At 54.4% G+C, this 56,825-nt stretch carries 54 protein-coding genes, 1 tRNA gene and 3 pseudogenes (1 of these 58 running past the window's edge); 34 read left to right on the top strand and 24 right to left on the bottom strand.

The window, feature by feature from the left end:
- Nucleotides 1-750, bottom strand: partial view of an oxidoreductase gene (locus AAIG26_RS18160; protein ID WP_343181165.1) — the 5' portion only. Its footprint begins 84 nt before the window's first position; only the first 750 of its 834 coding nucleotides appear in the window; it begins with the start codon at nt 748-750; its stop codon lies beyond the left edge, outside the window.
- A gap of 104 nt (nt 751-854) precedes the next feature.
- On the opposite strand from AAIG26_RS18160, the gene AAIG26_RS18155 reads away from it, so the two are divergent.
- Complete coding sequence (locus tag AAIG26_RS18155) at nt 855-1,775, top strand: AraC family transcriptional regulator (protein ID WP_343181164.1); 921 nt, start codon at nt 855-857, stop codon at nt 1,773-1,775.
- Nucleotides 1,776-1,819: 44 nt separating this feature from the next.
- Here the strand turns inward: AAIG26_RS18155 and nrdG are convergent, their stop codons facing one another.
- The 5 genes from nrdG to treR form a co-directional block, all read right to left on the bottom strand.
- Nucleotides 1,820-2,284, bottom strand: a complete 465-nt coding sequence (nrdG, locus tag AAIG26_RS18150; protein WP_269232411.1) for an anaerobic ribonucleoside-triphosphate reductase-activating protein — start codon at nt 2,282-2,284, stop codon at nt 1,820-1,822.
- Between the two features lie 261 nt (nt 2,285-2,545).
- Nucleotides 2,546-4,681 (bottom strand): anaerobic ribonucleoside-triphosphate reductase, encoded by a 2,136-nt coding sequence (gene nrdD, locus AAIG26_RS18145; protein ID WP_020456299.1) that lies wholly within the window; start codon nt 4,679-4,681, stop codon nt 2,546-2,548.
- A gap of 384 nt (nt 4,682-5,065) precedes the next feature.
- Entirely contained in the window at nt 5,066-6,721 is a 1,656-nt protein-coding gene (treC, locus tag AAIG26_RS18140) for an alpha,alpha-phosphotrehalase (protein WP_343181267.1), read from the bottom strand.
- Nucleotides 6,722-6,766: 45 nt separating this feature from the next.
- Complete coding sequence (gene treB / locus AAIG26_RS18135; RefSeq protein WP_045514261.1) at nt 6,767-8,185, bottom strand: PTS trehalose transporter subunit IIBC; 1,419 nt, start codon at nt 8,183-8,185, stop codon at nt 6,767-6,769.
- Nucleotides 8,186-8,312: 127 nt separating this feature from the next.
- Nucleotides 8,313-9,260 carry a trehalose operon repressor TreR gene (gene treR / locus AAIG26_RS18130; protein WP_343181163.1) on the bottom strand — a complete coding sequence of 316 codons (948 nt, stop codon included), beginning with the start codon at nt 9,258-9,260 and terminating at the stop codon, nt 8,313-8,315.
- 385 nt (nt 9,261-9,645) lie between these two features.
- Between treR and mgtA the strand changes: the two genes are divergently transcribed.
- Together mgtA and AAIG26_RS18120 are read left to right on the top strand one after the other, a co-directional pair.
- A complete protein-coding gene (mgtA, locus tag AAIG26_RS18125) occupies nt 9,646-12,354 on the top strand; it encodes a magnesium-translocating P-type ATPase (protein ID WP_343181162.1) in 2,709 nt (902 codons plus the stop codon).
- A gap of 158 nt (nt 12,355-12,512) precedes the next feature.
- A complete protein-coding gene (locus tag AAIG26_RS18120; RefSeq protein ID WP_343181161.1) occupies nt 12,513-14,897 on the top strand; it encodes a family 20 glycosylhydrolase in 2,385 nt (794 codons plus the stop codon).
- A 193-nt stretch (nt 14,898-15,090) separates the two neighbouring features.
- Here the strand turns inward: AAIG26_RS18120 and ridA are convergent, their stop codons facing one another.
- The 4 genes and pseudogenes from ridA to pyrL form a co-directional block, all read right to left on the bottom strand.
- Nucleotides 15,091-15,477 (bottom strand): 2-iminobutanoate/2-iminopropanoate deaminase, encoded by a 387-nt coding sequence (gene ridA, locus AAIG26_RS18115; protein ID WP_017459089.1) that lies wholly within the window; start codon nt 15,475-15,477, stop codon nt 15,091-15,093.
- 74 nt (nt 15,478-15,551) lie between these two features.
- Entirely contained in the window at nt 15,552-16,013 is a 462-nt protein-coding gene (gene pyrI, locus AAIG26_RS18110) for an aspartate carbamoyltransferase regulatory subunit (protein WP_017459088.1), read from the bottom strand.
- 12 nt (nt 16,014-16,025) lie between these two features.
- Complete coding sequence (pyrB, locus tag AAIG26_RS18105; RefSeq protein ID WP_020456306.1) at nt 16,026-16,961, bottom strand: aspartate carbamoyltransferase; 936 nt, start codon at nt 16,959-16,961, stop codon at nt 16,026-16,028.
- A gap of 35 nt (nt 16,962-16,996) precedes the next feature.
- A pseudogene (pyrL, locus tag AAIG26_RS18100) lies at nt 16,997-17,100 on the bottom strand (pyr operon leader peptide).
- Between pyrL and AAIG26_RS18095 the strand changes: the two are divergent.
- Nucleotides 17,080-17,196, top strand: a complete 117-nt coding sequence (locus AAIG26_RS18095; RefSeq protein ID WP_086872930.1) for a hypothetical protein — start codon at nt 17,080-17,082, stop codon at nt 17,194-17,196. The pseudogene pyrL and the gene AAIG26_RS18095 overlap by 21 nt on opposite strands.
- Before the next feature lie 3 nt (nt 17,197-17,199).
- On the opposite strand, the gene AAIG26_RS18090 is transcribed toward AAIG26_RS18095, so the two are convergent.
- The 5 genes from AAIG26_RS18090 to arcA form a co-directional block, all read right to left on the bottom strand.
- Nucleotides 17,200-17,679, bottom strand: coding sequence for an arginine repressor (locus AAIG26_RS18090; protein WP_020456308.1), 480 nt, complete (start codon nt 17,677-17,679; stop codon nt 17,200-17,202).
- Between the two features lie 104 nt (nt 17,680-17,783).
- The gene (locus tag AAIG26_RS18085) at nt 17,784-19,187 is read right to left on the bottom strand and encodes a YfcC family protein (protein WP_343181159.1); all 1,404 of its coding nucleotides are present in this window, start codon (nt 19,185-19,187) and stop codon (nt 17,784-17,786) included.
- Between the two features lie 47 nt (nt 19,188-19,234).
- Nucleotides 19,235-20,239, bottom strand: a complete 1,005-nt coding sequence (argF, locus tag AAIG26_RS18080) for an ornithine carbamoyltransferase (RefSeq protein ID WP_313625714.1) — start codon at nt 20,237-20,239, stop codon at nt 19,235-19,237.
- Nucleotides 20,240-20,257: 18 nt separating this feature from the next.
- Nucleotides 20,258-21,169 carry a carbamate kinase gene (arcC, locus tag AAIG26_RS18075; protein ID WP_020456311.1) on the bottom strand — a complete coding sequence of 304 codons (912 nt, stop codon included), beginning with the start codon at nt 21,167-21,169 and terminating at the stop codon, nt 20,258-20,260.
- A 10-nt stretch (nt 21,170-21,179) separates the two neighbouring features.
- Nucleotides 21,180-22,400 (bottom strand): arginine deiminase, encoded by a 1,221-nt coding sequence (gene arcA, locus AAIG26_RS18070; protein WP_020456312.1) that lies wholly within the window; start codon nt 22,398-22,400, stop codon nt 21,180-21,182.
- A gap of 673 nt (nt 22,401-23,073) precedes the next feature.
- Between arcA and AAIG26_RS18065 the strand changes: the two genes are divergently transcribed.
- Complete coding sequence (locus AAIG26_RS18065; RefSeq protein ID WP_044489779.1) at nt 23,074-23,526, top strand: YhcH/YjgK/YiaL family protein; 453 nt, start codon at nt 23,074-23,076, stop codon at nt 23,524-23,526.
- Nucleotides 23,527-23,566: 40 nt separating this feature from the next.
- On the opposite strand, the gene argF (AAIG26_RS18060) is transcribed toward AAIG26_RS18065, so the two are convergent.
- On the bottom strand, nt 23,567-24,571 hold the full coding sequence (argF, locus tag AAIG26_RS18060) for an ornithine carbamoyltransferase (protein ID WP_020456314.1): 1,005 nt from the start codon (nt 24,569-24,571) through the stop codon (nt 23,567-23,569).
- A gap of 163 nt (nt 24,572-24,734) precedes the next feature.
- Between argF (AAIG26_RS18060) and rraB the strand changes: the two genes are divergently transcribed.
- Nucleotides 24,735-25,157: a ribonuclease E inhibitor RraB gene (rraB, locus tag AAIG26_RS18055; protein WP_017459078.1), complete on the top strand. Its 423-nt coding sequence runs from the start codon at nt 24,735-24,737 to the stop codon at nt 25,155-25,157.
- 45 nt (nt 25,158-25,202) lie between these two features.
- A complete protein-coding gene (gene miaE / locus AAIG26_RS18050) occupies nt 25,203-25,961 on the top strand; it encodes a tRNA isopentenyl-2-thiomethyl-A-37 hydroxylase MiaE (RefSeq protein ID WP_017459077.1) in 759 nt (252 codons plus the stop codon).
- A 20-nt stretch (nt 25,962-25,981) separates the two neighbouring features.
- Here the strand turns inward: miaE and AAIG26_RS18045 are convergent, their stop codons facing one another.
- Nucleotides 25,982-26,485 carry a GNAT family N-acetyltransferase gene (locus AAIG26_RS18045; protein ID WP_020456315.1) on the bottom strand — a complete coding sequence of 168 codons (504 nt, stop codon included), beginning with the start codon at nt 26,483-26,485 and terminating at the stop codon, nt 25,982-25,984.
- Nucleotides 26,486-26,681: 196 nt separating this feature from the next.
- Here AAIG26_RS18045 and AAIG26_RS18040 point away from each other — a divergent pair, with 196 nt between their 5' ends.
- Nucleotides 26,682-27,884, top strand: a complete 1,203-nt coding sequence (locus AAIG26_RS18040; protein WP_343181157.1) for a DUF898 family protein — start codon at nt 26,682-26,684, stop codon at nt 27,882-27,884.
- Nucleotides 27,885-27,979: 95 nt separating this feature from the next.
- Here AAIG26_RS18040 and AAIG26_RS18035 read toward each other — a convergent pair whose 3' ends face one another.
- The 3 genes from AAIG26_RS18035 to pepA all read right to left on the bottom strand — a co-directional run bounded on the left by AAIG26_RS18035 (nt 27,980) and on the right by pepA (nt 33,105).
- Nucleotides 27,980-30,835, bottom strand: coding sequence for a valine--tRNA ligase (locus AAIG26_RS18035; RefSeq protein WP_343181156.1), 2,856 nt, complete (start codon nt 30,833-30,835; stop codon nt 27,980-27,982).
- Nucleotides 30,835-31,278 (bottom strand): DNA polymerase III subunit chi, encoded by a 444-nt coding sequence (gene holC / locus AAIG26_RS18030; RefSeq protein WP_020456318.1) that lies wholly within the window; start codon nt 31,276-31,278, stop codon nt 30,835-30,837. The genes AAIG26_RS18035 and holC overlap by 1 nt, the downstream gene beginning before the upstream one ends.
- 315 nt (nt 31,279-31,593) lie before the next feature.
- Nucleotides 31,594-33,105, bottom strand: coding sequence for a leucyl aminopeptidase (gene pepA / locus AAIG26_RS18025; RefSeq protein WP_017459072.1), 1,512 nt, complete (start codon nt 33,103-33,105; stop codon nt 31,594-31,596).
- A gap of 153 nt (nt 33,106-33,258) precedes the next feature.
- On the opposite strand from pepA, the gene AAIG26_RS18020 reads away from it, so the two are divergent.
- From AAIG26_RS18020 to AAIG26_RS18000, 5 genes are all read left to right on the top strand, one after another.
- Nucleotides 33,259-33,309, top strand: coding sequence for a hypothetical protein (locus AAIG26_RS18020; protein ID WP_216848985.1), 51 nt, complete (start codon nt 33,259-33,261; stop codon nt 33,307-33,309).
- A gap of 63 nt (nt 33,310-33,372) precedes the next feature.
- A complete protein-coding gene (gene lptF / locus AAIG26_RS18015; RefSeq protein WP_020456319.1) occupies nt 33,373-34,473 on the top strand; it encodes an LPS export ABC transporter permease LptF in 1,101 nt (366 codons plus the stop codon).
- Nucleotides 34,473-35,555: an LPS export ABC transporter permease LptG gene (lptG, locus tag AAIG26_RS18010; protein WP_017459070.1), complete on the top strand. Its 1,083-nt coding sequence runs from the start codon at nt 34,473-34,475 to the stop codon at nt 35,553-35,555. The genes lptF and lptG overlap by 1 nt, the downstream gene beginning before the upstream one ends.
- 57 nt (nt 35,556-35,612) lie before the next feature.
- The gene (locus tag AAIG26_RS18005) at nt 35,613-36,095 is read left to right on the top strand and encodes a hypothetical protein (RefSeq protein ID WP_343181155.1); all 483 of its coding nucleotides are present in this window, start codon (nt 35,613-35,615) and stop codon (nt 36,093-36,095) included.
- A gap of 86 nt (nt 36,096-36,181) precedes the next feature.
- The gene (locus tag AAIG26_RS18000) at nt 36,182-37,819 is read left to right on the top strand and encodes a dihydroxyacetone kinase subunit DhaK (protein WP_343181154.1); all 1,638 of its coding nucleotides are present in this window, start codon (nt 36,182-36,184) and stop codon (nt 37,817-37,819) included.
- A gap of 34 nt (nt 37,820-37,853) precedes the next feature.
- Here the strand turns inward: AAIG26_RS18000 and AAIG26_RS17995 are convergent, their stop codons facing one another.
- A complete protein-coding gene (locus tag AAIG26_RS17995; protein ID WP_020456322.1) occupies nt 37,854-38,873 on the bottom strand; it encodes an NAD(P)-dependent alcohol dehydrogenase in 1,020 nt (339 codons plus the stop codon).
- A gap of 238 nt (nt 38,874-39,111) precedes the next feature.
- Here AAIG26_RS17995 and AAIG26_RS17990 point away from each other — a divergent pair, with 238 nt between their 5' ends.
- The 8 genes from AAIG26_RS17990 to AAIG26_RS17955 all read left to right on the top strand — a co-directional run bounded on the left by AAIG26_RS17990 (nt 39,112) and on the right by AAIG26_RS17955 (nt 43,584).
- Nucleotides 39,112-39,564, top strand: a complete 453-nt coding sequence (locus AAIG26_RS17990) for a lysozyme (protein WP_020456323.1) — start codon at nt 39,112-39,114, stop codon at nt 39,562-39,564.
- Between the two features lie 135 nt (nt 39,565-39,699).
- Nucleotides 39,700-40,335 (top strand): DUF2589 domain-containing protein, encoded by a 636-nt coding sequence (locus AAIG26_RS17985; RefSeq protein ID WP_045513580.1) that lies wholly within the window; start codon nt 39,700-39,702, stop codon nt 40,333-40,335.
- A gap of 57 nt (nt 40,336-40,392) precedes the next feature.
- On the top strand, nt 40,393-41,076 hold the full coding sequence (locus AAIG26_RS17980; RefSeq protein ID WP_343181153.1) for a DUF2589 domain-containing protein: 684 nt from the start codon (nt 40,393-40,395) through the stop codon (nt 41,074-41,076).
- A complete protein-coding gene (locus AAIG26_RS17975) occupies nt 41,069-41,524 on the top strand; it encodes a lysozyme (RefSeq protein WP_020456325.1) in 456 nt (151 codons plus the stop codon). The genes AAIG26_RS17980 and AAIG26_RS17975 overlap by 8 nt, the downstream gene beginning before the upstream one ends.
- Nucleotides 41,525-41,540: 16 nt before the next feature.
- Entirely contained in the window at nt 41,541-42,014 is a 474-nt protein-coding gene (locus tag AAIG26_RS17970) for a ribonuclease domain-containing protein (RefSeq protein WP_045513584.1), read from the top strand.
- Nucleotides 42,015-42,070: 56 nt separating this feature from the next.
- Nucleotides 42,071-42,481 carry a hypothetical protein gene (locus AAIG26_RS17965; RefSeq protein WP_045513587.1) on the top strand — a complete coding sequence of 137 codons (411 nt, stop codon included), beginning with the start codon at nt 42,071-42,073 and terminating at the stop codon, nt 42,479-42,481.
- Entirely contained in the window at nt 42,478-42,894 is a 417-nt protein-coding gene (locus AAIG26_RS17960; RefSeq protein WP_343181152.1) for a hypothetical protein, read from the top strand. Before AAIG26_RS17965 ends, AAIG26_RS17960 begins: the two co-directional genes overlap by 4 nt.
- Before the next feature lie 162 nt (nt 42,895-43,056).
- Complete coding sequence (locus AAIG26_RS17955) at nt 43,057-43,584, top strand: RNase A-like domain-containing protein (RefSeq protein WP_343181150.1); 528 nt, start codon at nt 43,057-43,059, stop codon at nt 43,582-43,584.
- Between the two features lie 96 nt (nt 43,585-43,680).
- Here AAIG26_RS17955 and AAIG26_RS17950 read toward each other — a convergent pair whose 3' ends face one another.
- Nucleotides 43,681-44,280, bottom strand: a complete 600-nt coding sequence (locus AAIG26_RS17950; protein WP_343181149.1) for a response regulator transcription factor — start codon at nt 44,278-44,280, stop codon at nt 43,681-43,683.
- Between the two features lie 572 nt (nt 44,281-44,852).
- On the opposite strand from AAIG26_RS17950, the gene AAIG26_RS17945 reads away from it, so the two are divergent.
- The 11 genes from AAIG26_RS17945 (at nt 44,853) to AAIG26_RS17895 (ending at nt 53,507) form a co-directional block, all read left to right on the top strand.
- A tRNA-Leu gene (locus tag AAIG26_RS17945) sits at nt 44,853-44,937 on the top strand.
- A 507-nt stretch (nt 44,938-45,444) separates the two neighbouring features.
- The gene (locus AAIG26_RS17940) at nt 45,445-46,047 is read left to right on the top strand and encodes a hypothetical protein (protein WP_225455024.1); all 603 of its coding nucleotides are present in this window, start codon (nt 45,445-45,447) and stop codon (nt 46,045-46,047) included.
- An 81-nt stretch (nt 46,048-46,128) separates the two neighbouring features.
- On the top strand, nt 46,129-46,899 hold the full coding sequence (locus AAIG26_RS17935) for a DUF3800 domain-containing protein (RefSeq protein WP_029039484.1): 771 nt from the start codon (nt 46,129-46,131) through the stop codon (nt 46,897-46,899).
- Between the two features lie 39 nt (nt 46,900-46,938).
- On the top strand, nt 46,939-47,349 hold the full coding sequence (locus AAIG26_RS17930; RefSeq protein ID WP_343181147.1) for a hypothetical protein: 411 nt from the start codon (nt 46,939-46,941) through the stop codon (nt 47,347-47,349).
- Nucleotides 47,350-47,907: 558 nt separating this feature from the next.
- Nucleotides 47,908-48,555, top strand: coding sequence for a recombinase family protein (locus AAIG26_RS17925; protein ID WP_343181146.1), 648 nt, complete (start codon nt 47,908-47,910; stop codon nt 48,553-48,555).
- 1,241 nt (nt 48,556-49,796) lie between these two features.
- On the top strand, nt 49,797-51,641 hold the full coding sequence (locus AAIG26_RS17920) for a DEAD/DEAH box helicase (RefSeq protein WP_343181145.1): 1,845 nt from the start codon (nt 49,797-49,799) through the stop codon (nt 51,639-51,641).
- A gap of 37 nt (nt 51,642-51,678) precedes the next feature.
- On the top strand, nt 51,679-52,113 hold the full coding sequence (locus tag AAIG26_RS17915; protein ID WP_343181144.1) for a hypothetical protein: 435 nt from the start codon (nt 51,679-51,681) through the stop codon (nt 52,111-52,113).
- Nucleotides 52,110-52,316 (top strand): hypothetical protein, encoded by a 207-nt coding sequence (locus tag AAIG26_RS17910; protein WP_015387042.1) that lies wholly within the window; start codon nt 52,110-52,112, stop codon nt 52,314-52,316. Before AAIG26_RS17915 ends, AAIG26_RS17910 begins: the two co-directional genes overlap by 4 nt.
- Entirely contained in the window at nt 52,313-52,489 is a 177-nt protein-coding gene (locus AAIG26_RS17905; protein WP_164472300.1) for a hypothetical protein, read from the top strand. The genes AAIG26_RS17910 and AAIG26_RS17905 overlap by 4 nt, the downstream gene beginning before the upstream one ends.
- Nucleotides 52,486-53,049, top strand: a complete 564-nt coding sequence (locus tag AAIG26_RS17900) for a hypothetical protein (protein ID WP_343181142.1) — start codon at nt 52,486-52,488, stop codon at nt 53,047-53,049. Before AAIG26_RS17905 ends, AAIG26_RS17900 begins: the two co-directional genes overlap by 4 nt.
- 95 nt (nt 53,050-53,144) lie before the next feature.
- Nucleotides 53,145-53,507 carry an endonuclease domain-containing protein gene (locus AAIG26_RS17895; protein WP_343181266.1) on the top strand — a complete coding sequence of 121 codons (363 nt, stop codon included), beginning with the start codon at nt 53,145-53,147 and terminating at the stop codon, nt 53,505-53,507.
- Nucleotides 53,508-53,549: 42 nt separating this feature from the next.
- On the opposite strand, the gene AAIG26_RS17890 is transcribed toward AAIG26_RS17895, so the two are convergent.
- The gene (locus tag AAIG26_RS17890) at nt 53,550-54,461 is read right to left on the bottom strand and encodes an abortive phage resistance protein (RefSeq protein WP_262187811.1); all 912 of its coding nucleotides are present in this window, start codon (nt 54,459-54,461) and stop codon (nt 53,550-53,552) included.
- 86 nt (nt 54,462-54,547) lie between these two features.
- Nucleotides 54,548-55,759, bottom strand: a complete 1,212-nt coding sequence (locus AAIG26_RS17885; RefSeq protein ID WP_343181141.1) for a site-specific integrase — start codon at nt 55,757-55,759, stop codon at nt 54,548-54,550.
- 351 nt (nt 55,760-56,110) lie between these two features.
- On the opposite strand from AAIG26_RS17885, the pseudogene AAIG26_RS17880 reads away from it, so the two are divergent.
- Together AAIG26_RS17880 and AAIG26_RS17875 are read left to right on the top strand one after the other, a co-directional pair.
- Nucleotides 56,111-56,254, top strand: a pseudogene (locus AAIG26_RS17880) (Arm DNA-binding domain-containing protein); the annotation flags it as partial.
- 34 nt (nt 56,255-56,288) lie between these two features.
- Nucleotides 56,289-56,825 (top strand): annotated as a pseudogene (locus AAIG26_RS17875) (IS3 family transposase); the annotation flags it as partial.

Raw genomic sequence — 56,825 nt, 5'->3', positions numbered from 1 at the left:
CGCATCGCTGCCCAGCAGCAGGTGCGCGGGCGGCGTGTCGCTGTCTATTATCGCCAGCATGGCGCGAGCCGCTTTGACGGCATCGCCGGGCTGCTTTCCGCTCTTTTCCTCGCGCGCCTGGCGAATCGGATCAAAAAGCGCATCGTAATCGGCAATGGCGCGCGGGGTGCGGATCATCGAGCGCCCGGCCCACTCGGTACGAAACGATCCCGGCGCTACGGCCGTGACGTGGATACCAAAAGGCTTCACCTCTTTGCCTAGCGTTTCGCTGATCCCTTCCAGCGCGAATTTGCTCCCGCAGTACCAGGCGATCCCCGGCATGGTGATATAACCGCCCATCGAGGTGATATTGATAATGTGCCCGCTGCGGCGCTGGCGCATGCCGGGCAGCACGGCTTTCATCATGGCCGCGGCACCAAATACATTGACCTCGAATTGGTGGCGCATCTCTGCAAGCGAGGACTCTTCCATAATCCCTTCATGGCCGTAACCGGCGTTGTTTACCAGCACGTCGATGGCCCCGATGTGTGATTCAACCTCTGCGACTACGTCATTGATTTGCGCAAACTCAGTGACATCAAGCAAGCGGGCAAACGCCCGATGCGGATGCAGAGCTTCAAATGCCTGCTGCGCGTCGTGGTTGCGCACCGTGCCAATGACCTTGTGACCCGCCGCCAGTGCTTCCTGAGCCAGCGCACGACCAAAGCCGCTGCTGACGCCGGTGATGAAAAGTGTTTTTACAGGTGACATAACGCCTACTCCCATGAAAAATGGAAGCTGCATAGTATTCTCAGATTTGCTGGCTTTTTAGGCCATATCTTCTCTTTTTATTGCCTGATCTTATGAGGTACGCGATGTTTGACATGATCGCGAGGTTAATGGAACTTGCCCCGCAGGAGGGGTACAACCTGACCGCGCTGGCGGATGTGCGCATTTTGCGTTCCGATCGCCCGCTGGCCCGCACGCCGGTGCTGTACGATCCGGGGATCGTGATTGTCTGCCAGGGCAGCAAGCGGGGGTATTTCGGTCAGCAGATCTATCTTTACGACGAACAGCACTACCTGGCGGTATCGGTTCCTGTGCCTTTTGTAATGGAAACGGATGCATCGGCAGACCACCCGCTGCTGGCGATTTACATGCATCTGGATTTTCAGGTTGCCGCAGATGTGATGCTGCAAATTGAACAGCACGGCTTTCCGCTGTTATCCGCTTCGCCGCAAAGCATGATCTCCAGCCCGATGGACGAGACGCTGAAAACAGCGGTGCTGCGTTTACTGGAGACGCTCGGTAACCCGCTTGAGGCGGCAATCCTTGGTCCGGCGCGGGTACGGGAACTCTATTTTCGTGTTTTGACCGGCGCACAAGGCAATGCGATGCGCGCCGCGTTAGCCTTGCAGGGGCAGTTCGGTAAAATTGGCAAAACGCTGCGTTACATTCATGCGGCTTATGCTCAACCCTTAACGCTGTCGCAACTGGCTCAGCAAGCCGGGATGAGCGTGCCAACATTCCACAGCCATTTCAAAGCGATAACCCGGATGCCGCCAATGCAGTATGTGAAATCGGTACGGCTGCACCAGGCGCGGATGTTAATGGTTCGCCAGCGACTCACTGCCGCAGCGGCCTGTTACGCCGTCGGTTACGAAAGCCCGTCACAGTTTAACCGCGAATTCAAACGGCTCTTCGGTTTACCGCCGGCGGAGGAGGTCAGACGTATGCAAAACAGTTTTGCCGTTCCTCCGGCGCATTCAGCGTCGGAATACATATCGTCGCACTGAAATGAGAATATGCAGGGCAGTATTGTGAAAATTGCGCGAGGAAATCAACGCAAGTGATGTACAACCTGGTTGCTGCTGCCGCGCCAGATAAGCATCGGGTCTTTCAGATCCTGAACAAATTTGCCGTCGATCAGCACGTTGATCAACCCGACCACCTCCCGCTGCGCGGCGTTCAGTTCGTCCATTTTGTAACCGGTCCACACCCAGATATCTTTACCCGGGCATTCCGAGCGAATGCGGGTCACCAGCTTTAAAATATCCGGTATGTTTTGCGGGTGCAGCGGATCGCCGCCGGAGAGCGAAATTCCCTGGCGTTTGATGCGCGTATCGTTGAGATCGGCAATGATCCGATCTTCCATTTCTTCGGTAAACGGCACGCCGGAGTTCAGCCGCCAGGTGCTTTTGTTGTAGCAGCCAGGGCATTCGTGTACGCAGCCGGAGACGAATAGTGTGCAGCGGGTGCCGGGGCCGTTGACGATGTCGACTGGGTAGTATTGGTGGTAATTCATGTTTCCTCGTCGCATTTGGCGCTGTAGCTGCGTTGGCTACTCTCGCGCACCCGGGTCACTTACTTATGTAAGCTCCCCGGGATTTACTCGTTTGCCGCCTTGCTACCACGTCAACTGCTTAGAGGAAACGTAGCAGAGAACAATCGTAGCGGCAGAAAACGTAGGCCCGATAAGCGTAGCGCCATCGGGCAATCAGGTACGGTGAAATCACTGACCGTGTGCCCGGCGCGGGTAAACGCCACCCACCGGGCGACGGAGGTGTTAACCGATTTGCCCGTTGCCGAGGTGTTTCACGCGGCGTTTCACTTCTTCCTGCTTGCCGGCGTTGAACGGACGCGCGTCCGGGCTGCCGAGGTAGCCGCAAACGCGGCGGGTAACGGAGACGCGGGACGCGTCGTGGTTACCGCATTTCGGGCAGGTAAAGCCTTTGCTGGTGCATTCGAACTCGCCGGTAAAACCGCACTCGTAACACTCATCAATTGGCGTGTTGGTGCCGTAATACGGCACGTGCTGATAGCTGTAATCCCAGACATCTTCCAGTGCGCGCAGGTTGTGCTGAATGTTCGGATACTCGCCGTAGCAGATAAAACCACCGCTGGCTAACGGCGGGTACGGCGCTTCGAAATCGATTTTGTCGTACGGGTTCACCTTTTTCTCGACATCAAGGTGGAAGCTGTTGGTGTAGTAACCTTTATCGGTTACCCCTTCCACCACGCCGAAATCGGCGGTATCGATACGGCAGAAACGGTCACACAGGTTTTCGCTCGGCGTGCTGTAAAGGCTAAAACCGTAACCGGTCTCTTCTTTCCACTGATCCACCGCCTGGCGCAGGCGTTCCACAATTGCCACGCCTTTGGCGCGCAGTGCTTCGCTGTCGTAGATATGCTTGTTGCCGGACAGCGCGTTGATCGTTTCGTGAATACCGATATAACCCAGCGAAATCGACGCGCGGCCGTTTTTAAAGATCGGCGCGATATCGTCGTCCGCTTTCAGGCGCACGCCGCAAGCCCCTTCCATATAGAGGATCGGCGCAACGCGGGCTTTCACCCCTTCGAGGCGCGCGATGCGGGTCATCAGCGCTTTTTTCGCCAGTTGCAGGCGGCTGTCCAGCAGTTTCCAGAACGCCGCTTCATCACCTTTCGCTTCCAGCGCGATGCGCGGCAGGTTAAGGCTGATGACGCCGAGGTTGTTACGCCCGTCATGAATTTGTTCGCCATTCTCTTCATACACGCCAAGGAAGCTGCGGCAGCCCATCGGCGTTTTAAACGAACCGGTCACTTTCACGACCTGATCGTAATTGAGAATATCCGGGTACATGCGCTTGCTCGCGCACTCCAGCGCCAGTTGTTTGATGTCGTAATTCGGATCGTCGAACTTGTGATTCAGACCATCGCGAATGGCGAACACCAGTTTCGGGAACACGGCGGTTTTACGGTTTTTACCCAGACCCGCAATGCGGTTACGCAGGATAGATTGCTGGATCAAGCGGGATTCCCAACTGGTGCCCAGCCCGAAACCGAAGGTGACAAACGGTGTCTGGCCGTTCGCGGTATGCAGGGTGTTAACTTCATATTCCAGCGACTGGAACGCGTCGTAACACTCTTTCTCGGTGCGGCTGCGCGCATAGCCGTCGGCATCCGGGATGTTCCACTCGCTGGCGACTTTGCGGTGTTTTTCGAAGCTGGCGCTGACGAAGGGTGCCAGCACTTCATCGATCCGGTTGATGGTGGTGCCGCCATAAATATGGCTGGCGACCTGGGCGATGATCTGCGCGGTAACCGCCGTGGCGGTTGAGATCGATTTTGGCGGTTCAATCTCCGCGTTGCCCATTTTGAAGCCGTGGGTCAGCATGCCTTTCAGATCGATCAGCATACAGTTGAACATCGGGAAGAACGGGGAGTAGTCGAGATCGTGATAGTGGATCTCACCGCGTTCGTGCGCCAGTACCACATCGCGCGGCAACAAGTGCTGGCGCGCGTAGTGTTTGGCGACAATTCCCGCCAGCAGATCGCGCTGAGTCGGGATCACTTTACTGTCTTTGTTGGCGTTCTCATTGAGCAGCGCCGAGTTGGTTTGCTCAACAAGACCGCGAATATCCTGGTTCAGACGGCCGCGTTTTTCACGGGCGATATCGCGATCGTGGCGATACTCAATGTAGGCACGTGCCAGTTGTTTGTACGGCCCGGACATCAACTGGTTTTCGACGGCAGTCTGGATTTCGCTAATATCGACCTGCGATCGGCCCTGCATCTGACGACTAATTACCTCTGCGACGGTGGCGCAATAGTCTGCGTCATCGACTCCCGCTGCTTTAGCTGCACGCAAAATGGCTTCTTGTATGCGCTCTGAGTTGAAAGGCACTTTACAGCCATCTCGTTTCATCACATGCGGTGTCATGATCACTCCATTTTAGAAAACAGGTTATCCACAATATGAGGACGCGCAGACTGGCTGGTTATTCATTACTAAAACCAATAAGTTCGTCCCATCCAGGCCCGTGTTATCCACAGCGTGTATCGCTTTCGCGGTGGTCAGCTTGTTCGAATAGTAGTCGATTAATACAACATATAGGGCCGGGGTGCATTCTAATTTCTATATATAGTGATTTGCATCAAACATGTTTGCGTTTTTATTGACTCAGGACAAAGTAAAAACCGGATAGCGCAGAGGACGGGCGCTCTGAGGAAATGTAAATTCAGGCATTCTTGTTTTGACTAAAAATTCAACAAAAACAGCAGGTTTATGCCTGCTGTTTTTTTGCGCCAGGGAAGTGAAAAACGCTTATTTTTGATGCCACCACACGGCTTCGAACGGCCGCAGAGTCATTTCACCGGGAACAGGGGAAACTTCCGCATAGTTGCTGATGACCACCTGCCAGTCGCCCGGCAGGGTTTCTGGCCGCCACGGCTGGAACTGATTGCTGAGGTTGGCGATAACCAACAACGTTTCTCCCTGCCACTGACGGCGGTAGCACCATAAATGTGGGTGAGAGGGGAGCAGATCCTGATAATCGCCCCAACTGAGTATCGGCAAGTTTTTACGCAGGCGAATCAACGACTGGTAGGTATAGAACACCGAATCGCGATCGTTGACCGCGTTTTCGACGTTGATTTCCCGATAGTTATCGCACAGACCGATCCACGGATCGGCAGTGGTGAAACCGGCGTTTTTACGCGCGGTCCACTGCATCGGCGTGCGGCTGTTATCGCGCGATTTACTGGCGAGGATCGCCAGCAGCGCTTCCGGCTCGCGCCCTGCGGCACGCAGTTCGGCAAACATATTCTGGCTTTCCACATCGCGGTAGTCGGTAATGCGCGCAAAATGCGGGTTGGTCATACCGATCTCTTCGCCCTGATAAATGTACGGCGTGCCCTGCATGCCGTGCAGCACCAGCGCCAGCATTTTGGCGGCGGGCACGCGCAGCGCGCCTTCTTCGCCAAAGCGCGACACAATGCGCGGTTGATCGTGGTTACACCAGAACAGCGCGTTCCACGCCACGTTGTGCATCCCTTGCTGCCAGTGGCGGAACAGCGATTTCAACGCCACAAAATCCGGTTTCGCCAGCGACCATTTTTCGCCGTCGGGATAGTCAACTTTCAGATGGTGGAAGTTAAACGTCATCGACAGCTCGCTGCCGTCGAGTGCGCCGTAGCGCTGGCAATGTTCCAGCGTGGTGGATGACATCTCACCGACCGTCATCAACTCGCGCGGGCGAAAAACCTCGCGGCTCATCTCCTGCAAAAACTCATGGGCGCGCGGGCCATCGGTATAAAAACGTCGCCCGTCGCCGCTGTGATCGTCGGGGAAATCCTGCTGTTTGGAGATTAAATTCACCACATCGAGACGCAAACCATCGACACCGCGATCGGCCCAGAAGGTGCAGACTTTTTTCAGCTCGTCGCGTACCGCCGGGTTTTCCCAGTTGAGATCTGCCTGCTCTGGCGCGAACAGATGCAAATAGTAATGGCCGCTCTGGCTGTGCCAGCGCCATGCGCTGCCGCCGAATTTCGAACGCCAGTTATTCGGCGGCGTTTCTGGTTCGCCGTCGCGCCAGATATAGAAAGAACGGTATGGGCTGTCCGGATCCTGCGATGCCTGGAACCAGGCATGCTGGGTCGAGGTGTGGTTGAACACCATATCCAGCACCAGGCGGATACCGCGCTGGTGCGCCTGGGCGACCAGTTCATCAAAGTCTGCCAGGGTGCCGTAAAGCGGATCGATGGCGGTGTAATTCGCCACGTCGTAGCCGTTATCCACCTGCGGGGAGATATAAAATGGCGTCAGCCAGATGGCGTCGACGCCGAGGGTTTGTAAGTAGTCGAGGCGCGTAATCACGCCGCGTAAATCACCGGTGCCAGTGCCGGTCGTGTCCTGAAAACTCTTTGGGTAAATCTGGTAGATAACGCCGTTTTGCCACCAGTGGGGAAGGGTATTCATCATGATTTCCTGCGAAAACGAAGGGGCGCAAACGCGCCCCAAAAATTACACAATCTGCAATGTGCCGTGACGGAACTTACGCTGATAAACAAAGGAGGTCAGCACCAGCGGGATGACAACCGCCACCGCTGTAGCCAGTGCGAAGACCTGCCAGAAAGCGGGTTGAATCGAGAGGAAACCCGGCAGACCCGCCACGCCAATTCCGTTCGCCAGCACGCCGTTAAGGCCGCACAACAACCCGGCAAGGCCGGAACCGATCATCGCGCACAGCATCGGGAAGCGATATTTCAGGTTGATGCCGTACATGGCCGGCTCGGTTACGCCGAGAAACGCGGAGATAGCCGCCGGAACCGAGATTTCACGTTCATTCTCTTTACGGCTGGAGATAATGATGCCCACCACCGCAGAGGCCTGTGCAACGTTTGACAGCGCAATCAACGGCCACACCGGCGTACCGCCCATGTTCTGAATCATCTGCATGTCGATAGCCAGCGTGGTCTGGTGCACACCGGTAATCACCAGCGGTGCGTAGAGGAAACCAAACAGCGTCGCGCCAATCGGGGCGAAGCTGCCTGTCATCAGATGGCGAACCGCCCATGCCACGCCGTCACCAATCATGCGACCGAACGGGCCGATTAGCGCATGTGCCAGGAAGACCGCCAGGATCAGCGAACAGACCGGAACAATCACCAGATAGAGGGAGTCCGGTATCAGCTTCTTAAGCCGCGTTTCAATGATGCCGAGCGCCAGGCCCGCCAGCAGTGCCGGGATCACCTGCGCCTGATAGCCCACTTTCGCGATGCTGAACAGACCAAAGTTCCACACTTCCGGCACTTGCGAACCCAGTAAATAAGCATTCATTAACTGTGGTGAAACCAGCGTTACGCCGAGGATGATGCCGAGGATTGGCGTTCCGCCCATTTTGCGCACCGCAGACCAGCAAACGCCGACCGGCAGATAGAAGAAGACCGCTTCACCAATCAGCCAGAGAAAGTCATACACGGTTTTCAATGGCGGAAATATCTGCACCAGCGTCTGGCCGTTGCTCATCGGCACATCGCCGACAATGTTGCGAAAACCGAGGATCAAACCGCCGCTAATCAGTGCGGGCAGCAGCGGGAAGAAGATTTCCGCGAAGTGGGAGATTAAGCGCTCGTGCCATTTCATATTTTGTCGCGCTGCCTGTTTGGCCTGCTCTTTATCCGCATGAGCCAGACCGGTGGCGGCGCGCAACGCCTGATAGTAGTCGCCGACGTTGGTGCCGATCACCACCTGGAACTGCCCGGCGTTGGTGAAACAGCCTTTGACCATCGGTAGCTGGTCAATCGCTTTTGGGTCGGCGGCGCCCGGGTTATTTAATACAAAACGCAAACGGGTAATACAGTGACTGACCGTCGCGATGTTTTCGCGTCCGCCAACCAGCGTAATAAGTTGTTCAATATCTGATGGATTGACTTTGCTCATCCTGGTGCCTCTCGGGGGGAGAAATGATGCGTAACATGACCGAGGCAAAGCGTAACCGCAGGCAAAAAAATTAAAAATGGGAACGTTCCCGAAACTTGGCGAGGATCACAATAAACGATAAAGCGGCTTAAACGAGGCGGGCAGGGATCACGATTTGGCGAGGCGTGGCGCGGCCATTAACCTGTTCTATTAATTGCGCGGCGGCCTGGCGACCCGCTTCGGCGTACCCGGGATCGACAGTCACAATTTCCGGGTGCAGAAACTTCATCAGCGGCGTATTGCCAACGCTGGCCAGTTGCAGATTATCAATGCGCTGTTCCTGCAAATATTTACTGGCACCGAGCGCCAGCGTATCGGTCGCGCAGAGCAGCGCGGTGGTGTGCGGGGTTAAAACGTGGGCGACATGTTCATAACCCTGCTTCATGGCAAGGCCCGGTAAGGCGAACGTTGGTTCGAGCTGGTGTTTTTGACAAAACGCCATATAGGCGTCGTGGCGGCGTTTGCCGGTGGTGGCATCGCTGTGCGGGACGCCAATAAAACTGATATGGCGATGCCCACGGGCATAAAGATTTTCCATCAATAGCTGGATTGCGCCGTCATCATCGTAACAGACCGAGGCGAAACCACTGGCGTCGCGCGCCAGCAGCACCAGCGACGACTGCCAGGCAGTAAGCAGGCTTTCGGTGACGCCGGTAAAGCCAAACAGCACCACGCCATCAATATTACGGTGGCTCAGCATCAGCAAATGCTCTTCGACTAACTGCGGCGAGAACTGGCTTTCCATCATAATCGGGTCATAACCCTGTTCGTAAAACGCCGGGAGCATGGTCTGTACGGCAAGGTTTTCCGAGAGCGAATCCAGACGCGAGACGATAATCGCCACCACTTTATCGCTCTGTCCGCGCATGGCGCGCGCGGAGCGGGAAGGGGAGAAACCGTGCTGATTGACCACCGCTTCCACCCGTTCGCGTGTGCGCTGGCTGACGCCGCTTTCGTTATTCAGCACACGGGAAACAGTGGATTTGCCCACGCCGCTTAAGCGTGCGATGTCTTTGATTGTCAGCCGGTTTTGCATACTTCAATCCTTTCCTGATAGGGGCGGGTTGCAGGATAAAGGAGTTTTGCATCCCTTCCAAGCGCCAGCAATGAGCAAAGTCTGGTTTATGCACTTTGTGCTACCAATTGATGGTGTGTATATGTTTGGTTTAATTCAGCGGAGCTATGATACCGCTACGTTATGATTCGCCCTTCACACCTTACCGGAGGCCAGATGGATCCCGATCCCACCCCTCTCCCGCGACGGAGATACTTTTTCCGGTAAGCCTGCTGTTGCTGCCTTACCGGATGCGTAAGGCAGCGACGTCGTTTTCGTCCCTGCCCGATTAAAAACGCCAGCTGGCGCGGCCTTGTTACGCCAGTTGTCAATCGCACCCGCGTGATGCGGGGGCAAGGACACTATCATGCTGAAAAACATTACCCGGCAGCTTTTCGCTCGCCTCAACCGCCATTTACCGCGTCGTCTGGTGCAGCGCGATCCGCTTCCCGGCGTACAACATATCGCCCAGGGCGCTATCCCCGCCTCGATGGGTGAACGCTGTCTGCAGATTGCTGCGATGGAACATGAGCAGCTCTGGCACACTTTTGCCAGCCACCCGGAAGGGCTGAACCCGCAGGAAGTGGAACTGGCGCGGGAAACCCACGGCGAAAACCTGATCCCGGCGCAGAAACCCGCCCCCTGGTGGGTGCATCTGTGGGTGTGCTATCGCAACCCGTTTAACCTGCTGCTGACCTGCTTAGGCATTATTTCCTATGCCTCGGAAGATCTGTTCGCCGCCTGCGTGATTGCGTTGATGGTGGCGATTTCGACGCTGCTCAACTTCCTGCAAGAGGCGCGCTCGACCAAAGCGGCCGATGCGCTGAAAGCAATGGTCAGCAACACCGCGACGGTGCTGCGCGTGGTGAATGAGAAGGGGGAAAATGGCTGGTGCGAATTGCCTATCGACCAACTGGTGCCGGGCGATATCGTCAAGCTGGCCGCAGGAGATATGATCCCGGCGGATCTGCGCGTGTTGCAGGCGCGGGATCTGTTTGTCGCCCAGGCTTCGCTGACCGGCGAATCCTTGCCGGTAGAGAAAGTGGCGACGACGCGCCAGGCCGCGCAGCGCAACCCGCTGGAAGCCGATACGCTGTGCTTTATGGGCACCAATGTGGTGAGCGGCACGGCGCAGGCGATAGTCATCGCCACCGGCGGCAATACCTGGTTTGGCCAACTGGCCGGGCGTGTCAGTGAGCAAGAAGCCGAGCAAAACGCATTTCAGAAAGGCATCAGCCGCGTCAGCATGTTGTTGATCCGTTTTATGCTGGTGATGACGCCGATTGTGCTGCTGATCAACGGCTTTACCAAAGGTGACTGGTGGGAAGCGGCGCTGTTTGCGTTGTCGGTTGCCGTGGGGTTGACGCCGGAAATGCTGCCAATGATTGTCACCTCCACGCTGGCGCGCGGTGCGGTGAAACTGTCGAAACAGAAAGTGATCGTTAAACATCTGGACGCCATTCAGAACTTTGGCGCGATGGATATCCTCTGTACCGATAAAACCGGCACCCTGACGCAGGACAAAATCGTGCTGGAAAATCATACGGATATCAGCGGTAAAGTCAGCGAACTGGTGCTGCACAGCGCCTGGCTGAACAGCCACTACCAGACCGGACTGAAAAACCTGCTCGATACCGCCGTACTGGAAGGGGTGGACGCGGAAGCGGCGCAGACGCTGGCGGCGAGCTGGCGCAAAGTGGATGAGATCCCCTTTGATTTCGAGCGCCGCCGCATGTCGGTGGTGGTGGCGCAGCAGGCGGATGTTCATCAACTGATTTGCAAAGGCGCGTTGACGGAGATCCTCAGCGTCTGCTCGCAGGTGCGCTTCAACGGCGAGATCTTCCCGCTGGATGACACCATGCTGCGCCGCATTGAACGCGTAACCAGCACACTGAACCGCCAGGGGCTGCGCGTGGTTGCGGTGGCGACCAAATATTTGCCGGCGCGTAGCGGTGACTACCAGCGTATTGACGAGTCGGATCTGATCCTCGAAGGCTACATCGCCTTCCTCGATCCGCCGAAAGAGACCACCGCACCGGCACTCAAAGCGCTAAAAGCGAGCGGGATCACCGTCAAAATCCTCACCGGCGACAGCGAACTGGTGGCGGCGAAAGTGTGTCACGAGGTGGGGCTGGAAGTGGGCGATGCGCTGATCGGCAGCGAAATTGAGCACATGAGCGATGATGAACTGGCTCAGATGGCGAAGCACATCACGCTCTTTGCCCGCCTGACGCCGATGCATAAAGAACGCATTGTCCGTCTGCTGAAACGCGAAGGGCACGTGGTCGGTTTTATGGGCGATGGCATCAATGACGCCCCGGCGCTGCGCGCGGCGGACATCGGGATTTCCGTCGATGGCGCCGTCGATATCGCCCGCGAAGCGGCCGATATTATTTTGCTGGAAAAGAGCCTGATGGTGCTGGAAGAGGGAGTAATCGAAGGGCGCCGCACTTTCGCCAACATGCTGAAATACATCAAAATCACCGCCAGTTCCAACTTCGGCAACGTCTTCAGTGTGCTGGTGGCGAGCGCGTTTCTGCCGTTTTTGCCCATGTTGCCGCTGCACTTACTGATTCAGAATCTGGTGTATGACGTCTCGCAGGTGGCGATCCCGTTTGATAACGTCGATGAAGAACAGATCGCCAAACCACAACGCTGGAACCCGGCGGATCTGGGCCGTTTTATGATCTTCTTTGGCCCGATCAGTTCGATCTTCGACATTGTGACGTTTTGCGTGATGTGGTGGGTGTTTAAAGCTAACGTGCCGGAAGCGCAAACCCTGTTCCAGTCCGGCTGGTTTGTCGTCGGTTTGCTGTCGCAAACGCTGATTGTGCATATGATCCGCACCCGCCGCGTGCCGTTTATCCAGAGCCGCGCCGCCTGGCCGCTGGTGGCGATGACGCTGATGGTGATTTGTGTCGGCATCGCGCTGCCATTCTCGCCGCTGGCGCAATACCTGCAATTACAGGCGCTGCCGCTGGCGTACTTCCCGTGGCTGGTGGCGATCCTCGCAGGTTATATGACGCTCACGCAGTGGATGAAAGGCTTCTATAGCCGTCGCTACGGCTGGCAATAAACTTTTGTCTTAAACCCGGTCTGCGCACTCTGTGCAGGCCGGGTATTTCTCTCAATTCCCGCAAGCTGTGATCCCCGTCGCCCGGCGCGCTTGACGCTCCTGAGGGCGCATGTTAACAAAATGTTTTCCCTCGCCTGACGTCGTCTGAAGGAACATTTATGTTGCGTTACAGCCTGTTAACTGCCGGGTTGCTGCTCGGTTCTTCCGCTTTTGCTGCACCCGCAGGTGACTTGCCACTGATGCCGTGGCCGGCAAAGGTTGAACGTCCGGCAACGCAGGGCTCGCTGGTACTGACGGATACGCTCTCTGTCAGCGTCAGCGGCGACGATCTGGGCGACGCCGTTACGCGATTGCGCCAGCGCATCGCCCGGCAAACCGGCTGGACGCTGCAACCGCAGGCCGAAAAACCGCAACATCCCACCATTTCGATAACCATCGCCAAAAAAGTGGCGCCGCTGCCGAAGCTGGATAGCGATGAGCACTACACGTTGACCATTGATGCGAATGGCGTGCAGATCGCCGCAAATACCCGCTTTGGCGCACTGCGCGCCATGGAAACGTTGCTCCAGTTGATACAAAACGGCACGGAAAATACCACCTTGCCGTGGGTGACCATTGACGATTCGCCGCGCTTCCCGTGGCGCGGTTTGCTGCTCGATTCCGCCCGCCATTTTATACCGGTCGAGGACATCAAACGGCAGATCGACGGCATGGCGGCGGCGAAACTGAATGTGCTGCACTGGCATTTAACCGACGACCAGGGCTGGCGTTTTAGCTCCAGGCGCTACCCCAAACTGACGCAGCTTGCCAGCGATGGTCTCTTTTACAGCGAAGAACAAATGCGCGATGTGGTGCGTTACGCCACGGCGCGTGGTATTCGCGTGGTGCCGGAAATCGACATGCCGGGACACGCGTCGGCGATTGCCGTCGCCTACCCGGAACTGATGAGCGCGCCGGGGCCGTATCAGATGGAGCGCCACTGGGGCGTGCTGAAACCGGTGCTGGATCCGACAAAAGCGGCGACGTACACCTTTGCTGAAGCGATAGTCAGCGAACTGGCGGCGATCTTCCCGGATGCGTATTTGCATATCGGCGGCGATGAGGTGGACGATACGCAGTGGAAAAATAACCCGGCGATCCAGCAATTTATGCGCGACAACAAACTGGCCGACAGCCACGCGTTGCAGGCCTATTTCAACCGCAAACTGGAGGCGATCCTCGAAAAACATCAGCGCCAGATGGTGGGCTGGGATGAGATCTTCCACCCGGATCTGCCCAAAAGCATTGTCATCCAGTCCTGGCAGGGGCAGGACGCGCTGGGAGAGGTGGCAAAGCAGGGTTACAAAGGCATTCTCTCGACCGGTTTCTACCTCGATCAGCCGCAGTACACCGCCTATCACTACCGCAATGAGATTGTGCCGCAGGGCTTAAATGGTGTGGATGTGATTGCCGATAACGACAGCGCGCAAAGCTGGTCGTTTTCAATGCCGCGCCTGAAAGGCAGCCCGGTGGAAGGGACGTTTACGCTGGTGAAAGGCGAAAGTGGATGGCGCGGATTTATTGATTTCAAAGGCAAATCTCGTCGCGCCGTGCAGCATATCGACTGGCGCAGCGATCACCAGGTGAGTTTTGTCGTCGATACGTGGATGGGCGAAACCCGCCCGGTCATCACTCTCACCGACGATAAACTTGGCGGTTACTTCCTGCTGGGCAACGCGCGCTACCCCGTCACCGGCACGCGGTTAAACGAGGTGCCGAAAGGCATTGCTCCCGCGGTGCCGGACGCCAGCCAGCAGGCGAATTTACTGGGAGGCGAAGCCGCGCTGTGGGCGGAAAATGTGGTCGCGCCGGTGCTGGATATCAAACTGTGGCCGCGTGCGTTTGCCGTGGCGGAACGGTTATGGTCGGCGCAGGATGTGAACGACACCGATAACATGTACAGCCGTTTACAGGCGATGGACAGCTGGTCGACGGTATCGGTCGGCCTGCAGCAGCACAACCAGCAATCGGTGCAATTCACGCGCCTTGCGAACAGCGCCGATACATTGCCGCTGCAGATCCTCGCCCAGGCTGTCGAACCAGCGCACTACTACACGCGCCAGCATCTGAAATTCCAGGCCGGTAACTATCATCAGTTCGAGCCACTGAACCGCTTTGCCGATGCGCTGGCACCGGAGAGCGGCACCGTTCGCCAGATGAACCAGTGGGTCGACAGGCTGGTGAGCGATGCGGAAGACAACACCAGCGCGGTGGCGCTGCGCCACCTCTTTAGCCGCTGGCAGGGTAACACCAGCGATGCGCTGGCGCTTAGCGACAGCAATTACCAGCTAAAAGCGATGCGCCCGGTGATTTTGCAGGTGGATAAGCTCGCCACTATTGGGCTGCGGCTGACGGATTTGGTAGCGCGTCAGGGGACGCTGGACGATGGCGAGATAGCGTCTATTCAGGGAGAACTGGATAACGCGGCGCAGATTCAGGATGAAGTGGTGATAGCGGCGGTCTATCCGCTGGAAAAGTTGCTGCGCGCTACGCGCAATCGGTGAACGCCTGGGTGATTAGCGTACATAAATTGATTCCCTGGAAAGGTGTACCCACTTCTTCGAAAGAAATCTCTGCAGCCTGTGAGATTTAAATTTAAAGGTAAGCGGGCAGAGCCAAAAACCGGTCGCGTTTTAGTTTTTAGTGGGCAATAAAAAAGGCAGCGTAAGCTGCCTTTTATCTCTCGCTTAGCCGCCATTAACGGCGAACGGCGATGGCTTCAATCTCGATTTTCACGTCTTTTGGCAGACGGGCGACTTCCACGCAGGAACGCGCCGGGAAGCTGGCGTTATGTTCGTTGAAAAAGGCTTCATACGTGGCGTTAACGGTAGCGAAATCGTTGAGATCTTTCACGAAAACGGTGGTTTTCACGATGTCGCCCACTTTCAGACCCGCCGCTTCAACAATCGCTTTCACGTTGTCCAGCGACTGACGCGCCTGCGCCGCCACATCTTCCGGTACGCTACCGGTTTTCGGATCAACCGGGATCTGACCTGAGGTCAGGATCATGTTGCCAAGATCAACAGCTTGAACATAAGGGCCAATCGCTGCTGGCGCGTTTTCCGTGGCGATAACTTTGGTCATAATAACTCCTGAATGACAGCGGTATTGAGGTTCCGCCCCATTATAGGGAGGGAAAAACGCAATACCAACCGCAATTAGTTAGCCAGCACTACATGGTGCGAGAACTCTTTCTCACAATATTTGCACTTCAGCGCGATATCGCTTTCGCGTTTTTTCACCGCAAAGCTGGAGGCAACCGGCTCTGCATGGCTGATGCAGTTGCTGTTCGGGCACACCAGCACGCCAGTAATGCGCTCCGGCAGGCTCGGGCGCGATTTACCCACCACTTCATACTCATCAATGCGGTTAACGGTGGCCTGGGGGGCGTACAGCGCCAGCTGGTTTACCTGCTCGTCGGTCAGAAATGTGTTCTCGATCTTGATCAAATCTTTGCGCCCCATCTCGCCGGACGGCAAGTTCAGGCCAATGGTGATGCGCTGATCGGTTTCTGTCAGCTTAAACAGCGTCAGCAGTTTAAATCCGACGCGCGCCGGGATGTGGTCAATCACGGTGCCGCGTTTGATGGCTTCGACCTGCAGTTTGTTATCGTGTGTCATTGTCGTATCTCCTTACAGCGCCAAATCGCGATTGAGAACCAGCGCCAGCAGAGCCTGGCGAGCGAAGATGCCGTTACCGGCCTGCTGGAAATACCAGGCGTGCGGCGTTTTATCCACGTCGGTGGTGATTTCATCCACGCGCGGCAGCGGGTGCAGCACCTTCATATTGCTGCGCGCGTGGGTTAAGTCGCTGGCGCGCAGGACAAACTGGGCTTTGACGTTGGCGTATTCCGACGGATCCAGACGCTCTTTTTGCACGCGCGTCATATAGAGAATATCCACCTCTGCCATCACCTCTTCGATGCTGGCGTGTACGCTCCAGGCCATGCCTTTTTCGTCCAGCATATCGAGAATGTACTGCGGCATCGCCAGCGCGTCCGGGGCGATAAAGTAAAAGCGGTTGCCGCTGAATTTCGCCAGCGCCTGTGCCAGCGAATGCACGGTGCGACCATATTTCAGGTCGCCGACCATCGCGATGTTGAGGTTCTCAAGGCGGCCTTGCGTTTCCTGAATCGTGAACAGATCGAGCAGCGTTTGCGTCGGATGCTGGTTAGCCCCGTCGCCAGCGTTGAGTACCGGAATGCCGCCGGAGAACTCGGTGGCCAGACGTGCCGCGCCCTCCTGCGGATGGCGCATCACAATGGCGTCCACATAGGTACTGATCACCGAAATGGTGTCGGCCAGCGTTTCGCCTTTTTTACCCAGCGACGTGTTACTGCTGTCGGAGAAGCCGACCACGCTCGCGCCGAGGCGGTGCATGGAGGTTTCAAACGATAAACGCGTGCGGGTGGAGGCTTCAAAGAAGCAACTGGCGATCACTTTATGCTTGAGCAACTCCGGCTGCGGGTTGGCCTTCAGTCGTGCGGCGGTGTGTAGCACCAGTTCGAGTTCTTCGCGGCTGAGATCGTTTATGGAAATGATATGTTTCTGATATAGCGGGTTAGCCATGGTTATCTCCTGACGACTGCGCAAAAAAAAGCCCCTCAATAGAGGGGCTGTGGAATTCGGTGATCAACGGGAAGGAAAACGGCAGGCCAGCGCCTTTTTTCAGACGCGGTAAGACAGTTTGTCGTACACACTGATTCATGCTTCCTCCCGGCAAATTGTCCCGGATTATACGCAGCTGTTTTCTCGGATCAAGCGATTGATGCACATTTTACGCAATGCAAACGGTTCTCTTTGAATATTAATGCGTTCTAAGTAAATAATTAATTTGTTTATGCACCAGCGCCGTATGCTTCACTATTCTCGGCGCGACCCAGACGATACTGCTTCCTGCCACCACGCCGAGGATCTCCGGCAACTGGTGGTAATCCAGAATACGTGCCACTGCGCGGCCATATCCCGCCACGGTGTGAATAAGGATAAATTCGCTATTGTGCTCAACGCTAACCACCATTTCGGAGACGGAGCGGGCGGCGTCCGGCACCGGGCGTGACTGAGGATTCAGCGAATAAATTTTTTGTCCTTTGGCGTTGCGAATTTTGATTACACCGAGCAGCTTCAACAGGCGTGAAACGGTGGACTGGCTGATACTGTCGAAGCCGTGGCGCTGCAAATCGCGGCGGATCTCCTCCTGTGAAAGATAACTTTTTTCGCTAATCAGGCGCTGGCAGACCGCCAGTTGTAGCTGCTCTTTCGGTGAATAATCTCCATATTCCATCATCTCTTTTCCCGTATTGGTTGCCGAAACAAAACGCCCGGCAACGCCATGCTTACCGGGCCTGTATATTAGCCACAGACCGGGTAAGCAAAGCGCCACCCGGTGCGTTACAGCAGAGCGCCAAGGCTGAGCGCCGCCATGATCACCACCGTCAATATCGCCAGCAATGGCGCGACCCACTTCAGGTAGCGCACATAGGGGACATGGGCGATAGCCAGCCCGCCCATCACCACCGCCGACGTAGGCGTCACCAGGTTGACGATGCCGGACGCCGATTGGTACGCGGTAACGACCAGATCGCGGTTGACGTTAGCGAAATCGGCCAGCGGCGCCATAATCGGCATGGTCAGCACCGCAAGGCCAGAGGACGAGGGCACGAGGAACGACAGCACCACTTCCAGCCAGTACATAACGTTGATAAACGCGACGGTGGATAACCCGCTGACCATGCCTTCGGCACTGTGCAAAATAGTATGAGTAATCATACCTTTATCCATGATCACTACGATACCGCGGGCAATGCCGATAATCAGCGCTACGCCCAGCAGATCCCGCGCGCCGTTGATAAATGTTGAGGTCAGCTCCTCTTCGCTCATGCGGGCGATCAAACCCACGATGATGGCGCTTGCCAGAAACACCGCCGAAATCTGCGCCATCCACCAGCCGAGCACCGCCACGCCGTAAATCATCACCACAAAGGCCAGCGCGAAAATAAGCAGGATCAGTTTGCGCACCGGCGTGAATTCGAGCATCTCCGGCGATTTATTGCCGAGGAAAAACGCCCGATCTTCGTCCTGCTTGTCGGCGACGATCGACCGCGCCGGGTTGGCGCGCACGCTGCGGGCGTAGCGCATCACCCACGCAACGCAAATCACCCAGCCAATCACCAGCAGCGCAACGCGCAGCAGGATGCCGTGGGTAAACGGGATCCCGGCGGCATTAGCGGCGATCACCGTGGCGAACGGGTTGATGGTCGATCCCAGCGTGCCGATCCCCGCGCCGAGCAGCACGGTGGAGGCGGCGACAACCGGATCAAAACGGGCGGCGAGCATCACGGGAACCAGCAGCGTATAAAACGGCAGCGACTCTTCGGCCATACCGTAGATGGTGCCGCCTGCGGCGAACAGCGCCATCAGGATCGGGATCATCCACTCTTCACGGCCACGCAAACGGGTGGTGACGCGCTCGATCCCGGCGTCGATGGCACCGGTTTTGGTGACGATGCCCAGAAACCCGCCGATGATCAGAATGAACAGCGCCACATCAATTGCGCCGGCCTGGCCGGTATCAGGATCGTAAAGGCCGCTTATTGGCGCCATGATTACAGCGATTAACCCTTGAGGATGCGCGGCGACATGTGCGTAAGTACCGGCAATCGGTACTTCTTTACCGAGGGCTGGGTTCATTGCCATCTGGTATTGCCCGGCGGGGATCACCCAACTGAGCGCGGCGACAATGGCAATCAACAAAAAGAGGATGGTGTAAGCGGAAGGGAACTTGAACTTGCCCATGATGTGCTCCTTAACCCCGGCGCACCCGCGGCGCGCCGGGGGAGTGGTTAGTCGCCGAGGGTTGCCACCATCACCGCTTTGATGGTGTGCATCCGGTTTTCTGCTTCATCAAAAACGATAGAGTTAGGCGATTCGAAAACCTCTTCGGTGACTTCCAGCCCTTTCAGGCCATACGCCATTTCGATCTCGCCGCCCACTTTGGTGTGCTCGTTATGAAACGCGGGCAGGCAGTGCATAAATTTCACCTGCGGATTACCGGTGGCTTTCACCACCGCAGCGTTTACCTGGTAGGGTTTCATCAGGCTGACGCGCTCAGACCACGCTTCTTTCGGCTCGCCCATCGACACCCACACATCGGTGTAGAGGAAATCAACGCCATGCACGCCTTCTTCCACATCCTCGGTGAGCATGATGCGCGCGCCGGTTTCACGGGCGATGGCGCGACACTGTTCCACCAGTGCAGCCTCTGGCCAGAAGGATTTCGGTGCCACCAGGCGAATATCCATGCCCATTTTCGCCGCGCCGACCATCAGCGAGTTGCCCATGTTGTTGCGCGCATCGCCCAGATAAGCAAAACGCAATTCCGACAAGCGTTTGCCCGGCGCATGTTCCAGCATGGTCATCAGATCGGCGAGGATCTGCGTGGGGTGAAATTCATTGGTCAGCCCGTTCCATACCGGCACGCCTGCGTATTGACCCAGCTCTTCCACAATCTGCTGGCCGTAACCGCGATATTCGATGCCGTCATACATGCGTCCCAGCACGCGGGCGGTGTCTTTCATCGACTCTTTGTGGCCAATCTGCGATCCGCTTGGGCCGAGATAAGTGACCTGCGCGCCCTGATCGAATGCGCCGACTTCAAACGCGCAGCGGGTACGGGTGGAGGTTTTTTCAAAAATCAGCGCGATGTTTTTGCCGACCAGCGTTTTCTTTTCACGACCTGCTTTTTTGTCTGCTTTGAGCTGAATAGCCAGATCGATCAGGTACTGGATCTCCGCCGGGGTGTAGTCGAGCAGTTTGAGAAAGTTGCGGTTTTTCAGGTTGATGCTCATGAGATTTCCTTTTTTAAATCAGTAACGAATCAATGTGCCTTTGTCCCCGGCGAGAATGGCCGGACCATCCGCCAGCGCGCCGATGCCCGCAATGCCGTGACACTGCTCAACAAACTGGCGGCAGGCGGCGACCTTCGGCCCCATCGAGCCTGCGTCAAACTGCATGCCCTGCAGCATGTCCGGGGTGACTTGCGCCAGCGGGCGCTGCGTGGGTTTGCCCCAGTCGAGGTACACCGCGTCGGCGTCGGTAAGAATCAACAGCGCGTCGGCTTCGATTTGTCGCGCCAGCAGTGCCGCTGAGAGATCTTTGTCGATCACCGCTTCGATGCCGTGGTAGCCGTTGGCGTTTTCCACCACCGGCACGCCGCCGCCGCCGTTGCAAATCACCAGGTGATCGCGGTTTATCAGCGCGCTAATGGCGTCGCTTTCGACAATGCGTTTGGGTTGCGGGGAGGGCACAACGCGGCGGAAATAGCGACCATCAGCCTTAAATACCCAGCCTTTCTCCTGCTGCAGCGTCTGGGCTTGCGCCTCGCTGTAAACCGGGCCGATGTATTTGCTCGGGTTGCTGAACGCCGGGTCACTGGCGTCGACTTCCACCTGGGTGAGCAGTACGCTCACTTCGCGCTGTGGCAGGCTGTTTTTCAGCGACTGTTGCAGCATGTAGCCAATCATCCCCTGGCTTTCCGCGCCGAGAATATCGAGCGGGTAGGGGGTAACTTTGTCGTAAGCGCTGTTTTGCAGCGCCAGCAGGCCGACCTGCGGCCCGTTGCCGTGTACCAGCACCACGCGCCACTGCGCGGTTAGCCCGGCGATGGTGCGCGCGGCAAGATCAATGTTCTGGCGCTGGATGTTCGCTTCCAGCGGTTCGCCGCGTTTTAACAGCGCGTTGCCGCCCAGCGCGACAACCAGCGTAGGTTTTCTTTCCATGATGGCTCCTTTAAATGCCGTCGCGTTCCAGTGGGCAGCTCATGCAGCGTGCACCGCCGCGCCCGCGTCCCAGCTCATCACCGGGAATGGGCAGCACGGTGATCCCGGCTTTGTCATATTTCTCGTTGGTCCAGATATTGCGCTCGTAGCCGACGACTACGCCGGGGCGCAGCGTGAGGACGTTGTTGGCGTCATTCCACTGTTCGCGTTCGGCTTCAAAAGCGTCGCCGCCGGTGGTGATAAGCCGGATCTGGTCAATACCGAGCGCTTTTTCGATGGCGTGCAGCAGGTCGCTTTCCTGCGTACGTTGCAGACCGCCGCGCCCGTCCGGGGTGAGCGTCCAGCACTGGGCGTCTTTGCGCACTACTTCGGGGTAAACGGAAAAAGTGTCGATATCGATATGGGTCATCACCGTGTCGAGGTGCATACAGGAACGGTGTTTTGGCAGTTCAACGACGATAACGCGTTCGGCCTGGCGGTGTTTGAACAGGCTATTGGCAAGAAATTCCACGCCCTGCGGTGTGGTTCGTTCAGAGAGGCCAATTAATACCGCGCCGCGACCAATGACTAATACATCGCCGCCCTCTAAGGTGGCGTGATCGTAATTAATATTCTCGTCGCCAAAATATTTAATAAAATTGCCATCGGCGAATGCAGGGTGCCAGCGATAAATAGCACGCAGATTATTCGTTTCACGCTGGCGGGCCGGTTTAGCCATCGGATTAATCGACACGCCATTATAAATCCAGCACGATGTGTCACGGGTAAATAAATGGTTGGGCAGCGGCTTCATAATAAAATCATTCGCTGTATGGGTATCAACCACCATATTTTTAATAAATGCCGGGATCTCGCCGTAGGTTAATCCACCGCTGAGCCGCCGCGCCAGTTCGCGGTGCGGCATATCCGCCAGCCAGCTGCGCACGTCTGCGGCGAAGGTCGGGCCAAGGCGATAATCAGAGATCTGCATTTCCAGCAGCCAGGCTTTTGCCTCTGCAATATCAAGCGTTTGTGTCAGAAGATCGGTCAACAGCAGGACTTCCACACCCTGCTCGCGCAGTGTGTTTGCGAAGGCGTCATGCTCTTCCCCGGCGCGCTCGACTGATAACACGTCATCGAATAACAGCTCCTGACAATTCGAGGGTGTTAACCGTTTCAGGCTTAAATTGGGGCGGTGCAGCATAACGCTACGCAATTGACCTATTTCAGAACCGACGTAGTGCTTTTCCATAATTATTCCTTTAACTTTTTTCAGAATAAAAAGGGGCGGCAATGAAATGTGATTAATTTCATTGCGCGTTGATAACGATTAATTTCATGGCTCATAGTAGAAGCCGTAAGAATTAATAGTGTGATTGTGCTCACGTCGAATAGGGAATTAAATCGCCGTCGTTCAATTGCATGATTCGCATCAGAGAATAGAGAATTAGCCTAATTATCAGGATGAATGCTTACGCATTAACGGCTGAACTTATTCATGGTTGTTATTGTTTTGTAGCTATACACCTATTTTCGTGAATATGTAACCCGTTGATTGATAAGTTTTTTCAACAGTGAATGGAATAGATATGCACAAAAATGAATAGAACGGTGCTGCCGGGCGCAAAAAACGGAAATAACCAGTGAATGAATGCGCAAATTACCAGGCTGCTGAAGTGTGATCGGGAAAGGTTTATTTAAATAAATACTTGTTAATCAGTGAGTAACAACTTTACGTCCGCGCACTGGCGTCGGCTTTATGCATCTATGCTGCATAAAAGCGTAATCGGCCTTAACAGGCATATAACATATTTTCCGATAAACATGCGTTGCAACAAATCTCCCGTAAAAAGTGGTGGTATGGCAGTGTGAATTTTCGTATAAAAGCTGAAAATGAAACGATGTTTTATGTTGAGGGCTACACCATGATCGTTGGCAATATTCACAATTTACAATCCTGGCTACCGGAAGAGCTGCGCCAGGCTATTGAGCACGTTAAGCAGCACGTTACCGATGCCACGCCTGTTGGTAAGCATGATATCGACGGCAACCGCCTGTTTTTCCTCGTTTCTGAAGATATGACCCAGCCGTTTGCAGAACGCCGCGCCGAGTATCACGCCCGTTATCTGGATATCCAGATTGTGCTGAAAGGCCAGGAAGGAATGACTTTTAGTACCCAGCCTGCGGGCGCGCCGGACACCGATTGGCTGGCGGATAAAGACATCGCCTTTTTGCCGGAAGGCGCGCAGGAAAAAACCGTGGTACTGAGCGAAGGGGATTTTGTGGTGTTCTACCCGGGTGAAGTGCACAAACCGCTATGTGCGGTAAACGCGCCAGCCCAGGTGCGCAAAGTGGTGGTGAAACTGCTGATGGCGTAAGCGTAATGCCCGGTCGCGCTGCGCAACCGGGCTTGTTAGGTCACTGGCTTAAGGTGGCGACCATCACCGCTTTGATGGTGTGCATCCGGTTTTCCGCCTGATCAAACACAATACTTGCCGGTGATTCAAACACCTCGTCAGTTACTTCCATGCCGCCGTGCAGGCCAAACTCTTCTGCCATTTTTTTGCCGAGCGTGGTCTTATCGTCATGAAACGCGGGCAGGCAGTGCAGGAATTTCACCTGCGGGTTGCCGGTGAGCGACAACATTTTGCTGTTGACCTGGTAAGGCCGCAGCAGCGCGATACGCTCCGCCCATTTCTCTTTCGCTTCGCCCATCGATACCCATACATCGGTGTAAATAAAATCGGCATCTTTCACTCCGCTCGCGATATCTTCCGTCAGCAGAATGTTGCCGCCGTTTTTCACCGCCAGCGCTTTGCATTCGGCGACCAGGCTCGCGTCCGGCCAGCAGGCTTTTGGCGCGACAAGGCGCAGATCCAAACCCACCAGCGCGGCGGCTTCCAGCATCGAGTTGCCCATGTTGTTACGCGCGTCACCGGCATAAACCAGTTTCATCTGGTTAAAAGCTTTGCCCGGCAAGTGCTCGCGCATGGTCAGCAGATCGGCCAGCAACTGGGTCGGGTGAAATTCATTGGTTAAGCCGTTCCACACCGGCACGCCGGCGTATTGCGCCAGTGTTTCGACAATCTCCTGGCCATAACCGCGATACTGAATGCCGTCGTACATGCGCCCCAGCACGCGCGCGGTGTCTTTAATTGACTCTTTATGCCCGATTTGGCTGCCGCTTGGGGCGAGATATGTCACGCGAGCACCCTGATCATATGCGGCAACTTCGAAAGAGCATCGTGTGCGGGTTGAGTCTTTTTCGAAGATGAGCGCGATATTTTTCCCGGTAAGTTTCTGGACTTCCTGGCCTTTTTTCTTATCCGCTTTCAGCTGAGCGGCGAGTTGCAGCAGGGTATTGATTTCAGCAGGTGTAAAATCGAGCAGTTTCAAAAAATGCTTTTGATAAAACGCGGACATATTCCCCTCACATGGCGAAGGCCACTTATTGAATTAAAATTCAATTTATATGTATGAATATGCATTTGCAACACCGGAATATAAATCTTTTCGGCGAGGAGTGGAGGCAATGCCAGCGGTGTGTGACAATAAGTGTATCTGCCACATTGATGAGGAACGAGCCATGGCGAACCCGGAACACCTGGAAGAACAGCGCGAAGAGACGCGTTTGATTATTGAAGAACTGCTCGAAGACGGCAGCGATCCTGATGCGCTGTATACCATTGAGCATCACCTGTCGGCAGATGATTTCGAAACGCTGGAAAAAGCCGCTGTTGAAGCCTTTAAACTGGGCTACGAAGTAACAGAGCCGGAAGAGCTGGAACTGGACGAAGGTGAAGTGGTTATCTGCTGCGATGTGCTGAGCGAAAGCGCGCTGAATGCCGATTTGATCGACGCGCAAGTTGAGCAACTGCTTAACCTGGCTGAGAAATTCGATGTGGAATACGACGGTTGGGGAACCTACTACGAAGACCCGAACGGCGAAGAGGGTGACGATGACGACGAGGATTACGTCGACGAAGAAGATGACGGTGTTCGTCACTGAGTAAATATTGCGGCAGCGCTCGCTGCCGCAATGCAAGGAACCACAATGGATTACCCGCAAATACTCTCCCCGGTTTTAAACTTTCTGCACTGCCCGACACCGCAATCCTGGTTGGACAAAGCGCGCGATCCATCAATGCTGCCGCTGCTGCTTACCGATCATATGGTGTGTGAACTGAAAGCGGCGCAAACCGCCATGCTGCTGGTGCGCCGTTATGTGGCGGATAAAAGCGGGTCGGACGCGCTACTGGCGTGGCTGAAACCCTATGAAGAATTTACCTTTCGCGAAGGACCGGAGCCGGATTTTGTCGCGTTGCATAAGCAGATTGGCAAAAGTGTGATGCCGCAAACGGACGATGCCTGGGGCCAGGCGCTGATTGACAGCATGGTGCTGCTGATCAAAGAGGAGTTGCACCACTTCTGGCAGGTGCGGGAAGCGATGCTCGCCCGTAACATTCCCTACGTGAAAATTACCGCCAGCCGTTATGCGAAAGGGATGCTAAAAGAGGTTCGCACGCATGAACCGCTGACATTGGTCGATAAGTTAATCTGCGGTGCCTATATCGAAGCGCGTTCCTGCGAGCGTTTTGCTGCACTGGCGCCGTGGCTTGACGATGACTTGCAGAAATTTTACCTGTCGTTGCTGCGTTCAGAAGCGCGCCATTATCAGGATTACCTGGCGCTGGCGCAGCAGATTTCGACTACGGATATCAGCCCGCGCGTACGCCATTTCGGTGAAGTGGAAGCGGCGCTTATCTCCACACCGGATGCGGAGTTTCGTTTTCACAGCGGCGTACCGGTGTAAAACGCCGGTACGCGTTGGCCTCACAGCGTTTTCAGCATCCGCACTTCACAGTCTACGTGACCGGTGCAGCCGAGCGGGCCGTCGATATGCTCAAAACCAAGGTGCTCATAAAGCCCAATGGCATCGGTCAGAAATGCAGTGGTTTCCAGATAACAGCGGCTAAAGCCCTGCGCGCGGGCATGTTCCAGCGCCATCAGCGCCAGTTTCTTCGCCAGCCCTTGCCCACGCGCGCTGGGCAGGAAATACATTTTTTGCAGTTCGCAGATATCCGGCTCGCTACATTTCAGCGGCGCGACGCCGCCGCCGCCCACGACTTCGCCGTTTTGCTCCACCACCCAATAGGCGCAACCCGGTCGGTTATAAAGCTGATAGAGCTCATCCAGTTCGGGGTCGGCAACGGTGTAGCCTTTATCGGCAGTGAGGCCATATTCCGCAGATACCTGGCGGATCACAGATGCGATTGCTGCGTTGTCGGCGGCAGCAATCCGGCGCATTTTTACCTCTACCGGCGCGGTCACATTCATCTCTGCACTCTGTTTTCGGGGTTATAAGCTGATCCTGCTTAATACCACTACAGGGGCGTTCTGGCAAGACCAGGAATATTGGGCGCTATTTTTTTGACCGGCAGCTATTTAGACTTAATAGTGGAGATAACCATTTCGCAATATTGTTATGGTTGACTGCCTTTTTCCTGGCTTCTTTTTTTCGATAAGGATTGTTATGACTCCCGAAACTCATGGTTCCGTGGCGGTTCCCGTGCGCCGTTTTCTCTTTCAGGGCAGCGGGAAAGGCTATTTCGTGGTTTGGCTGGTTAATATTTTACTGACCTTAATAACGCTGGGGTTATATTTGCCGTGGGCGTTAGTGCGCGCGCGTCGTTATTTTTATGAGAATACTGAACTTAGCGGTGCGCGTTTTTCTTATCACGCGACCGGGCGTTCTATTTTTGTCGGCTGGCTCTGCCTGCTGGTGCTGTATGTGATTTTCTTTATTAACGTGGCCTACCAGAACGTGCTGTTACAGCTCTGTATGATGGGGCTGTTCCTGATTTTCTTCCCGTGGTTGATTACTCAGGGCCTGCGTTATCAAATGCTGATGACAGAGATTAACGGTGTGCGTTTTAATTTCTACGCCAGTCCGTTGCGTGCCTGGTGGGTGATGATGGGATGCCCGTTGCTGGTTATTATCGCCTCGGTGGTGGTGTTCTCCCTCTTTGTGACGTCTGCATTAAGTAGCGGCTCATATGGCGCTATTTCTGTGATAATTGGTATCGGTACATTGGTATTGCTGCTGGGGATTGCCATTATGCAGGGCGTATATGTTGCGCAATGGTTTGGCATGCTGATTAATAATTTGCAGTACGGCAAACTGAAATTCTCCGCTGAAATTTCAATGAAAAAATGCATCACCATTGTGGTGCTATCGATGCTGCTGTTTGTACCGTTTATTTTGCTGGTAATGGTACTGGTTATGCCGTCACTGATGACTCTGCAAGAGAATGCCTACGCAGCAGGTGGCGATCCGGAACAATTAGCGATGATGATGGGGCCGATTTACGGCAAATTGGTGCTGAGCTATTTGATCTATATTGCCGGGGCGATTGTCTGCTTCCTTTTCGCGTTTGTGAAACTGCGCGCCTATATTTACGGGCAACTTGCGCTGGAAGGGAACATTCGTTTCTCCTCGACGGTGGCGATGGGGCGTATGTTCTGGATTTCCATTACCAATATGCTGGTGTGTGGCGTCACGCTGTTCCTGGCATGGCCGTGGGCGAAAGTGCGTATGACCCGTTATTTGCTGGAAAATACCCATGTTCATGGTGACCTGGAAGCGCTGCCGCTGGAAGACCATGGTGTGCAGCCCGCAAAAGATCCGGCGAACCTGCTGGCTCGCGGTTTGTCGTTCTACCCGGCGGTACTGTAATTCGGGAAAACTTGCCGGATGGCGGTGACGCCTTATCTGGCCTGCAAAATAAAAAAGCCGGGCAGCGATACCCGGCTTTTTCTTATGCGCGGTGATTACAGCGCGGCGATAACCGCCTGCTGCTCAATCAGCTTCGCTTTCGCTTCCGCATAGCCATCCAGCTTCTCGCGCTCTTTGGCAATTACCGCTTCCGGCGCGCGCGCCACGAAACCTTCGTTGCCCAGTTTGCTTTCGATGCGGCCAATTTCCTGCTCAACTTTCGCCACTTCTTTCGCCAGACGCGCCAGCTCCGCCTCTTTGTCAATAAGACCCAGCATCGGGATCAGCAGCTCTGCGCCATCAACGATTTTGGTTACCGAAACCGGGCCTTTATCGTCGGCAGGCAGAATGGTAATGCTCTCCAGACGCGCCAGCGTTTGCAGGAAGCTCAGGTTGTCGTTCACACGGCGCTTCGCGTCCTCGCTCGCGCTACGCAGCAGCAGCTCCAGCGGTTTACCCGGTGCGATGTTCATTTCGGCGCGAATGTTACGTACCGCGATGATCGCCTGCTTCAGCCACTCGGTGTCTGCCAGCGCTTTCTCATCCACCTGCGCCGCGTCGTACTGCGGGAACGGCTGCAGCATGATGGTGTCGGCGGTAATGCCTTTCAGCACTTTCACGCGCTGCCAGATGGTTTCAGTGATAAACGGAATGATCGGATGCGCAAGGCGCAGCAGACCTTCCAGCACGGTGACCAGCGTGTTGCGGGTACCGCGCAGTTCCGCTTCAGTACCACCGTTCATTACCGGTTTGGTCAGCTCCAGATACCAGTCGCAGAACTGGTTCCAGGTGAACTCATACAGAATGCCTGCGGCGATATCGAAGCGGAAGTTATCCAGCGCCTCACGGTAGGCTTTGATGGTCTGGTTGAATTCCGCGAGGATCCAGCGGTCTGCCAGCGACAGCACCATTTCGCCGCCGTTGAAGCCGCAATCCTGATCTTCGGTGTTCATCAGTACAAAGCGGCTGGCGTTCCACAGCTTGTTACAGAAGTTACGGTAACCTTCCAGGCGCTTCATATCCCAGTTGATGTCACGACCGGTAGAAGCCAGCGCCGCGAGGGTGAAGCGCAGGGCGTCGGTGCCGTGCGGTTCAATGCCGTCCGGGAACTGTTTCTCGGTGCGCTTGCGGATTTTCTCCGCCAGCTGCGGCTGCATCATGTTACCGGTGCGTTTTTCCAGCAGATCCGCCAGCGAAATACCGTCAACCATATCCAGCGGGTCAATGACGTTGCCCTTGGATTTGGACATCTTCTGGCCTTCGTCGTCGCGGATAAGACCGGTCATATAGACCGTTTTAAACGGCACCTGCGGCTTGCCATTTTCATCTTTGATGAAGTGCATGGTCATCATGATCATGCGCGCAATCCAGAAGAAGATGATGTCGAAGCCAGAAACCATCACGCTGGTCGGGTGGAACTGGCGCAGCGCGTCGGTGTTTTCCGGCCAGCCGAGGGTCGAGAAGGTCCACAGCGCGGAGGAGAACCAGGTATCCAGCACGTCGTCGTCCTGGCGCAGGGCAACATCGGCGGCCAGATTGTTTTCCTGGCGCACTTCCTCTTCGTTGCGGCCAACATAAACGTTGCCATCGTTGTCGTACCACGCCGGAATACGGTGGCCCCACCACAACTGGCGGGAGATACACCAGTCCTGAATATCACGCATCCAGGAGAAATACATGTTTTCGTACTGTTTCGGCACAAACTGGATATCGCCGTTTTCCACCGCTTCTACCGCCGGTTTCGCCAGCACATCCGCACGGACGTACCACTGGTCGGTGAGCATCGGTTCGATAACCACGCCGCCGCGATCGCCGTACGGAACGGTCAGGTCGTGCGGTTTGATCTCTTCCAGCAGGCCAAGCGCGTCCACCGCCGCGACAATCGCTTTACGCGCGGCAAAACGCTCCAGCTTCTGGAACTCTGCCGGGATATCCGCCGGGTAAACGTCGGATTCATTGCCGTTGGTGTCGTACACTTGTGCGCTTTCACGGATATCGCCGTCAAAGGTCAGGATGTTGATCATCGGCAGCTTGTGGCGACGGCCGACTTCATAGTCGTTAAAGTCGTGCGCCGGGGTGATTTTCACGCAGCCGGTGCCTTTTTCCATGTCGGCGTGTTCGTCGCCGACAATCGGAATACGGCGGTTGACCAGCGGCAGCACCACGAATTTGCCAATCAGATCTTTGTAGCGCGGATCTTCCGGGTTCACCGCCACGCCGGTATCACCGAGCAGGGTTTCCGGACGCGTAGTGGCAACTACCAGATAATCTTTACCGTCGGCGGTTTTCGCGCCGTCAGCCAGCGGGTAGCGGATATGCCACATTGAGCCTTTCGACTCGCGGTTTTCCACTTCCAGATCGGAAATCGCCGTGCGCAGTTTCGGGTCCCAGTTCACCAGGCGTTTGCCGCGGTAAATCAGGTCTTCTTTATACAGGCGGACGAACACTTCTTTTACGGCGTTAGAAAGGCCTTCGTCCATGGTGAAGCGCTCGCGCTCCCAGTCCACGGAGTTGCCGAGACGGCGCATCTGGTTGGTGATGGTGCCGCCCGATTCTGCCTTCCACTGCCAGATTTTTTCGATAAAGGCGTCACGGCCGTAGTCGTGGCGGGTTTTACCTTCTTCCGCGGCAATTTTACGCTCCACCACCATCTGGGTCGCGATACCGGCGTGGTCGGTACCGACCTGCCACAGGGTGTTTTTGCCCTGCATGCGCTGGTAACGGATCATGGTATCCATGATGGTCTGCTGGAAGGCGTGGCCCATATGCAAACTGCCGGTGACGTTCGGCGGCGGGATCATGATGCAGAAGCTTTCCTGGCTTTCATCACCGTTCGGTTTGAAATAGCCCTGCTTTTCCCACTGCTCGTACAGCGGCTGTTCGATATCTTTGGGGTTGTATGTCTTTTCCATTATTTCCAGGTTGCCGTGTTCAGGTTGAAACCAGCCATGCGGTACGCTTTATAGCGTTCGCGCGCCAGTTGTTTCAGAGAATCTTCGTGAGGAACGAAGTCTATCACTTCTGTGAAAGCGGTGGCAAAATCTGCAAATTCCGCGCGCAGGCTGATCAAAATATCGCGCGGGCTGCTGTTGCGTTTTTGAGGCCAGGCCAGCTCCACTGGCGCACCGCCGCGAGGTCCTTCGCCTGCCAGGTTGTGCGGGACAAAGCTTTCCGCCGGGCGTGCCCACAGCGCTTCATCCAGACGAATAGCTTGTTGCTCATCGGCACAGGCGATCAGCACGCGTTTACCGTTACGCCAACGTTCTGCGGCAATTTCACACACCAGTTGTTCGACGGCGCTTAAGCCATCCTGTTGGGTATCATTGTCCAGAAGGTAGAACGTCGCATTTTTCATATATGGGGCTTTTGGTTGAGGATTTAAACGCTATTGCTGTCGGTCTTTCACGCTGCCTCTTTGTTGGCTGCGAATAGTCGGCCCATCCCCGGGCCTCGCCCTCAAGGGGCCGCTACAGGCAGCGTTCAAATCTGCTCCCGGCAGATTTGTGGCGCACCCCGGTCACATAGTTATCTATGCTGCCGGGGATTTGCTCAGTTGCCGCCGCGATGCAACGCGAAATCTATTGGGTATTGAATTCAGCATTGCTGAGGCTCCAGGCCGGATAAGGCGTAGCTGCCATCCGGCAAACACCGCTATCCGGCCTTATGAGGCTTACTCTTCGCCGTTAAACCCGGCGCGGTTCAGCAGGAACTGCGACAGCAACGCCACCGGACGACCGGTTGCGCCTTTGGCTTTACCGGAACGCCATGCAGTACCGGCGATGTCCAGGTGCGCCCAGTTATATTTACGGGCAAAGCGAGAAAGGAAGCAGCCAGCGGTGATTGCCCCGCCGGGACGGCCGCCAATGTTCGCCATATCCGCGAAGTTAGATTCCAGTTGTTCCTGATACTCATCGGCCATCGGCAAACGCCACGCGCGATCGCCCGCCTGCTCGGACGCGCCAATCAGTTCGTGCGCCAGCGGGTTGTGGTTCGACAGCAGTCCGGTGATGTGGTGGCCGAGCGCAATCACACACGCACCGGTCAATGTCGCGACATCGATTACTGCTTCCGGCTCGAAACGCTCAACGTAAGTCAGCACGTCGCACAGTACCAGACGGCCTTCGGCGTCGGTGTTCAGCACTTCTACCGTCTGGCCGGACATAGTGGTCAGCACGTCGCCCGGACGATAAGCGCGCCCGCCAGGCATGTTTTCACAGCCAGCAAGCACGCCAATTACGTTGATCGGCAGTTGCAGTTCAGCAACCATGCGCATCACGCCATACACCGCCGCCGCGCCGCACATGTCGTACTTCATCTCATCCATGCCTTCAGCAGGCTTGATGGAGATACCGCCGGAGTCAAAAGTCAGGCCTTTACCTACCAGCACGATTGGACGCGCATCTTCCGCCGGGTTGCCTTTGTATTCAATCACCGACATCAGCGATTCGTTTTGCGAACCCTGGCCGACCGCGAGGTACGAGTGCATGCCCAGCTCGCGCATCTGCTGCTCGCCAATCACGCGGGTCACCACATTTTTGCTGTAGGTGTCAGCTAACTGGCGCGCCTGAGACGCGAGGTAGCCCGCGTTACAGATATTTGGCGGCATATTGCCGAGATCTTTCGCCGCTTTGATACCGGCGGCAATCGCCAGACCGTGCTGAATGGCGCGCTCGCCGCTGGTCAGCTCGCGGCGGGTAGGCACGTTGAACACCATTTTACGCAGCGGGCGGCGCGGCTCGCTTTTGTTGGTTTTCAGCTGGTCGAAGCTGTAAAGGGTCTCTTTCGCGGTCTCAACGGCCTGGCGTACTTTCCAGTAAGTATTCCGCCCTTTTACATGCAGTTCGGTCAGGAAGCAGACGGCTTCCATTGAGCCGGTATCATTCAGCGTGTTAATGGTTTTTTGAATCACCTGCTTATACTGGCGCTCGTCCAGTTCACGCTCTTTACCACAGCCAATCAGCAAAATACGTTCGGAGAGGACATTCGGTACGTGGTGCAGCAACAACGTCTGCCCCGGCTTGCCTTCCAGTTCCCCGCGACGCAGCAGCGCACTGATGTAGCCGTCACTGATTTTATCGAGTTGCTCGGCGATCGGAGAGAGCCGGCGCGGTTCAAAGACGCCCACAACGATGCAGGCACTCCGCTGTTTCTCCGGGCTACCGCTTTTTACACTGAACTCCATGCACTACGCTCCTGAATCTTAAAGACAACGGCGGCGGCTACGGATAGAATTGCAAGCTTTCGTAACTCGTGTCCGCTGTTGCGGTGACTTCGTGTTAATCTTAATGTTACTTCGGTTTCGGCACGTCAAAATCGGGTCTTACGCGCGTATCCGCTGAGTATATTAATCTTAGCGATCATTTCGACGACTCAAGAGAATAAATGACGTTTAAGCCATGAAACAAGCTATTTTCCAGCAAAAACACTGGTTTTTACGGGCGTATTTAAAGTGATAATCATAAGATATCTGGTACGGGAGACGCTAAAAAGCCAGCTTGCGATCCTATTCATCCTGCTTCTGATTTTCTTTTGTCAGAAACTGGTCAGGATTTTAGGCGCAGCCGCTGATGGCGAAATCCCGACGAACCTCGTGCTCTCACTGCTGGGGCTGGGCGTGCCGGAAATGGCGCAGCTTATCCTGCCGTTGAGTCTGTTCCTCGGTCTGTTGATGACGCTGGGCAAACTTTATACCGAAAGTGAAATCACCGTGATGCACGCCTGCGGCCTGAGCCGCGCGGTATTGGTGAAAGCGGCGATGATCCTCGCGTTATTCACCGGCATTGTCGCTGCGGTCAACGTTATGTGGGCGGGCCCGTGGTCTTCCCGCCATCAGGATCAGGTGCTTGCCGACGCGAAAGCGAACCCCGGCATGGCGGCGCTGGCACAAGGGCAATTCCAGCAGGCGACGGATGGCAATTCGGTGCTGTTTATCGAAGGCGTTGAGGGCAAAAACTTCAAGAATGTCTTCCTGGCGCAGATTCGTACTAAAGGTTCCGCCCGTCCATCAGTCGTCGTGGCGGATTCTGGACATCTCTCGCAGCATAAAGATGGCTCTCAGGTGGTGACGCTCAATACCGGTACTCGTTTTGAAGGCACCGCCATGCTGCGCGATTTCCGCATCACTGATTTCCAGAACTATCAGGCGATTATTGGTCACCAGGCGGTGGCGCTCGATCCGTCAGATACCGAGCAGATGGACATGCGCACGCTATTCAAAACCGATACGCCGCGCGCGCGCGCCGAACTGCACTGGCGCTTAACGCTGGTGTTTACGGTCGTTATGATGGCGCTGATGGTGGTGCCGCTGAGCGTGGTCAACCCGCGTCAGGGCCGCGTACTGTCGATGCTCCCCGCCATGCTGCTTTATCTGGTCTTCTTCCTGCTGCAAACCACGCTGCGCTCGAACGGTGCGAAAGGCAAACTCGATCCGTTGGTGTGGATGTGGCTGGTAAACCTGGCCTATTTAGCGCTGGCTGTGGTGCTGAACTTGTGGGATACGGTGCCAATGCGCCGGGTTCGCGCCCGTTTTACGCGTAAAGGAGCGCTATAATGCAGGCTTTTGGCGTACTTGACCGCTATATCGGTAAAACCATTTTCACCACCATCATGATGACGCTGTTCATGCTGGTGTCGCTCTCCGGCATTATCAAGTTTGTCGATCAGCTGAAAAAAGCAGGCCAGGGGAGCTATGACGCGCTGGGCGCCGGGATGTACACCATTCTCAGCATCCCGAAAGATATTCAGATCTTCTTCCCGATGGCGGCGCTGCTTGGCGCGCTGTTAGGGCTGGGCATGCTGGCGCAGCGCAGTGAGCTGGTGGTCATGCAGGCTTCCGGCTACACCCGCATGCAGGTGGCGCTGTCGGTAATGAAAACCGCTATTCCGCTGGTGCTGCTGACCATGGCGATTGGCGAGTGGGTCGCGCCGCAGGGTGAGCAAATGGCGCGTAACCAGCGTGCGCAGTCGATGTATGGCGGCTCGCTGCTCTCCACGCAGTCAGGTTTGTGGGCGAAAGATGGTAATAACTTTATCTATATTGAGCGTGTAAAAGGCGACGATGAACTCGGCGGCGTGAGCATTTATGCCTTCAATAAAGAGCGTCGTTTGCAGTCGGTGCGTTATGCCGCGTCGGCGAAGTTCGATCCGCAGGAGAAACTCTGGCGACTGTCGCAGGTTGATGAATCTAATCTGACGGACCCGAAACAAGTTACCGGTGCGCAAACCGTGAGCGGCACCTGGAAAACGAACCTGACGCCGGACAAACTTGGCGTGGTGGCGCTGGATCCGGACGCGCTCTCGATCAGCGGTTTGCACAACTACGTGAAGTACCTCAAATCGAGTGGCCAGGATTCCGGGCGCTACCAGCTCAATATGTGGAGCAAAATCTTCCAGCCGCTGTCCGTGGCGGTGATGATGCTGATGGCGCTGTCGTTTATCTTCGGGCCGCTGCGTAGCGTGGCGATGGGCGTACGTGTTGTCACCGGTATTAGTTTCGGCTTTGTCTTCTACGTGCTGGATCAGATTTTCGGCCCGTTGACGCTGGTGTACGGCATTCCGCCGGTCGTCGGCGCGCTGTTGCCGAGCGCCAGCTTTTTCCTCATTAGTCTGTGGCTGATGACGCGTAAAAGCTAGTGGATACCTGAAAAGAGAGGCTGAGGCCTCTCTTCTTTTTTCTGCAAGGAGCACCGCATGTTGATACGCGCAGCAACGCATCTTTCAGCCATGATCGTCTCTTGTTTGTTGAGTGCGCTGGTTACCATAGCAATGCTTGGCGCGCAGTGGGCGCTTTCCATGCTCTGCGATAGTGCGGTGCTGGTACTTGAACTGCTGGTGGCCATTATTGCGCTGAGCCTGGTACGCTGGCTGATCCAGCGAGCGGATGCGCTGGCGCAGCAGGTTGGCACCGTGCGACGCGGTTCGCCGCAAGAGTCACAGGCAGACCGGGTGCTCGCCCGTTTTAGCGCGGCGGAAAACACGCTGAGCAGTCTGTGGGTCGTTTTTTCACTTCCGGCCATCGCCGGGTTCTTTCTGCTGGATTCGCATATTGCCAGGTATCTGCACGCTGCGTTGCTGGTACTGGCGATTATCGGCGCGATTGTGCTGGGCAACCGTCTCGACACGCTGCGCAACCTGCGCGGTTACGCGGTGGATTTTGGTCGCAAAGCACCGTAAAACCCATTCAGTAAAATCTGTTCTTTACCCCGTCCCGCACCGCGCGGGCTATGCTTGAGGAACGATTCACAACTTTTTGGAATATTATGTCCAGATTCTTTTTCAATGACCGCAAACAGCTGGTCAATGATGCCATTGAAGGTTTGGTAATTTCTGCACCACACGGCAACCTCGTTCGACTTGATATCGATCCCGCTATTCGTATTGTGGCCCGCGCCGACTGGGATAAAAGCCGCGTCGCGGTGATTTCCGGCGGTGGTTCCGGGCATGAACCGGCGCATGCCGGTTTTGTCGGCAAAGGGATGCTCACCGCCGCCGTCTGTGGTGATGTCTTCGCTTCGCCAAGCGTGGATGCGGTGCTGAACGCGATTGTGGCAGTCACCGGCGATCGCGGCTGTCTGCTGATCGTGAAGAATTACACCGGCGACCGGCTGAACTTCGGCCTCGCGGCAGAGAAAGCCAAGCGCTACGGCCTGAAGGTGGAAATGGTGATTGTCGCAGACGACATCGCCCTGCCGGACAACAAGCAGCCGCGCGGCATCGCCGGTACAGCGCTGGTGCATAAGATTGCGGGTCATGCTGCGGAACACGGTAAGTCGCTGAGCGAAGTGCGCGATATCGCTCAGCAGGCCTGCGACAACGTTTTCAGCCTCGGGCTGGCGATGGAGACCTGCAACCTGCCGGGCGGCGATAGTGAAGAGGGGCGCATTCAGCACGGGAAAGTCGAGCTGGGGCTGGGGATCCACGGCGAACCTGGCGCGACCACTGTTGATACGCACAACAGCAAGGAGCTTATCGATACGCTGGTTAAACCGCTAAAAGCGGCGGTAGGTGACGATCGGATGGCGGTGCTGATTAACAACCTCGGCGGCGTCTCGGCGCTGGAAATGGCGCTGCTGACTAAAGAACTGGCGCACTCAACCTTTAAAGAGCAAATCGCCTATCTGATTGGCCCCGCGCCGCTGGTCAGTTCACTGGATATGAAAGGGTTTTCGCTATCCGTCTTGCGCCTGAATGACACTTTCGAGCAGGCGATTTGCGCTGATGTGCAGACCGTAGGCTGGCAGAAACCGGTGCCATTCGCGCCGATGAAAACCCAGCCACACAGTGCGGTGTATGACGGACTGGAGATTGAACCATCCGACAACCCGCAGGTGAAAGCGCTGGTCAGTACGGCGGTGAATACATTGATTGGCCTGGAAAATCGGCTTAACGCGCTGGATGCGAAAGTGGGCGATGGCGATACTGGTTCCACCTTTGCTGAAGGGGCGCGGGAAATCAAACAGTTGCTGGAGCAGAATGCTCTGCCGTTGAACAACACCTCGCAACTGCTGCAACTGGTTGGCGAGCGGCTGGCGACAGTGATGGGCGGTTCCAGCGGCGTACTGATGTCGATTTTCTTCACCGCCGCAGGTCAGGCCGTACACAACGGTACGCCGTTGCCGGCAGCGTTACTGCTGGGTCTGAAGCAGATGAAACATTACGGCGGTGCGGATCTCGGCGATCGGACGCTGATCGACGCGCTGCAACCGGCGCTTGAAGCGCTACGCGATAGCGGGCTGGATGCCGCGGTCGCTGCGGCTAAAACTGGTGCGGACAGCACGGCGACAATGCAAAAAGCGGGTGCCGGGCGCTCATCGTATGTGAACAGCGAAAATCTCGACGGGGTAACCGATCCGGGGGCTGTCGCGATTGCGGAAGTGTTTGCTGCTATTGCGAAATAAAAAAAGCCCGGCCATAGCGCCGGGCTTTTTCACATCAGAAATCCGCTTTTAACACCACGCGGTAACGGGCTTTGCCGTCGCGCACGTGCTGCAACGCTTCGTTAATCTGCGACATCGGGAACATCTCCGTCGTCGGTGCCACTTTCGCGCGTCCGGCGAATTTCATCAGCTTACGCAGTTCATACGGTGTGCCGGTTGCGGAGCCGGAAACGCTGCGATCGCCTGCGATCAGCGTAAAGGCCGGGACTTCGAGCGGCTTCAGCACCGCGCCAACGGTGTGAAAATGCCCGCCGTGGGTGAGTGCCTCAAAGTAGGGCTGCCAGTTCAGATCAACGTTTACCGTGTTGATGATCAGATCGTACTGACCCGCCAGCGCTTTTAGCGCATCCGCATCGCGGCTGTTCACCACGTAATCGGCCCCCATAATACGCACTTCTGCCTCTTTCGCCGGGTTCGAGCTAAACGCCGTTACTTCGCAGCCCATCGCGTGCAGCAGTTTAATAGCGATATGGCCCAGCCCGCCGATACCGATCACGCCAACGCGGCTGGTGGCGGTGATGTTGTGCATCAGCAGCGGTTTAAACACGGTAATGCCGCCACATAACAGTGGGCCGGCGGTTTCGATATCAATGCTGTCCGGCAGCGGGATCACCCATTGCCAGTCGGCGCGCAGTTTATCGGCAAAACCACCGCGGTTGAGAATGGTTGGCACCGCGCCTTCCTGGCAGTTGATCTGATTGCCATCAATACAGGCATCACAGTGCCCACAACTGCGCGCCGTCCAGCCGATGCCCACGCGTTGTCCGATTTTCAGACCTTTATTTTGTGCTGCGCTGCCCAGATCCACCACGCGGCCAATCACTTCATGTCCGGCGACCAGCGGATACTGGGAGAAGCCCCATTCGTTATCGATCATCGAGAGATCCGAATGGCAGATCCCGCAGTAATCCACCTGCACTTCCACATCTTCCGCCGCCAGTGGGCCAGCGTCATACTCCTGCAGCTCCAGGGCGGCACCAGCCTGCGGTGCGGCGTAACTTTTAATGATGCTCATCACGGATTCCTTTGATTTAGAGGGAGACGCATGAAGTGTAGGGCATCGGCAGGCTCTGCGGCAGCTTGCGGGTGTATATACCGCCCGTTTCGTTAATGTATGGCGGTGTATGGCACGCCGCAGGCCGCTATTTTCGGATTTTCCATACGGCTATTTTGGCGCGGTGACTTTGCAACACGATGTGTCCGAACCATCCTCAAAAGGTGCTGTACCCACCCACAAACCCGGAGCAACCACCATGGTGAATCAACCGCAAAGTACAGGCGCTGGCGGCCTGGCGCTAATTAAATCTTTTGAAGGGCTTAGGCTGGAAAAATACAAAGATGCCGTGGGTAAGTGGACCATTGGCTACGGACATTTGATCTTACCGAATGAAAACTTCTCCCACCCGATTACCGAAGCCGAGGCCGAAGCGCTCCTGCGTACCGATCTGCTGATGACCGAGCGTGGGGTACACAAAGCCGTGACGGTGGATCTCAATCAGAACCAGTTTGATGCGCTGGTGGCATTTACCTTTAACCTTGGCGCAGGCAATTTGCAGAGCTCGACGCTGCTTAAACTGCTCAACCAGGGGGAGTACGCGCAGGCGGCAGATCAGTTTCTGCGCTGGAACAAAGCGGGCGGTAAAGTGCTGGCCGGGCTGACAAGGCGGCGTGAAGCCGAGCGCGCGCTGTTTTTAAAACCTGTTTAACCGGGCACGTGTCTTAGGCCATTTTCCCCGTTTTTTACCGCCATCCAGCCAATATTTTCAGCCTCTTCGCTCTATTACTGTGGGTTTGCGGATTCGCAACGCGATGTTTTCGTATAACCCACAGGAGTATGCATTATGGATTCACAATTTATTGGATCGGTCATTAATGCACTGCCGCTGGAGCACATGATTGGCGGCCCACTGCAGGCAATGATCAAAGCGCAGGTGCAGGCGAGTAAAGCGTACGCCGACTTCCTGCTCTCGGTGTGTATCAAGGACGGTAAGGCGGAGTCGGTGCAGTTTGACTACGACGAAACCGTGGTGGATGACAAGGGCGTTATCCAGGGCGTGGTGAAAAAGACCATGCGCATCCCGCTGCTGGCGGCCATTTCCCACCCTAACATCAGCATCGAAGAGGGCACCATCGACTTCGAGCTGGAAGTCTCCCAGAGCGAAGCCAGCAGCAGCCAGACCGAAGCGGAAGCCTCGCTGGAAGCGTCTGTTGGCTGGGGGCCGTTCAGCGTGAAAATCACCGGTCGCGTCTCGCACAAAGCCCAGCAAACCCGCTCCAGCGATACCCGCGCGAAGTACAGCATCCATACCCAGGTTAAACGTCAGCCACCGCCGGAAGCTCTGATGCGCGTGATTGATTTCCTGACGGATGCCGCAACACGCCCGGCTATCCTGCCGTCAGAGGCGAAAAAGCTGGAATCGAAACAGCTTGATGCCTACCCCGAAACGCCTGCCACAGCGGAAAAAGCGCCGGCGTAATTCTCGCTATCTCCACCCTGAGGCTGCCTGGCAGCCTCATTTCTCACGGAGCGCACTATGTCAATGAAAGACTGGCTTCGCGGCAACCGTGGCGCGGCACCGAAGGCGGATTCCCCCGCGCCGCAGCCTGCGCCGGAGGAGGGGGCCGGGCTGCCACCTGCCGATCCGCCACCCGACGATATCGCCGGATTACCGCCTGCCGATCCACCACAGGATCCGCCCCCCTCTCCGGGCGACGGTACGCCACCTTCTGCTTCGGGTGTGACGCTGGCCGATATCACCCGCGGCATGCAGCATGCGGCCTCGGCGGCAAACCAGCTTATCGCACACCAGTACATGCAGGCACTGGATCCTTTTTTTGAACACAGCGACGACGGGCGGCTGGTGCCGAAGATCATCGAAATGGCACTTGATGATCGCCACCACTTTGAGTTGCCGCTGGTAGCGCTCGCGACGCCGCGCGGGCTGATGCTCGAGAAAATGAAAGTGTTTCTTACCGTGCGTACCGACGCGGTGGAACAGCAGAGCGCAATGTCCGGCACACCTGACGACGCGGTCAGCCGTTTTCACGTCAGCATGTCGCCGCCGAGCCATGGAAGCAACGGGCGCGACAGCGGGCATGTGGATATCGAAATGCAGTTCACTGTACTGGAGCCGCCGGAGAGCGTGCTGCGGCTTATCGAAGAGTACACCCGACAAGTTCTTCCTCAAGTAACTGACAGGAGCGATGACAATGGCTAATCAACCCCTGAGCACCGGCGCTGCCGGGCTGACGCTGATTAAATCTTTCGAAGGGCTAAGCCTTGAGAAGTACCGCGACGCGGTAGGCAAATGGACCATCGGCTACGGGCATTTGATTTTGCCCAATGAAAACTTCCCCCAAGCGCTGAGCAAAGTGGAGGCGGAAGATCTGTTGCGCGCCGATCTCGGGATGACCGAACGCGGCATCCACAAGTATGTGACGGTGGATCTTAACCAGAACCAGTTCGACGCGCTGGTCGCCTTCGCCTTTAACGTCGGGCTTGGCAACCTGCAGAACTCAACGCTGCTGCGCCTGCTCAACCAGGGCCAGTATCAGGAGGCGGCCGATCAACTGCCGCGCTGGAACAAAGCTGGCGGCAAGATTCTGGCGGGGCTGACGCGCCGACGTGACGCCGAACGCGCGCTGTTTCTGGCACCGATTAACTGATCCCAGGAGTGAAGAGATGAAACGATATCTGCCGATAGTCACCTTTGTCGGTCTGCTGCTAACGCAGCCCGCGTGGGCAGAATTGCCGCAGTGCAGCGCGGTGGTGCAGGCGGCTAATCAAGAGTTAGCAAAACTGAATAAGAAAACCGTTCAGGATGACAAAAAACTGACGGCTCTGCTCAAAACCCTGAACCGCGATGACGTGCTGCCAGCCGATTACGTCACGCGCGATCAGGCCATCAAACTGGGCTGGAGCGGCAAGGCGGAGGACTCGCTATGGAGCGTGTGGGCGCTGAACAAGAAGCAGTTGGGCGGCGATCCGTGGAGCGGTAAACCGCTGCCGGGCAAAGGCAAGTGGTACAGCGCGGATATCGATAGCGTGCGCGGTCTGCGCAGTAACAAGCACCTGATTTACAGCCCGGAAAGCGCGACGCGTTATCTCACTACAGATAACGACGCCACAACCGTCACGCTTCCTCCTTGCCAGTAGTCGCTATTGCGGCCTCATCCCATTCGTTGAGGCCGCCTGTTCAGGAGGGAAATACGATGGCCGCAGATGGGCTGCAATTGCTAAGCCAGGGGCTGGCCGCGCTCGCCGGATTGTTCGGCGGGCTGAGCGTGTCGTTTTTCTGGCAGCCGAAAAAACTGCATCAACACGGGCGCCTGGCCGCCGGGATCATCATTGGCGCGATTAGCGTGAGCACCACTTTCACGCTCGGCGGGTTTATTGCCCGCTGGCTGGGGATGAACTTTAAAGACAGCGATATCGCCATGGGGATCGGCTATTTTGTGGGCGCGATAAGCGTCGGCATGATTGCCTGGCTGGCCAACTTCTTTAACCGCCGCGAAGGGCATGACATTTTACAGGTGGCCGGTGAGTTAAAACGCGCAGCTCGCGGCGTGAAAGCCGCACCGCGTCGCCGTGCGCCGCGACGCAAACCAGGGGAACCATCATGACGCTTAAACTCCTTTTTTGGGCCATCACGCTGGTGGATGTGGCGATTGCGGCGATCATTTTTATTAGTGCCCTTAGCAGCCGTATGCTTGATATTCCACTGTGGTATCGCATTGGGCTTTTAATTACGGCGTTCGGTTTTACCGTGCAGGGCTGTTTGAATTTACCCTACCTGTTGTTTAACGTGATATTAATGGCTCAGGAGTTACCGTTCTGGATCTTAAAAGATGTAGGTATTGGGATAATCTCAATTTATTATTTTTGGCACACCATGCACAAAGATGATAAATCCAGCAAAACACCGATACGTAAAAAAACGGCGGGAGTGAAAAAGACGCCAGTCGCTAAAAAAGGCTCTGTTGCTAAAAAAATACCAACTCCACGCGCACCACGTAAGAAGACGCCCACCCAATAATTAACGCGGAGTAGTAAATTTTTTTTTTTGCTGCTCCGTGAAGTGGCCCAGGCCATTTATCTCGTCTGCACTGGTCATCTGGCAAATATTCAGTAATACACTGCGGCGCTAATTTAATCCTGCGAATTCGCACTTCCTTTATTTCACTCGCAGGAGATGATTATGTCTGTAAACTCTGTTTTTTCACGTAAGGTTAAAACGCGCAGCACTATTTCTGTGGCTGCGGTATCACTATTTTGCTTTTCAACAGCGGCGATGGCAGTTAATGTTGGTCCGGCCTGTAATCTGCCCGGTGCGGGCCTGACTGCCGCGCAATGGGCGCAGAATCAGGATAACGCCGGCGGGCATATGACGACGTGCCATGTCGGTAAAGCCGACGCATGGCTGCAGCAGCGCACTGTTGCCAACCAACCGGGATGCCCGCAAACGAATACCGCTTCGACATGGACGGATGCGAATGTGGCGTGGAATTCGATCGGTAACACCATTCAGGCGTTCTGTGCTGGCGCGGCCAACCATACCGCGGCGGTTAATTTCACCATTGCGCTGGGCGGGAATGGCACTGCGAACGTGGGCAGAGCGTATGGCAATGGGGCTTTTTATAATATCGCCAACGATCGCCACGCGTTTATCCGCTTAGTGAATAACGGTGGACAGTGGCGCGTACAAACAAGTTATCCAAGAAATTAAGTTAAACGACAGGAGCATTATGCCCACGCATAATGCTCCTTTTACGCTCAGGAAAACGAAAACAAGCTAACGTGAATCAAATAACGACAATCAGGACTACTCTTCCGAATACATCATCGCAGCCTGAGTGCGGTTATTCACATTCAGACGGCGGAAAATCGATTCCAGATGCGCTTTCACCGTGCCCGCGCTGATATTTAAATGGCGGCCAATTTGTTTATTTGACTCCCCGGCGGCCAGTAGTTTCAGGATTTCACGCTGGCGTTCACTCAGGCGGGCAAGCGCGCTCTGCCCGTTGTCCAGTAACGTAATGCTCTCCTGTGGCAGACAAAACATGCCAAGCGACGCGGTACGGAGCGTTTGCGCGATGGTTTCCGGGGGAGAATCACGCCTGATAAACGCCATGGCATGATGATTTAAAAAAAGCCGTAATAATGTCGGCTGACATTTATTCATCAGCATCACTACGGGGATATTCGGATGACGACAAGCTAAAATATCCAGCAATTCGAGGCTTGAGGTTTTATTACCATCGCCATCGAGCAGAATTAACGATGCCGGAAATTCATTAAGCGTATCATCAATGTCTTTTTGATTATTCAGCCCACGAACTTTTACCTCCGGAATATATTGCGATAGTACTGATGCCATTCCTTCAATAAATATTGACTGCTTGTCAATCATGAGTACATGCATACATTATCTCCACGTAATAGCGTTCGCCATTGAGACTGGTAATCATCAAAGTATTCAATGAAATGCAAAAAAAGAAACAGGCTAATTGTCATAGGTCTTTTAACCGATATGACGGTTTAAACATTATTGGATGGTATAAAACGATGGAAAAAATATTATATATGAAGAATGGTCGCATTGCTATTTTACGGATTGTTAGCAGGCTTTGTTTTTACAAATATCGGCAGAGTGGCGCGAACGTATATTTCGCTAGTCGGGTTATTTGCAAGACTGGCAGAAGAAGGGAGAAGGGAAGGTTGAAGTGCTGGCGGATTGTGATGTTGGAAGGGCAGGGGCTGATGTGGAATGTTCAACGATGGGTGCTGGAAGGATGAACGTTATGGATCGAAGGGGGCAGCGGGTAAGGGATTAAGAGGATAAAAGGGGGTTAAGAAGGAAAGGATTTATAAAGAGAGAGGCGACAGCTTGTAGAACGTTGATTTTTTCAGCACTTAGCGGCGTATGACAACATCGTGACTTGCATAGCCGCCCGCGGCAGGTATAATCCAACACGTTTCCGCATCCCCTTCAGTGCCGAAGTGGCGAAATCGGTAGACGCAGTTGATTCAAAATCAACCGTAGAAATACGTGCCGGTTCGAGTCCGGCCTTCGGCACCAAGTCACTAAATTCCTTACAATACAGGTAGTTAGACAATAAAATCTGTCTCTTTTGCCTGTAAGAAATGCTCTGTTATGTCCCTTGAAAAAGCCGCTGTGGTTGATAGTGGTAATTGGGATGTTAACTCATAGCGGCGTGTCGTTCCAAGCGTCAAACACGTACTGACTCAACTTGAAAGCTATGACGTAGCCACTGTCTCTAAACAATCCCAAAAACTTTTAGTGAAGCGCATTTTAGCCCGATGCCCCGTTCTGTCGCCGTCGCGAGACGCCACAGGGGATAAACAGGTTTATGGTGGTCACGGTACTTGCAGACCATATGCAAGCTCTGCCAGCGGTTCGGCCTCGCTCCCTTTGGGTACATGGTCATCCTGATAAGCCTCACTAACTGACATAACCCTGATGAAGTCGCCAGAGGCTCCGCTTGTTGTCTTACCACCAACGGGGCTAATGGTTTGCAATGGCTAAATGTATGGAATCATGTATGTGATAGCTTTGGTACACTGCATGAAAACGGGTACTGCTGGATGGAACACGATGCGCACACAGGAAGGGCTTAAAGCCATTTACGAAGCCAGATGCTCAAGGTACGAGAAGCACCTGCACGTTGGTATGGATACCACCTCAATCATACTTAAAGGGCATCTTTTCGTTGAGGAATTACTTTTTGATATTCTGAAATTGCATTGCCGGGATAGCGGCCCGATTGAGAATATTAAGCTCGGCTTTAGCCATAAGCTAAACCTAGTACATGCTATGTTTGGATCTCATTTACCGGGCATGGAATTCCCCAAAAATGTTTGGGCTGCTTTGGATAAATTGAACAAGTTGCGGAATTCACTGGCACATAACATTGACTCTCCAAGAGCTGCCGAAGTCTTCAAGTCCTTTGTTTCATCGTACAGCCAATTGGTTGGCAAAGAGGTGAAGGTTAGCATCACTGATGAAATTCCGGGGATAGACCGCAAGCTCGGCCTGGAGTTGATTGGTATCATTATGTATTTGCTAGGATTCTTAGGGTGCTTGCATGGTATAGCCTATCTCAACCCACCACTCATGTACGGCAGTGAAATCCCAGTTACGATACCCAACAAGATTGAGCACGAGTGACAGTAAGCTGACAAAGCAAGACATTGCTTGCCGCTTGGGTTGGACATAAAATATCCATTAAATTAATAGTGGGTATTGTGCATGGAATACGTGGCCTTTGGTGATGAGAGTGGTACGACAGGAAGTGACCGCTGTTACGGCATTGGTTTGCTGTGTGTTCGTAAAGACACACTGCATATCTTTAATGAGCGCGTTCAGAAGCTGAAAGACAAGTACGGTATTGTCGGTGAGTTAAAGTGGTCGAAAATTAAAAACAGCGCAGGGCAGGCAAATATCTGCATTGAGCTGCTGGCAATGGTGCTTAAGAATTCGTGCTGTTTCCATTCGATTATTGTTGTGAAGAACATGTACAACAACTGGCAGATGGATAGAGAGCTGGCTTTTTACCAGACGTACACGATGCTTGTTAAGAACGTTGCTAAGCAGATTAAGAGTGATGTTGAAGTCATCATTGACCAGAAGATTGATAAGTACAAAAAGAACGATGAAGTAACGGGTATTATTGCTAACCGCATGCTAGCTAGAGCCGGGATAAAGACGTTGGTTAAGTCGGTGACTATGCACGACTCTAAGCACCATCTGGGATTGCAGGTGGTGGACATCCTGACGGGGGCTGTGAACTCTGGGTATATGAAGTATCTGAATCCACGGTTAGAACTGTCGGTGGCTAAAGAACTTGCCTTCGAGCGGATGGCTGCTTTGCTTGGCTGGGATGTGTTTCATTACGATACGTTCCCGAATAAGGATTTCAATATTTGGCACTTCCCGCAAGAGATGCGAGCTATGCCGGGTTCCAAGAGTATTCGTCCAGATTACAGCGTTCCGCTGGTTAAGCGGGAAGAGCTGGCCTAACCTACCCTTATCGCAAGCTAGATCTGAGTGGAAAATTTGATGAGTTACGATGACTTAGACCCCGCAACAAGGCGCGTCTTGCAGCAAGCGGAGTACATGAGAAGCAATGAGGCCAAACTAGCGCAGATTGCCCTGATAAAGCATCACAAAGCTTATATGGACTGGAGAACAGACAGAGGGGATTTTGGCGACCCTTGCCCGAGTACGAAGGAGGCCAGACTTGAGCTGTTGTGGACGCGTCAGAATATGCTGGGGCATGAAACGCTGAAGGTGTTGGGGTTCTCTTTCGAACAATTGTACGAAGACTTAGACAGTGCGCTATCAGATGCGATAGCGGCAAGGGATGGGGTTGCGAGGGAATGGGCGGCTGTGTCTAATGTGGCTGAACTGAATGCTTTATGGGAGTGGTTCCGAGAGAGATTGCCCGATGATTATGTATCGCCGTATTAGAAATAGAGTGTAGCCTTACCCCAAAAGATGTTAGCTACCCCCACCGCAAGCGACTCTCAGGGGCTTGTGCGCATGAAGTAATGCGGTTGTACTGGGTGGGTGCGCACAACCCTCTACAAGCCGCATTCTACCGTTAGCCTATAGCTGAATCCCCGACTTGAAAAATTGCACGCTTATACTTTTCCCTCCCTCAACGATTAAGGCTTCAACTTCCCCCGTGCGCCTCTCCCAGCCGAAGGCTGGGCGGGCTGTATATCGATTTGCCTTCCTCTGTGGCGTTTATGACCGTGTTTCGCGTTCTGACCGTGAGGCTGTGGGTTAGGGTTACTCTTCTCTTTAAACGCTAAATTACTCCTGAATCTCCACTGTTAAAGCACTTTGTGGTGATGCTGCGTGCTTCTCTTGGCTGCGCTGGTATCCGTCTCGTTTGGGTATACCTGATAAAGACATAGACACATTGTCTCATTTGACTATCTATAAAACTCTATTGACTACACATTGTTGATGTGATCTCTTATAGGTCTTGCTGTGATATTTCATTGAGACTTAGGGGGAAGCATGGCACACAATGCGCTTATCTATTGCCGCGCCAGTACAGCAGAGCAACACGCAGACCGCGCGCTGGGCTTGCTGCGAGAGTTCGCCAGTGATCGGGGCTGGCCTGTACGGGCGGAGTACATCGAGAACGCCAGCGGTGCGAGGCTCGCTCGCCCTGAACTGATGCGCCTGCTGGATGATGCGCAGGCCGGAGAGGTCTTGCTTGTCGAGAGCATCGATAGGCTAAGCCGCCTTACGCAAAAGGAATGGGCGACCCTGAAACAGAGGATTCAGGATAAGGGGCTGGTTATCGTTGCCGTTGACCTGCCAACCTCGTGGCAACTACTGAACGATACAGCGTCAGAGCTTACAGAGGGCATTCTGAGAGCCGTTAATGCAATGCTGATTGATATCCTCGCTACGATGGCACGAGTGGACTACGAGACACGCAGAGCACGCCAAGCGCAGGGCATCGAACGTGCCAAAGCAGAGGGGAAATATAACGGGAAGTCTAAGGATGAGAGCGCCCGTGAAGCTGTCCGCGATATGCTGGGGCAGGGCGTTAAACCCGAACGCATCATGAAAGCTGCCGGGATAAGTCGTGCGACCTTCTACCGTATCAAGCGAGAGCTGGCCGCCAGCGTTACGGAGTGGTGGCCTACAGCCTAATTAGATGCCAGCACTGGCCGTTACTGGGCTGTGGGTGAGGCTAGCCTACAGCTTTTGTATTGATTTCAGAGGGTTATGTTATGCGCGATGTCGTAATGCTATGATTTATAATGTATTTCGTATCACTTGCGGCTCTTGATGTGAAGAGGTGGCGGGGCTTTAGCCGTGCCAGACGATGAGCATCAAGATCAGATTGTGAATGTGATTTATCACTGAACAATTCGAGGGATGGGGCAGGGGAAGGGATCAAAGGCTGTGTTGTCCAATCACTAAGCTAGATTTGAAGCTGGTTAACACGTTAGTAGTATCTTTAAAATTGCATTTAAAATACATGTACAGAAAAGGGTTCTTCCCTTACATCCCTTCTCCTAAATGTAGTTACGAGTGCTTCGCTCTCTTCACTTGCTGCGCTTCTCGCTATGCTCCAGCCCGCTCCATCGCCTTTGGCTCATTCCCGGTCTTCGCCCGCTGCTGATGCTCGACCACTCTACGCAACCGTGCTTGCCGTGGCAGGCAACGCGGCGGGGATGTGTAGTGGAACGGTACTCTGTATCGGTATGATTAATGTATTCAATCACATACTGGTATCAGTAGGTATCCTTCAAAACATCTTCATTCATTTCTGTATCGTTCAATCATCTTTCTTGTTTGTTTCCTTTCAGGTCTTAGCCGTTGGTCATTGGTCTTACTGCCTGCTGTGCTACTGCCAGCTATGGCACGCCGCCACGGTCTACTGTCTGTCACCTGTCCTACTGCGTTTACTGTCTGCCGTCTGTCATCCTGTCGGATTCCATCCGTTGACGTTCCGCGCTCGCTTGTTTCGGCTGCGCCGCGCTCGCTCTGCGTATCTAGCGATACTTATCACTATAGATGCTTTCATAATTATCTAATGATTACAGTAACTTATATTTTTAATTTTAAAGGCTACTAATAAGGAGAGATAGAGCATTACTTGCACGTTTTAAACCTACTTAAAACTGCTCTGTTAAATGCGCCCAGCCCATACGCGACAAGGCTTTGTAGGGGTTTGGTTGAAAAATGACCAAATGAAAACATCTAATAAGGGAGAAAGAACAGCTCCGAGTCGCGACAAATTCTCCGATTTTGAAGGTAAGTATTATGGCAGAGACACTGACACTGTTGCTGACACGAAAACCTCTAAAAGGGCAGAGAGTCTGCCGAACCCGTACCGCTGACCCAACCTGAGCTAATCCCTACCCCTATTTTCTGGAGATTTCACCATGCCAACGAACCTACGCCGTTTGCTTGCGCAGGCTGTCGATGCCGACCCGCTCAATACCGCTAACGCAGATGTGCAGCAAATGATCGCTGACGGGATTGTTATTAGGCGTTCCAAGATATGCCCCGTAAAGCGTAAGCCCGTTAAGGCGGCATACAATACAAAGACCGAAGAGTTTTATTACAATGCTGATGGTTCCGCTATGACCCTGCGGGAGTGGCGAACGCTGCACGGTGTGCAGCCTAAAAAGCAAAAGCAGCGCTCTGACACTGGGTTGCGGCAAGTCATCCAGCCCGGCGACGCGATTCACTGCCGACGCGATGCGATTGAGCAATGGCTAAATAAAAAGCCTGCTCGTTATGTTGAACCACTGCCGCCAGATTTCCCCGGCGTTCGCGTAGACGATGCTGCATTGAAACCGCGCGAGCACGCCGTGCCGGAATCAACAACCGGACAGAATGCTTTTCTCAAAGCCTGCCGCGAGTTTCTGATTTGCGACGAGAAGACCATGCGCCGCATTAACAGGGGCATGAGTAAACTGGAAGCGATGCGTAACGCAGATTTCAAACGCTACGGAGACTCAGGGGCGTTTCGTCAATTGTGGTGTGGAGAGTCGAAGCCTACCGAGGATAGATTTAATAGTTCTAATCATCATTGTGACCCGAACGGCTTGGCTGCATCGCCGTCTGTGCCGTCACTGAATACTGTGCCGTATGAGTTCCGCCCGCTGGTTCGCTGTGACCGAAACGCACGCGTTAGCCTGCTGCCACCCGATGGGCTGGAGTGGAGGCCGGGGCAGTTGTCTGTTGCTGATGCGATCTTCTCCCGTGGTAGTGATGTGCTGGCCGTTCTGCCGACTGGGTATGGGAAAAGCGCCGCCTTCACTTATCCATTGATTTATGAATCCCGCGCTGGGGTTGGCCTGTCTGTTATCGTTGTTCCTACTAATACCCTTAAACGTCAGATTCTCCGCCAGTTGCGGGAGGCTGGCGTTCACGCTGTGGCATTTGGTGACAAGCTGCCGAGGCACCGCAACGCACAACAACTGGCGGGACTAGCTGCCGGGGCGTTCCGGGTTGCTGTTGTTTCGCCTGAACATCTGGTTCCGTCGAGTCAGGTTCTCGCGGCGCTGATGGCTTATGGCGTTGATCGTTTTATTATCGATGAGGCACACACGGTCAAAGACTGGGATTTCCGCCCAGCTTACGACGCAATGCAGCACACACTACAGAATGCTTTTCCCTCGGCTCAACGCTGCGTGTTTACGGCTACTCTACTATGTGAAAATGAGCGCGGTTTAATGGAGGCGCTGGGATGCCGTGGCAATTACGTCACATTCCGTGCTGATGTTGCTCGCGAGAATATACAGTTGATTCCGGTCAGGCAGTGCCGCCAGCGATACCGTGCGGCTGTTGGTCTGGCCGAGGCTCTGCCGGATGAAGAGAAGACACTCATTCTCGTCAATGACCTTAAGACGTTGCGGGCGTACCTGAAACTCTTAGGTGACCGGGCGCGGCCATATCACTCGAAGACGATGCATCTGAGTAACGAAGAACGCCACGCAAACGCTGAGTGGTTTGCCACTACGCCGGGCGCAATTCTGGTTGCGACTAAAGCCTTCGGGCTGGGTGCTGATATTCCTGATATCCGTAACGTTGTCGTGACATACATCCCCGATGACTTGCCTGATCTCGTTCAGATGATCGGACGTGCCGGGCGCGATGGGGAACCTGCCCGCGCGTTTCTGCTGTGGTCATCGCTGGCGCTGGATGCTGCGCCTGATGAGCTTGCTTACTTCTACCGCCCTGAAAACTGCAACTGGCAGTGCATCGCTAAATACCTCTGAGTCGAAAGGCTCTCCCTGATTCTCTGGAGTTAATCATATGCCTGTTACCGAACATGCGCAGCGTCGTGCTGCGCGTGCGGATGCGCTCATCACCGCACAACTTGCCTTTGCCCTGAACGGCTATTCCTTTGATGGATTGGCTGAGCGCCACCGCCAGACCCTTAACCGTGAGGCTTTGTTACGTCAAGCAAGTACGCCTCTACAGCGGTATTGCCTGCTCAATAACTGTGAGCCTTGGGAATGTCTGGCCGCTGTGCTGAATAGATTCCGACGCCGGGAGGATGGCGCTCGTCTTTGGCCGACCTATCGCATGGCTCGTGAGGTCTTTAATGGGGCTGTTCACCCTGCCGACAAGACGCGCGACGAGATATTTCAATCTGTGCAGCGTCGCCTGTTTTTACCAAAGCCAGTACATGCCGAGGTCATTCAACACCTGCGTGCAATGGGGCTAACTGGAGACAACCACCAATGACGAAATCTGAATTTGAAAATGAAACGTGGCGAATGAAAGGCTTGCTTCTTGGGGCGCTGATTCGCCGCCTTGAGGAAGATAAGGCTGGCGAGTCGCGCATGGCCGCAGCGGAGTTATCCAGTGCGGTCAACTTCCTCAAGGCCAACGCCGTAGAAGCGCCGGACACATCATTTAATCGTGTATTTGAGGATGACGAGCAATGACACCCGCAGAGTTTAGAGCATGGTTTGCCACCCTGCCGCCGAATTATCAGAGCGCTGCACGCACCATGTACGACAACGCTCGCAAGTCGGGCACACATACCGCATCAAGCCTTGCGCTGATCCACACGCTGGTTACTGACCAGATTAAATTTGATTCGGAGTTTAATTTATGACTTTGAGTATTACCGATATCCAGCGCATTAACGCGCTGGCTCATAAGCACCTAAAGAACAATGAAGAGATTGCAGCGGAGACAGGTCATATCCTGACCGATATTGATGCTGTAATCCGTGGCGTCTATGTCGATGACTTGGCCGGAAATTGGAAAGACGATGCTGATATCACTCTGGCGGAGTATAACGCCATCCGCAGCCGCTATAAGCCCGGCAAGCTGCACCGCGATACAGAGTTTATGATTGCCCGCGATATGCTGATTCGCCCTGAGACTGTGCTGGCTATCGCCCATTCCCGCTTTAGCAACGTCCACACTCACCCTGTGCCGAAAGCCGTCAAAGCAAAGCCGGAGAAAGCGAAAGTAGTGCGCAAGTTGGTGCCTACTGATTTAGATGAAATTCACAAGTTAGAGCGCTTCGGTTGGCCTGCTGCGGAGATCGCCGGGAAGCTGGGCGTCCCTGTTGAGGTCGTCGCGCATGTGCAACGCTGCCTGAGAAATCGTTGGTCGTACCCGGATACTCTGGAGTCTGTTAACTCCAAATTCAGCGAGGCTGAATGATGGCAGAGAACGAACCTCTGCACCCCGCCGTTAACCCTGATCTCTACGTGAACCTTGACGAACAACGTGAAGGATATCTGGAACACCTCGGCAACATGCCGTTGGCAGAACGGATTACAAATGCTGCTACATTCGAAGATGTTTATCGCTTTCTGTTGAATGGTTCCGGGCGGCTGGATTTGCGCCGCGCTGATGTGGCCGCTGTTCGTGTCTTCCTTTGGAATTATCAATACCGACGCTGTGCGGTGACAGGTAAGCCGCTGCGCCTTACGTCTGCCGTGCTGGATCATTGTCACCGAACCGGGCGCGTGCGTGCTGTGGTGCATCGTTCCGCGAATGCTGCTGAGGGAGGCTATCACGTTGGGCGTTGGTGCGGACTATCACCTGCCAGTATGGATATGATGCTAAGTTGTTATAGGGAACATTACAAAGGACTCGGCATTATTTATCCGAAATAACGGGGCAATTATGCCCCATGTTTTAACCTGCGGGAGTTTCGGTCAGACAGGGATATTAAAGTAAGCGCAAATTGCATTCGTCAGCAGAGCCGGGGCTGCTGTACCTGCAATTTTGAGGCTGCCAGAGTACGCCTTACCTATCATTGACCCGACCCAGTTACCAATCTTCCCACCAAGGTTATTTGATGATGTTGGAGCTGAGGATTGATCTATTGCTAGTTTCAAATCCCGAATATCATTATCTTCGATGCCGTATTCTTTAAGCTGGCGCTCAAGGGAGTTGAAATCACCTGCTGTGATGGTATTTTGCTGATGAATATCGCCAGTATTCCCAGCTCCGATTGCGCCTGAGTTATTAACATGTCCATTGAAGTTATTGATATTGTTTACCGTCATGCCTACCGCCTCTTGTTTTTCTTCAGGAGAAAACAACAATCCCTCACCTAAAATATTTTTACTTTCAAGTAGTAACGCCCAGTCAAGGACTTTTGATTTAATGTGAGAGAGTATTTTTGTTATTTGTGCTGGGTTGATAACCCAAGACATGCTGTACTCGCAACCCGCCATTTTTTGTAAAAAATCTGCCATAAAAACTGGTAGCTCACTGTAAAGCGTGTCTTCCTTTTTTGCATATTCAATTAACATTGATACAGGATTGCTTATGCGTATAGTCGTAAGTGATTTGTAAAGCTCTTTGTCTTCAACGTTTCCAAGTTGATAGGGGATCCAACCTACATAAGGGTTGAAGGCTTTTACTGGCGCATTGGTAATTATTCGATAATCTGGAACTTGATCTAACCGTGGATAACCGTTTAATTCGTGCTCCAGCCATTCTGAAATATCTTGTAGCCCGAGCTTTACTGATATCATTTTTGCCTTAGATAGAAGTTCCTCAACATCCGTAGATTTTGAACTTGCCATCTCTTGTAGCTTCAGAACTGGTGAGTTAGCCATCACAAGACCTTGTCGTTGTTTTAATGGTTATCTTACCCCCATCACAATGTGCAGTCTAAGTCTGAAAGACAAAACTCACCGGTACTTTAACTGCTTATTTCTTCATTTGTGATTTGCTCAACATACTTACTGATTTCTAACGGGGAGGCCGAATTTTTCGAGTAAGTTTTGAAGCTCTCTGTACTCCCGCGCTCATGACCGACGAGCAGGGCAATACGATCCTCTGGTACTTGAGCACGGTCGAGCTGTTGCACAAACGCATGTCGGAGTGAATGAAACACTTTCCTCTCTGCGGCAAGTTCACCAAGAGCTTTACGCTTTGCTCGTGTGAACTGCTGCGTATGCCACGTTGAGCGTTTCCCATCCGCCCGGTCTGTGATTGAAGCGTGATAGAACAGAAAACCGCTATGTGTGGTTTTGAGCAATGATTTCACGAGGGGGATTAGCTTGCTGTGTACTGGGACGATTCGTGCCGCGCTCTTGGTCTTCCCCCCGGTGATCTCAAAGCACAAAACGCCCTCGATGGTTTTAATACTGCTCTCACGCAGCGTACATATTTCATTGATCCGCATACCGCTGTAAGCACCAATAGCCGTTACCGCCTTCATCTCGTCATCAAGCAAGGTATAGACCTTTGCCAGCTCTCCCGGTGCGAAGACTTCATAGCTGACCTTGCTGCTTTTTGCTTCGAGTGCATGACCACGCCAAGGATTGTCCTGTGGTGCATCGTGATAGCGATTGCGTGCCAAATCCCAAATCTGTGCCAGTGCGCTTATATAGTTCTGGATGGTTTGCGGCGCTCGCTCAGTTTTGAGCTTATCTAACCAGCCTGTAACTATGGTTCGATTAATATCCCGCAACTGAATATCTTTCTTTTTCAGGTGGATTAACAGCACCTCTACGGCTTTGTTGGTCTTGGATAGCGTGGTTAGCTTTCTCTTCTCGCTGTATTGGAGAAGATACAGATCGCGCATTTTAAGTAGGGAAGGGCAAGCCTGAACTGATGCACCAAATGATGCGGGGGCTTCCTTAGCATACACACTGACACGGCGTAGCTCATCAATGATTTGATCTACGGATGAGCCGCCTTGCGGCTTAAGCAGATTCCGTAAGCGAGTCCATTCCAGAGCAATAGCATCGCGAAACAAACGCGCTTGCCGTATGTCTCGTGTCCCTGTGCTTTTCATAAAGTAGCGCTTCCCTTGGAACAGGTGGCGCATGTAGCTGGGAATAGCTATCCGCACGAGGTAATTCCCGCAGGGATCTAAAACTAGATAACGATCTCTCTTGAAACTCATACAAACCCCGGTTATGTTGTCGGGGCTTTTTCATGGCTAAACAGTCTGTGAAATGTGCCGGGGTTATGAACTTTAGTCTAGCTAGTTCAACGAGTTAACGATGCTTGTTGAAGCAAACTAAGCCGCCTAAACCCGTGCCGGTTCGAGTCCGGCCTTCGCACCAAAAGCATGTAAATGGACCTCAGCTGAGGTCTTTTTTTATGCCTGAAATCCAGTATCCGCAAGGCTTTCCTAGCTTTTTCACTCAACCTAAGTCAACCTACATCAACTTACTGATGCGGGTACAACTGCGGGTATATCCCGGTTCGATAATGTTTGTACCCACACAGAACCCTTGAAAGGATACTCATCATGGCTCTGAGTGATGTGAAGGTTCGTTCGGCAAAGCCTGAAGCAAAAGCCTACAAACTGACTGACGGTGATGGCATGGTTTTGCTGGTTCACCCTAACGGCTCCAAATACTGGCGACTGCGTTATCGCTTTGGCGGCGTACAGTTAACCGCAGGAGGAGGAGGTAGTCCATCCCATTACCTGGCGTAAGAAGTATGGCGGTATGGAGGTGCCCGAGGTTAAACGCCTGAAGTCGCTTGAGGAAGAGAACGCCAGGCTCAGGAAGCTGCTTGCCGAAGCCATGCTGGATAAGGAGGCGCTTCAGGTGGCTCTGGGGCGAAAGTACTGACGACAGGCCAGAAGCGGGAAGCCGTGACAGTGATGTGCAAAGCGACAGGTCTGTCGCAACGGCGTGCTTGCAGTCTGACAGGCCCTGTCGACCAGCCGTTATGAGACTCAGCGTCCCGCCGCTGATGCACATTTATCAGGGCGCATCATAGAACTGGCACTCGAACGAAGGCGTTTTGGTTACCGGCGCATCTGGCAGTTATTGCGTCGGGAGGGCTTTTACGTCAACCACAAGCGGGTATACCGCATTTACCACCTTAACGGCCTGAGTGTGAAGCGCAGACGACGTCGTAAAGGGCTGGCGACTGAGCGGCTTCCGCTTCTGCGCCCGGATGCACTGAACCTGACATGGTCGATGGATTTTGTCCTGAATGCACTTGCCAGCGAC

Source organism: Kosakonia sp. PSU_27 (assembly GCF_039409795.1).
Taxonomy (GTDB): domain Bacteria; phylum Pseudomonadota; class Gammaproteobacteria; order Enterobacterales; family Enterobacteriaceae; genus Kosakonia.
The sequence above is the reverse complement of the archived record's forward strand: the minus strand, read 5'-3'. Positions and strand labels throughout refer to the sequence as shown.

Bases quoted from the DNA above. Each gene is read 5' to 3' on its own strand.
- AAIG26_RS17910 (WP_015387042.1), top strand. From the start codon at position 52,110: ATGACGAAATCTGAATTTGAAAATGAAACGTGGCGAATGAAAGGCTTG.
- AAIG26_RS18040 (WP_343181157.1), top strand. From the start codon at position 26,682: ATGACTCCCGAAACTCATGGTTCCGTGGCGGTTCCCGTGCGCCGTTTT.
- AAIG26_RS17970 (WP_045513584.1), top strand. From the start codon at position 41,541: ATGAAACGATATCTGCCGATAGTCACCTTTGTCGGTCTGCTGCTAACG.
- arcA (WP_020456312.1), bottom strand. From the start codon at position 22,400: ATGGAAAAGCACTACGTCGGTTCTGAAATAGGTCAATTGCGTAGCGTT.
- AAIG26_RS18045 (WP_020456315.1), bottom strand. From the start codon at position 26,485: ATGAATGTGACCGCGCCGGTAGAGGTAAAAATGCGCCGGATTGCTGCC.
- AAIG26_RS17890 (WP_262187811.1), bottom strand. From the start codon at position 54,461: ATGGCTAACTCACCAGTTCTGAAGCTACAAGAGATGGCAAGTTCAAAA.
- AAIG26_RS17985 (WP_045513580.1), top strand. From the start codon at position 39,700: ATGGATTCACAATTTATTGGATCGGTCATTAATGCACTGCCGCTGGAG.
- holC (WP_020456318.1), bottom strand. From the start codon at position 31,278: ATGAAAAATGCGACGTTCTACCTTCTGGACAATGATACCCAACAGGAT.
- AAIG26_RS17960 (WP_343181152.1), top strand. From the start codon at position 42,478: ATGACGCTTAAACTCCTTTTTTGGGCCATCACGCTGGTGGATGTGGCG.
- AAIG26_RS18065 (WP_044489779.1), top strand. From the start codon at position 23,074: ATGATCGTTGGCAATATTCACAATTTACAATCCTGGCTACCGGAAGAG.
- pyrB (WP_020456306.1), bottom strand. From the start codon at position 16,961: ATGGCTAACCCGCTATATCAGAAACATATCATTTCCATAAACGATCTC.
- mgtA (WP_343181162.1), top strand. From the start codon at position 9,646: ATGCTGAAAAACATTACCCGGCAGCTTTTCGCTCGCCTCAACCGCCAT.
- AAIG26_RS17905 (WP_164472300.1), top strand. From the start codon at position 52,313: ATGACACCCGCAGAGTTTAGAGCATGGTTTGCCACCCTGCCGCCGAAT.
- arcC (WP_020456311.1), bottom strand. From the start codon at position 21,169: ATGGAAAGAAAACCTACGCTGGTTGTCGCGCTGGGCGGCAACGCGCTG.
- rraB (WP_017459078.1), top strand. From the start codon at position 24,735: ATGGCGAACCCGGAACACCTGGAAGAACAGCGCGAAGAGACGCGTTTG.
- AAIG26_RS18155 (WP_343181164.1), top strand. From the start codon at position 855: ATGTTTGACATGATCGCGAGGTTAATGGAACTTGCCCCGCAGGAGGGG.
- AAIG26_RS17935 (WP_029039484.1), top strand. From the start codon at position 46,129: ATGGAATACGTGGCCTTTGGTGATGAGAGTGGTACGACAGGAAGTGAC.
- AAIG26_RS17995 (WP_020456322.1), bottom strand. From the start codon at position 38,873: ATGAGCATCATTAAAAGTTACGCCGCACCGCAGGCTGGTGCCGCCCTG.
- AAIG26_RS17915 (WP_343181144.1), top strand. From the start codon at position 51,679: ATGCCTGTTACCGAACATGCGCAGCGTCGTGCTGCGCGTGCGGATGCG.
- AAIG26_RS17885 (WP_343181141.1), bottom strand. From the start codon at position 55,759: ATGAGTTTCAAGAGAGATCGTTATCTAGTTTTAGATCCCTGCGGGAAT.
- AAIG26_RS17930 (WP_343181147.1), top strand. From the start codon at position 46,939: ATGAGTTACGATGACTTAGACCCCGCAACAAGGCGCGTCTTGCAGCAA.
- AAIG26_RS17965 (WP_045513587.1), top strand. From the start codon at position 42,071: ATGGCCGCAGATGGGCTGCAATTGCTAAGCCAGGGGCTGGCCGCGCTC.
- AAIG26_RS17975 (WP_020456325.1), top strand. From the start codon at position 41,069: ATGGCTAATCAACCCCTGAGCACCGGCGCTGCCGGGCTGACGCTGATT.
- AAIG26_RS17920 (WP_343181145.1), top strand. From the start codon at position 49,797: ATGCCAACGAACCTACGCCGTTTGCTTGCGCAGGCTGTCGATGCCGAC.
- AAIG26_RS17940 (WP_225455024.1), top strand. From the start codon at position 45,445: ATGAAAACGGGTACTGCTGGATGGAACACGATGCGCACACAGGAAGGG.
- AAIG26_RS18035 (WP_343181156.1), bottom strand. From the start codon at position 30,835: ATGGAAAAGACATACAACCCCAAAGATATCGAACAGCCGCTGTACGAG.
- AAIG26_RS17895 (WP_343181266.1), top strand. From the start codon at position 53,145: ATGCCGTTGGCAGAACGGATTACAAATGCTGCTACATTCGAAGATGTT.
- argF (WP_313625714.1), bottom strand. From the start codon at position 20,239: ATGAGCATCAACCTGAAAAACCGCAACTTTCTCAAACTGCTCGACTAC.
- AAIG26_RS18085 (WP_343181159.1), bottom strand. From the start codon at position 19,187: ATGGGCAAGTTCAAGTTCCCTTCCGCTTACACCATCCTCTTTTTGTTG.
- AAIG26_RS18120 (WP_343181161.1), top strand. From the start codon at position 12,513: ATGTTGCGTTACAGCCTGTTAACTGCCGGGTTGCTGCTCGGTTCTTCC.
- AAIG26_RS17980 (WP_343181153.1), top strand. From the start codon at position 40,393: ATGTCAATGAAAGACTGGCTTCGCGGCAACCGTGGCGCGGCACCGAAG.
- AAIG26_RS17900 (WP_343181142.1), top strand. From the start codon at position 52,486: ATGACTTTGAGTATTACCGATATCCAGCGCATTAACGCGCTGGCTCAT.
- nrdD (WP_020456299.1), bottom strand. From the start codon at position 4,681: ATGACACCGCATGTGATGAAACGAGATGGCTGTAAAGTGCCTTTCAAC.
- argF (WP_020456314.1), bottom strand. From the start codon at position 24,571: ATGTCCGCGTTTTATCAAAAGCATTTTTTGAAACTGCTCGATTTTACA.
- pepA (WP_017459072.1), bottom strand. From the start codon at position 33,105: ATGGAGTTCAGTGTAAAAAGCGGTAGCCCGGAGAAACAGCGGAGTGCC.
- AAIG26_RS17955 (WP_343181150.1), top strand. From the start codon at position 43,057: ATGTCTGTAAACTCTGTTTTTTCACGTAAGGTTAAAACGCGCAGCACT.
- lptG (WP_017459070.1), top strand. From the start codon at position 34,473: ATGCAGGCTTTTGGCGTACTTGACCGCTATATCGGTAAAACCATTTTC.
- treC (WP_343181267.1), bottom strand. From the start codon at position 6,721: ATGAATACCCTTCCCCACTGGTGGCAAAACGGCGTTATCTACCAGATT.
- AAIG26_RS18000 (WP_343181154.1), top strand. From the start codon at position 36,182: ATGTCCAGATTCTTTTTCAATGACCGCAAACAGCTGGTCAATGATGCC.
- treR (WP_343181163.1), bottom strand. From the start codon at position 9,260: ATGCAAAACCGGCTGACAATCAAAGACATCGCACGCTTAAGCGGCGTG.
- treB (WP_045514261.1), bottom strand. From the start codon at position 8,185: ATGAGCAAAGTCAATCCATCAGATATTGAACAACTTATTACGCTGGTT.
- AAIG26_RS17990 (WP_020456323.1), top strand. From the start codon at position 39,112: ATGGTGAATCAACCGCAAAGTACAGGCGCTGGCGGCCTGGCGCTAATT.
- AAIG26_RS18090 (WP_020456308.1), bottom strand. From the start codon at position 17,679: ATGATGGAATATGGAGATTATTCACCGAAAGAGCAGCTACAACTGGCG.
- ridA (WP_017459089.1), bottom strand. From the start codon at position 15,477: ATGACCAAAGTTATCGCCACGGAAAACGCGCCAGCAGCGATTGGCCCT.
- AAIG26_RS17925 (WP_343181146.1), top strand. From the start codon at position 47,908: ATGGCACACAATGCGCTTATCTATTGCCGCGCCAGTACAGCAGAGCAA.
- AAIG26_RS18005 (WP_343181155.1), top strand. From the start codon at position 35,613: ATGTTGATACGCGCAGCAACGCATCTTTCAGCCATGATCGTCTCTTGT.
- nrdG (WP_269232411.1), bottom strand. From the start codon at position 2,284: ATGAATTACCACCAATACTACCCAGTCGACATCGTCAACGGCCCCGGC.
- miaE (WP_017459077.1), top strand. From the start codon at position 25,203: ATGGATTACCCGCAAATACTCTCCCCGGTTTTAAACTTTCTGCACTGC.
- AAIG26_RS17950 (WP_343181149.1), bottom strand. From the start codon at position 44,280: ATGCATGTACTCATGATTGACAAGCAGTCAATATTTATTGAAGGAATG.
- pyrI (WP_017459088.1), bottom strand. From the start codon at position 16,013: ATGACACACGATAACAAACTGCAGGTCGAAGCCATCAAACGCGGCACC.